Origin of the sequence: Klebsiella oxytoca NBRC 105695, from assembly GCF_001598695.1 — a bacterium.
Taxonomy (GTDB): Bacteria; Pseudomonadota; Gammaproteobacteria; order Enterobacterales; family Enterobacteriaceae; genus Klebsiella; species Klebsiella oxytoca.
On record NZ_BCZK01000005.1, the window covers coordinates 283,795 to 341,465 of the forward strand.

Annotated in this window: 52 protein-coding genes, 1 riboswitch and 1 other annotated feature (2 of these 54 only partly in view); of the genes, 29 read left to right on the plus strand and 23 right to left on the minus strand. The window is 54.9% G+C overall.

What is annotated here, in order from left to right; translation table 11 throughout:
* Positions 1-273, minus strand: partial view of an exodeoxyribonuclease III gene (gene xthA / locus KO1_RS11245; protein WP_004101319.1) — the start only. 534 nt of this gene lie to the left of the window's left edge; only the first 273 of its 807 coding nucleotides appear in the window; the start codon lies at positions 271-273; its stop codon lies off the left edge, out of view.
* A 444-nt stretch (positions 274-717) separates the two neighbouring features.
* Between xthA and astC the strand changes: the two genes are divergently transcribed.
* The 8 genes from astC (at position 718) to KO1_RS11285 (ending at position 10,384) form a co-directional block, all read left to right on the plus strand.
* Positions 718-1,938, plus strand: a complete 1,221-nt coding sequence (gene astC / locus KO1_RS11250; protein ID WP_004112342.1) for a succinylornithine/acetylornithine transaminase — start codon at positions 718-720, stop codon at positions 1,936-1,938.
* On the plus strand, positions 1,935-2,969 hold the full coding sequence (gene astA / locus KO1_RS11255; protein WP_004112343.1) for an arginine N-succinyltransferase: 1,035 nt from the start codon (positions 1,935-1,937) through the stop codon (positions 2,967-2,969). Before astC ends, astA begins: the two co-directional genes overlap by 4 nt.
* Positions 2,966-4,444, plus strand: coding sequence for a succinylglutamate-semialdehyde dehydrogenase (gene astD / locus KO1_RS11260; protein ID WP_024274046.1), 1,479 nt, complete (start codon positions 2,966-2,968; stop codon positions 4,442-4,444). The genes astA and astD overlap by 4 nt, the downstream gene beginning before the upstream one ends.
* A complete protein-coding gene (gene astB, locus KO1_RS11265) occupies positions 4,441-5,766 on the plus strand; it encodes an N-succinylarginine dihydrolase (RefSeq protein WP_024274047.1) in 1,326 nt (441 codons plus the stop codon). Before astD ends, astB begins: the two co-directional genes overlap by 4 nt.
* Positions 5,767-5,775: 9 nt before the next feature.
* The gene (gene astE / locus KO1_RS11270; RefSeq protein ID WP_017146079.1) at positions 5,776-6,738 is read left to right on the plus strand and encodes a succinylglutamate desuccinylase; all 963 of its coding nucleotides are present in this window, start codon (positions 5,776-5,778) and stop codon (positions 6,736-6,738) included.
* A 351-nt stretch (positions 6,739-7,089) separates the two neighbouring features.
* On the plus strand, positions 7,090-7,572 hold the full coding sequence (gene spy, locus KO1_RS11275; RefSeq protein WP_004101331.1) for an ATP-independent periplasmic protein-refolding chaperone Spy: 483 nt from the start codon (positions 7,090-7,092) through the stop codon (positions 7,570-7,572).
* A 222-nt stretch (positions 7,573-7,794) separates the two neighbouring features.
* The gene (locus KO1_RS11280) at positions 7,795-8,337 is read left to right on the plus strand and encodes a LemA family protein (RefSeq protein WP_023320756.1); all 543 of its coding nucleotides are present in this window, start codon (positions 7,795-7,797) and stop codon (positions 8,335-8,337) included.
* A gap of 4 nt (positions 8,338-8,341) precedes the next feature.
* Positions 8,342-10,384 (plus strand): DUF2207 domain-containing protein, encoded by a 2,043-nt coding sequence (locus KO1_RS11285; protein ID WP_023320757.1) that lies wholly within the window; start codon positions 8,342-8,344, stop codon positions 10,382-10,384.
* Positions 10,385-10,565: 181 nt separating this feature from the next.
* Here KO1_RS11285 and cho read toward each other — a convergent pair whose 3' ends face one another.
* Both cho and nadE read right to left on the minus strand, forming a co-directional pair.
* The gene (gene cho, locus KO1_RS11290) at positions 10,566-11,426 is read right to left on the minus strand and encodes an excinuclease Cho (protein ID WP_017146075.1); all 861 of its coding nucleotides are present in this window, start codon (positions 11,424-11,426) and stop codon (positions 10,566-10,568) included.
* Positions 11,427-11,529: 103 nt separating this feature from the next.
* Positions 11,530-12,357, minus strand: a complete 828-nt coding sequence (gene nadE / locus KO1_RS11295; RefSeq protein ID WP_004112373.1) for an NAD(+) synthase — start codon at positions 12,355-12,357, stop codon at positions 11,530-11,532.
* A gap of 230 nt (positions 12,358-12,587) precedes the next feature.
* Between nadE and osmE the strand changes: the two genes are divergently transcribed.
* The 7 genes from osmE to chbG all read left to right on the plus strand — a co-directional run bounded on the left by osmE (position 12,588) and on the right by chbG (position 18,534).
* Complete coding sequence (gene osmE / locus KO1_RS11300) at positions 12,588-12,926, plus strand: osmotically-inducible lipoprotein OsmE (RefSeq protein WP_004101339.1); 339 nt, start codon at positions 12,588-12,590, stop codon at positions 12,924-12,926.
* A gap of 286 nt (positions 12,927-13,212) precedes the next feature.
* Complete coding sequence (gene chbB / locus KO1_RS11305) at positions 13,213-13,533, plus strand: PTS N,N'-diacetylchitobiose transporter subunit IIB (protein WP_004101340.1); 321 nt, start codon at positions 13,213-13,215, stop codon at positions 13,531-13,533.
* 168 nt (positions 13,534-13,701) lie between these two features.
* A complete protein-coding gene (chbC, locus tag KO1_RS11310) occupies positions 13,702-15,060 on the plus strand; it encodes a PTS N,N'-diacetylchitobiose transporter subunit IIC (protein ID WP_004112376.1) in 1,359 nt (452 codons plus the stop codon).
* A gap of 54 nt (positions 15,061-15,114) precedes the next feature.
* Complete coding sequence (chbA, locus tag KO1_RS11315; protein WP_004101342.1) at positions 15,115-15,462, plus strand: PTS N,N'-diacetylchitobiose transporter subunit IIA; 348 nt, start codon at positions 15,115-15,117, stop codon at positions 15,460-15,462.
* Positions 15,463-15,474: 12 nt separating this feature from the next.
* Positions 15,475-16,314: a transcriptional regulator ChbR gene (chbR, locus tag KO1_RS11320; protein WP_071530309.1), complete on the plus strand. Its 840-nt coding sequence runs from the start codon at positions 15,475-15,477 to the stop codon at positions 16,312-16,314.
* A 102-nt stretch (positions 16,315-16,416) separates the two neighbouring features.
* Entirely contained in the window at positions 16,417-17,763 is a 1,347-nt protein-coding gene (locus KO1_RS11325; RefSeq protein WP_004101344.1) for a 6-phospho-beta-glucosidase, read from the plus strand.
* A gap of 12 nt (positions 17,764-17,775) precedes the next feature.
* On the plus strand, positions 17,776-18,534 hold the full coding sequence (gene chbG, locus KO1_RS11330; protein WP_016808508.1) for a chitin disaccharide deacetylase: 759 nt from the start codon (positions 17,776-17,778) through the stop codon (positions 18,532-18,534).
* A 38-nt stretch (positions 18,535-18,572) separates the two neighbouring features.
* On the opposite strand, the gene katE is transcribed toward chbG, so the two are convergent.
* The gene (gene katE, locus KO1_RS11335; protein WP_016808509.1) at positions 18,573-20,831 is read right to left on the minus strand and encodes a catalase HPII; all 2,259 of its coding nucleotides are present in this window, start codon (positions 20,829-20,831) and stop codon (positions 18,573-18,575) included.
* Between the two features lie 196 nt (positions 20,832-21,027).
* On the opposite strand from katE, the gene cedA reads away from it, so the two are divergent.
* On the plus strand, positions 21,028-21,267 hold the full coding sequence (gene cedA / locus KO1_RS11340; RefSeq protein WP_024274048.1) for a cell division activator CedA: 240 nt from the start codon (positions 21,028-21,030) through the stop codon (positions 21,265-21,267).
* 74 nt (positions 21,268-21,341) lie between these two features.
* Here cedA and KO1_RS11345 read toward each other — a convergent pair whose 3' ends face one another.
* From KO1_RS11345 to hxpB, 4 genes are all read right to left on the minus strand, one after another.
* The gene (locus tag KO1_RS11345) at positions 21,342-22,733 is read right to left on the minus strand and encodes an L-cystine transporter (protein WP_004112384.1); all 1,392 of its coding nucleotides are present in this window, start codon (positions 22,731-22,733) and stop codon (positions 21,342-21,344) included.
* 134 nt (positions 22,734-22,867) lie between these two features.
* Positions 22,868-23,458 carry a metal-dependent hydrolase gene (locus tag KO1_RS11350; RefSeq protein WP_004101351.1) on the minus strand — a complete coding sequence of 197 codons (591 nt, stop codon included), beginning with the start codon at positions 23,456-23,458 and terminating at the stop codon, positions 22,868-22,870.
* Between the two features lie 91 nt (positions 23,459-23,549).
* On the minus strand, positions 23,550-24,311 hold the full coding sequence (gene kduD, locus KO1_RS11355; protein ID WP_004112387.1) for a 2-dehydro-3-deoxy-D-gluconate 5-dehydrogenase KduD: 762 nt from the start codon (positions 24,309-24,311) through the stop codon (positions 23,550-23,552).
* A 148-nt stretch (positions 24,312-24,459) separates the two neighbouring features.
* Positions 24,460-25,128, minus strand: a complete 669-nt coding sequence (gene hxpB / locus KO1_RS11360) for a hexitol phosphatase HxpB (protein ID WP_004112390.1) — start codon at positions 25,126-25,128, stop codon at positions 24,460-24,462.
* Between the two features lie 129 nt (positions 25,129-25,257).
* On the opposite strand from hxpB, the gene KO1_RS11365 reads away from it, so the two are divergent.
* Positions 25,258-25,794: a YniB family protein gene (locus KO1_RS11365; RefSeq protein ID WP_004112393.1), complete on the plus strand. Its 537-nt coding sequence runs from the start codon at positions 25,258-25,260 to the stop codon at positions 25,792-25,794.
* 32 nt (positions 25,795-25,826) lie between these two features.
* On the opposite strand, the gene yciA is transcribed toward KO1_RS11365, so the two are convergent.
* From yciA to KO1_RS11390, 5 genes are all read right to left on the minus strand, one after another.
* Complete coding sequence (gene yciA / locus KO1_RS11370) at positions 25,827-26,225, minus strand: acyl-CoA thioester hydrolase YciA (RefSeq protein WP_004101357.1); 399 nt, start codon at positions 26,223-26,225, stop codon at positions 25,827-25,829.
* A 100-nt stretch (positions 26,226-26,325) separates the two neighbouring features.
* Positions 26,326-28,506, minus strand: a complete 2,181-nt coding sequence (locus KO1_RS11375; RefSeq protein WP_023329577.1) for a TonB-dependent siderophore receptor — start codon at positions 28,504-28,506, stop codon at positions 26,326-26,328.
* Positions 28,507-28,689: 183 nt separating this feature from the next.
* Entirely contained in the window at positions 28,690-30,006 is a 1,317-nt protein-coding gene (locus KO1_RS11380; RefSeq protein ID WP_064406932.1) for a voltage-gated chloride channel family protein, read from the minus strand.
* Positions 30,007-30,085: 79 nt separating this feature from the next.
* Positions 30,086-30,147, minus strand: a riboswitch (Fluoride riboswitch).
* A 93-nt stretch (positions 30,148-30,240) separates the two neighbouring features.
* Entirely contained in the window at positions 30,241-30,780 is a 540-nt protein-coding gene (locus KO1_RS11385; RefSeq protein WP_004101360.1) for a septation protein A, read from the minus strand.
* A 51-nt stretch (positions 30,781-30,831) separates the two neighbouring features.
* On the minus strand, positions 30,832-31,575 hold the full coding sequence (locus KO1_RS11390; protein ID WP_004101361.1) for a YciC family protein: 744 nt from the start codon (positions 31,573-31,575) through the stop codon (positions 30,832-30,834).
* Positions 31,576-31,887: 312 nt separating this feature from the next.
* Here KO1_RS11390 and ompW point away from each other — a divergent pair, with 312 nt between their 5' ends.
* Complete coding sequence (ompW, locus tag KO1_RS11395; protein WP_004101362.1) at positions 31,888-32,526, plus strand: outer membrane protein OmpW; 639 nt, start codon at positions 31,888-31,890, stop codon at positions 32,524-32,526.
* Between the two features lie 116 nt (positions 32,527-32,642).
* Here ompW and KO1_RS11400 read toward each other — a convergent pair whose 3' ends face one another.
* Both KO1_RS11400 and KO1_RS11405 read right to left on the minus strand, forming a co-directional pair.
* Positions 32,643-32,888: a YmjA family protein gene (locus KO1_RS11400; protein ID WP_004101363.1), complete on the minus strand. Its 246-nt coding sequence runs from the start codon at positions 32,886-32,888 to the stop codon at positions 32,643-32,645.
* A 205-nt stretch (positions 32,889-33,093) separates the two neighbouring features.
* Entirely contained in the window at positions 33,094-33,714 is a 621-nt protein-coding gene (locus KO1_RS11405; protein ID WP_004101364.1) for a helix-turn-helix transcriptional regulator, read from the minus strand.
* Positions 33,715-34,055: 341 nt separating this feature from the next.
* Here KO1_RS11405 and KO1_RS11410 point away from each other — a divergent pair, with 341 nt between their 5' ends.
* Positions 34,056-34,910, plus strand: a complete 855-nt coding sequence (locus KO1_RS11410) for a helix-turn-helix domain-containing protein (RefSeq protein ID WP_004101365.1) — start codon at positions 34,056-34,058, stop codon at positions 34,908-34,910.
* 584 nt (positions 34,911-35,494) lie between these two features.
* On the opposite strand, the gene trpA is transcribed toward KO1_RS11410, so the two are convergent.
* From trpA to KO1_RS11435, 5 genes are read right to left on the minus strand one after another with little or no spacing between them, the layout of a single operon-like run.
* A complete protein-coding gene (gene trpA / locus KO1_RS11415) occupies positions 35,495-36,304 on the minus strand; it encodes a tryptophan synthase subunit alpha (RefSeq protein WP_023329580.1) in 810 nt (269 codons plus the stop codon).
* The gene (trpB, locus tag KO1_RS11420; RefSeq protein ID WP_004101367.1) at positions 36,304-37,497 is read right to left on the minus strand and encodes a tryptophan synthase subunit beta; all 1,194 of its coding nucleotides are present in this window, start codon (positions 37,495-37,497) and stop codon (positions 36,304-36,306) included. Before trpB ends, trpA begins: the two co-directional genes overlap by 1 nt.
* 9 nt (positions 37,498-37,506) lie before the next feature.
* Positions 37,507-38,865, minus strand: a complete 1,359-nt coding sequence (gene trpCF / locus KO1_RS11425; protein ID WP_024274050.1) for a bifunctional indole-3-glycerol-phosphate synthase TrpC/phosphoribosylanthranilate isomerase TrpF — start codon at positions 38,863-38,865, stop codon at positions 37,507-37,509.
* 3 nt (positions 38,866-38,868) lie between these two features.
* Positions 38,869-40,464, minus strand: a complete 1,596-nt coding sequence (gene trpD, locus KO1_RS11430; protein WP_024274051.1) for a bifunctional anthranilate synthase glutamate amidotransferase component TrpG/anthranilate phosphoribosyltransferase TrpD — start codon at positions 40,462-40,464, stop codon at positions 38,869-38,871.
* On the minus strand, positions 40,464-42,026 hold the full coding sequence (locus KO1_RS11435; RefSeq protein WP_024274052.1) for an anthranilate synthase component 1: 1,563 nt from the start codon (positions 42,024-42,026) through the stop codon (positions 40,464-40,466). The genes trpD and KO1_RS11435 overlap by 1 nt, the downstream gene beginning before the upstream one ends.
* A 36-nt stretch (positions 42,027-42,062) precedes the next feature.
* Positions 42,063-42,158 (minus strand) — a sequence feature (Trp leader region).
* 227 nt (positions 42,159-42,385) lie between these two features.
* Here KO1_RS11435 and rnm point away from each other — a divergent pair.
* From rnm to KO1_RS11465, 6 genes are all read left to right on the plus strand, one after another.
* Positions 42,386-43,255, plus strand: a complete 870-nt coding sequence (gene rnm, locus KO1_RS11440) for an RNase RNM (RefSeq protein ID WP_004112415.1) — start codon at positions 42,386-42,388, stop codon at positions 43,253-43,255.
* A gap of 9 nt (positions 43,256-43,264) precedes the next feature.
* Positions 43,265-43,885 (plus strand): L-threonylcarbamoyladenylate synthase, encoded by a 621-nt coding sequence (locus KO1_RS11445; RefSeq protein WP_004101372.1) that lies wholly within the window; start codon positions 43,265-43,267, stop codon positions 43,883-43,885.
* A gap of 391 nt (positions 43,886-44,276) precedes the next feature.
* Positions 44,277-45,164 (plus strand): 23S rRNA pseudouridine(2605) synthase RluB, encoded by an 888-nt coding sequence (rluB, locus tag KO1_RS11450; protein WP_004101377.1) that lies wholly within the window; start codon positions 44,277-44,279, stop codon positions 45,162-45,164.
* Between the two features lie 165 nt (positions 45,165-45,329).
* Entirely contained in the window at positions 45,330-46,691 is a 1,362-nt protein-coding gene (locus KO1_RS11455) for an MFS transporter (RefSeq protein ID WP_004101378.1), read from the plus strand.
* A gap of 18 nt (positions 46,692-46,709) precedes the next feature.
* Positions 46,710-49,058 carry a beta-glucosidase gene (locus tag KO1_RS11460; RefSeq protein ID WP_004101379.1) on the plus strand — a complete coding sequence of 783 codons (2,349 nt, stop codon included), beginning with the start codon at positions 46,710-46,712 and terminating at the stop codon, positions 49,056-49,058.
* Positions 49,059-49,084: 26 nt separating this feature from the next.
* Positions 49,085-50,059, plus strand: a complete 975-nt coding sequence (locus KO1_RS11465; protein ID WP_004101380.1) for a helix-turn-helix transcriptional regulator — start codon at positions 49,085-49,087, stop codon at positions 50,057-50,059.
* Here the strand turns inward: KO1_RS11465 and cobO are convergent.
* Both cobO and KO1_RS11475 read right to left on the minus strand, forming a co-directional pair.
* A complete protein-coding gene (gene cobO, locus KO1_RS11470) occupies positions 50,031-50,621 on the minus strand; it encodes a cob(I)yrinic acid a,c-diamide adenosyltransferase (protein ID WP_004101381.1) in 591 nt (196 codons plus the stop codon). The genes KO1_RS11465 and cobO overlap by 29 nt on opposite strands.
* Positions 50,618-51,379, minus strand: a complete 762-nt coding sequence (locus KO1_RS11475; protein WP_004101383.1) for a YciK family oxidoreductase — start codon at positions 51,377-51,379, stop codon at positions 50,618-50,620. Before KO1_RS11475 ends, cobO begins: the two co-directional genes overlap by 4 nt.
* A gap of 254 nt (positions 51,380-51,633) precedes the next feature.
* Here KO1_RS11475 and sohB point away from each other — a divergent pair, with 254 nt between their 5' ends.
* Positions 51,634-52,680 (plus strand): protease SohB, encoded by a 1,047-nt coding sequence (sohB, locus tag KO1_RS11480; protein WP_016808521.1) that lies wholly within the window; start codon positions 51,634-51,636, stop codon positions 52,678-52,680.
* A gap of 54 nt (positions 52,681-52,734) precedes the next feature.
* On the opposite strand, the gene KO1_RS11485 is transcribed toward sohB, so the two are convergent.
* Positions 52,735-52,986, minus strand: a complete 252-nt coding sequence (locus tag KO1_RS11485) for a YciN family protein (protein WP_004101388.1) — start codon at positions 52,984-52,986, stop codon at positions 52,735-52,737.
* Positions 52,987-53,395: 409 nt separating this feature from the next.
* Between KO1_RS11485 and topA the strand changes: the two genes are divergently transcribed.
* The 3 genes from topA to KO1_RS27170 all read left to right on the plus strand — a co-directional run.
* Positions 53,396-55,993 (plus strand): type I DNA topoisomerase, encoded by a 2,598-nt coding sequence (gene topA, locus KO1_RS11490; RefSeq protein WP_004101389.1) that lies wholly within the window; start codon positions 53,396-53,398, stop codon positions 55,991-55,993.
* 327 nt (positions 55,994-56,320) lie between these two features.
* Complete coding sequence (gene cysB, locus KO1_RS11495) at positions 56,321-57,295, plus strand: HTH-type transcriptional regulator CysB (protein WP_004101390.1); 975 nt, start codon at positions 56,321-56,323, stop codon at positions 57,293-57,295.
* A gap of 245 nt (positions 57,296-57,540) precedes the next feature.
* Positions 57,541-57,671: the 5' portion of a YmiA family putative membrane protein gene (locus KO1_RS27170; protein ID WP_073971807.1), read on the plus strand. The gene runs 37 nt beyond the window's last position; the window shows 131 of its 168 coding nt (coding positions 1-131); its start codon is at positions 57,541-57,543; the stop codon falls past the right edge of the window.

The window sequence follows — 57,671 nt, forward strand, 5'->3', positions numbered from 1 at the left end:
AATGCGGCGCTGGGCCTCTTCACCATCGTTGGGGAAGCCGCGGCGCACCGAGATCGGTGTCTCTTTGGTTAGCAGCGCGACGCCGTAATGGCCTTTCTGCCCGTGATAAAAGACGTTATAGCCCAGCTTCGCGACCTCTTCGAGAGGAAACATATCGTCGTGAACTTTGGTTTCCTGGAGGCCGATGACGTCGGGCTGGTGTTTGTCGATGATGGCGGCCAGCTGATGCGGGCGGGCACGCAGGCCGTTGATATTAAAAGAGACAAATTTCATAGTCGCTGCCACTGTGCAAGGTGAATAGTGCAGGGATGGTAGCAGAAATTCGCCGGGCTGGCTGCGCAAAGGCGCTTTATTCTGCCGATTGCAGCGGTTGGTAGCCTGTTTGCACAAAGTGTGCACCATTCTGGAACGCGCTGCGCCAAAAAAGGGCGATTATTGCCGATAAATTTCGTCAAGGATCACAATTACAGAATTATATCTTACCCCTGCATAATCTTTCTTTTTATTCCACTGCTAAAGCCTCTTTTAGTATTTTTATTCACTTTTTATGCATTTTATGTGAATAGCGGTCTTTCGTAACTTATTGATATTTCGTTGACGACCTCGATTTATGCATTTTTACCTCTGGCTGGCACGAACCGTGCAATCTACATTTACAGCGTAATAACCATATTCATTAACATTATTTAAACTTTTTGTTTACCGGAAGAGGTCGATATGTCTCAGTCAATTACGCGTAGCAACTTTGATGAATGGATGATGCCTGTATACGCGCCAGCGGCTTTTATTCCGGTACGCGGCGAAGGGTCACGCCTGTGGGATCAGCAGGGGAAGGAGTATATCGATTTTGCCGGCGGCATTGCGGTTAATGCCCTCGGCCATGCGCACCCGCAGCTGGTTAAGGCTCTGACCGAACAGGCGGAGAAATTCTGGCATACCGGCAACGGCTATACCAATGAGCCGGTACTACGTCTGGCTAAGCAGCTCATTGACGCCACTTTTGCCGACCGGGTCTTTTTCTGTAACTCGGGGGCTGAAGCCAACGAAGCGGCGCTAAAACTGGCGCGCAAATATGCCCACGATCGTTTCGGCAGTGAGAAAAGCGGCATTGTGGCATTCAAGAATGCCTTCCATGGCCGCACGCTGTTTACTGTTTCTGCGGGCGGTCAGCCGGCCTATTCACAGGATTTTGCGCCGCTGCCGCCGCAGATTCAGCACGCTATCTTTAACGACCTCGACTCGGCAAAGGCGCTGATCGACGACAATACCTGCGCAGTGATCGTTGAACCGATGCAGGGGGAAGGCGGCGTCGTACCAGCGGATGTGGAATTCCTGCGCGGCCTGCGTGAGCTGTGCGATGCGCACAATGCGCTGCTGATTTTCGATGAAGTCCAGACCGGCGTCGGCCGTACCGGGGAGCTGTACGCCTATATGCACTATGGCGTGACGCCGGACGTGCTTTCCACCGCGAAAGCGCTGGGCGGCGGTTTCCCGATCGGCGCGCTGCTGGCCACGGAACGCTGCGCCAGCGTAATGACCGTGGGTACTCATGGCACCACCTACGGCGGCAACCCGCTGGCCTGCGCGGTGGCGGGGGAAGTCTTTGCCATCGTCAACACGCGTGAGGTTCTCAACGGCGTTAAGCAGCGCCATCAGTGGTTTAGCGAACGGCTCAACGCCATCAACGCCCGGTACGGCTTGTTTAAAGAGGTTCGCGGTCTGGGGCTGCTTATTGGCTGCGTGCTGAAAGATGAATATGCCGGCAAGGCGAAAAACATCAGCAACCTGGCGGCGGAGGAAGGGCTAATGATGCTGATTGCCGGCGCCAACGTGTTGCGCTTCGCACCGGCACTGATTATCAGCGAAGACGAAGTCAATAGCGGCCTGGATCGCTTCGAGCTGGCCTGCAAACGCTTTCTCTCGGGGGTCTCATCATGATGGTGATCCGTCCAGTCGAAAAAGGTGACCTGCCGGGGTTAATGACGCTGGCAGGCGAAACCGGCGGCGGCCTGACATCGCTGCCGGCCGATGAGGCCACGCTGGCCGCGCGCATTGAACGTTCACAGATGACCTGGCGCGGCGAGCTGCCGAAAAGCGAACAGGGGTATGTATTCGTTCTGGAGGACTGCACCAGCGGCGCGGTGGCGGGAATTTGCGCCATTGAGGTGGCCGTAGGGCTTAACGACCCCTGGTACAACTATCGCGTTGGTACGCAGGTCCACGCATCGAAAGAGCTAAACGTCTATAACGCCCTGCCGACGCTGTTTCTCAGTAACGACCATACCGGCAGCAGCGAACTGTGTACCCTGTTCCTTGATCCAAAATGGCGAAAAGAGGGCAACGGCTATCTGCTGTCGAAGTCGCGTTTTCTGTTTATGGCCGCCTTTCGTGAACGCTTCAACGATAAGGTCGTGGCGGAAATGCGCGGCGTAATTGATGAGCACGGTTACTCGCCATTCTGGGAGAGCCTCGGGAAACGCTTCTTCGCGATGGAGTTTTCCCGCGCCGACTATCTGTGCGGCACCGGGCAAAAAGCGTTTATCGCCGCGCTGATGCCGAAGCACCCGCTGTATATCGACTTCTTAAGCGATGAAGCGCGGGCGGTTATCGGCGAGGTTCATCCGCAAACCGCCCCGGCCCGCGCGGTGCTGGAAAAAGAGGGATTCCGCTATCTCAACTACGTCGATATTTTCGACGGCGGTCCGACGCTGGAATGCGAAATTGACCGGGTGCGGGCCATCCGCAAAAGTCGGCTGGTTACCGTCGTTGAAGGCGAACCCGAGGCGGGAGAGTGGCCGCCATGCCTGATCGCCAATGAACAGTACCATCACTTTCGCGCCATGCTCGTTCACGCGGACCCGGATAGCGACCGCCTGGTGCTAAGCGCGCGTGAGCTGGATGCCCTGAAATGCCATTCCGGTGAACAAATTCGCCTGGTTCGCCTGTGCCCTGAGGAGAAAAAATCATGAGTTTATGGATCAATGGCGACTGGCAAAGCGGTCGCGGCCCGGCCCGACAAAAACATAACCCGGTAAGCCAGGCGCTACTGTGGCAGGGACAGGATGCCGATGCTGAGCAGGTTGCGCTGGCGGTCAGCGCGGCGCGGCGGGCATTCCCCGCGTGGGCGCGCCAGCCGTTTGCCGCCCGCAAAGCGATAGCAGAAAAGTTTGCTGCTTTACTTGACGCGAACAAAGCTGAATTAACCGCCATTATTGCTCAGGAGACCGGCAAACCGCGCTGGGAAGCGGCGACGGAAATCACCGCGATGATCAACAAAATCGCGATTTCAGTAAACGCTTACCATAGTCGTACGGGGGAAGCGCAAACCGCACTGGCCGACGGCGCAGCCACTCTGCGTCACCGGCCGCACGGCGTACTGGCGGTGTTTGGTCCCTACAATTTTCCCGGACATTTACCAAACGGACATATTGTTCCGGCGCTGCTGGCGGGCAATACCGTGGTGTTCAAACCCAGCGAGCTGACCCCACAGAGCGGCGAAGCGGTGGTAAGGCTTTGGGCAGAAGCCGGCCTGCCGCCCGGGGTGCTTAACCTGCTTCAGGGCGGTCGGGAGACCGGCGAAGCGCTGAGCGGTCAGTCAGATATCGACGGTCTGCTGTTTACCGGCAGCTCTGCCACCGGCTTTCAGCTCCATCGCCAGCTTGCCGGCCAGCCGGAAAAAATACTCGCTCTTGAGATGGGCGGCAACAATCCGCTGATCGTCGATGAACCGCAGGATATCGATGCCGCCGTTCATCTCACCATTCAGTCGGCATTTATTACCGCAGGCCAGCGCTGTACCTGCGCGCGTCGGCTGTTGGTGAAGCGCGGTGAGGCTGGCGATGCGTTTCTTCGCCGTCTGGTGACAGTGTCACAAAAACTTATTCCTGACGCCTGGGATGCAGAGCCGCAGCCTTTCCTCGGGGGACTTATTTCAGCGCAGGCGGCGCAGAAAGTGCATCAGGCCTGGCTGACACACGTCTCCAACGGCGGCCAAACGCTGCTGGAGCCGCGTCTGCTACAGGCCGAAACGTCGCTGCTGACGCCGGGTATTATCGACATGAGCGAGGTCGCGCAGGTGGCCGATGAAGAGGTTTTTGGCCCACTGCTCTGCGTCTGGCGTTACGACCATTTCGATGAGGCGATTGCGCTTGCTAACGCGACCCGCTTCGGGCTTTCCTGCGGGCTGATCTCCGCCGAACGCGAGAAGTTCGACCAGCTGCTGCTGGAGGCGCGCGCCGGTATCGTGAACTGGAATAAACCGCTCACCGGCGCCGCCAGCACCGCGCCGTTTGGCGGGACTGGTGCTTCCGGTAACCATCGGCCGGGGGCCTGGTACGCCGCGGATTATTGCGCCTGGCCGATGGCCAGCCTGGAATCGCCGGAGCTGTCGCTCCCGGTCGCGCTCAGCCCGGGTCTGGATTTTGGCCAGGAGAGCTCACAATGAACGCCTGGGAAGTGAACTTTGACGGGCTGCCGGGCCTGACCCATCACTATGCGGGATTATCTTTCGGCAACGAGGCTTCGACCAAACACCGCTATCGGGTGTCAAATCCGCAGCTGGCGGCAAAGCAGGGGCTGAAAAAAATGAAAGCCCTGGCGGATGCGGGCTATCCGCAGGGGATCATCCCGCCGCAGGAGCGGCCAAACATCCCCCTGTTGCGCCAGATTGGCTTTAGCGGTAGCGATGAGCAGGTGCTGGAAAAAGCGTCGCGTCAGGCGCCGGAGCTCCTCTCGGCGGCCAGTTCAGCCTCATCAATGTGGGTGGCCAACGCCGCTACGGTCTCGCCATCGGCGGATTCGCTGGACGGCCGGGTGCATCTGACCGTCGCCAACCTCAATGATAAATTCCACCGCGCCAGCGAAGCGCCTACCACCGAGGCTTTGCTGAAGGCTATTTTCCCTGATGAGCAGCGGTTTGCCGTACACGGCGCGCTACCCCAGGCCTCGCTGTTCGGTGATGAAGGGGCGGCAAACCATAACCGTCTCGGCGGCGACTACGGCGCCCCTGGCGTGCAGCTGTTTATTTACGGTCGTCAGCAGGGTGGGGAAGAGAGCCCGCAGCGCTACCCGGCGCGGCAGACGCTGGAGGCCAGCCAGGCCGTTGCCCGCCTCAACCAGGTCAACCCCCGGCAAGTGATTTTCGCCCGTCAAAACCCGGCGGTGATTGATAAGGGCGTATTTCATAACGATGTGATTGCGGTAAGCAATCAGCAGGTGCTGTTTTGCCACGAGCAGGCGTTTGTCGATCAGCCGCAGCTCCTGCAGCAGCTGACGGAGCGGGTTGCTGGTTTTACGCCGCTTGTGGTGCCGGCGGGCCAGGTATCGGTAGAAGAGGCGGTGGCGACCTATCTGTTCAACAGCCAGCTGCTGAGCAAACGCGAGGGCGGAATGCGGCTGATTCTGCCGCTGGAAGCGCAGGAGCATCCGGGCGTCTGGCGTTATCTGAACCGGCTGGTGGAGGGCGATAACCCGATTGATGAGCTTCAGGTTTACGACCTGCGCGAGAGCATGGCCAACGGCGGCGGCCCGGCCTGCCTGCGTCTTCGGGTGGTGCTGACTGAGAACGAGCGACGAGCGGTGAATCCGGCGGTCATGATCGACGACGCGCTGTTCGCCACTTTGAATGATTGGGTAGACCGCTACTATCGCGATCGCCTGACCCAGGCCGACCTTGCGGATCCGCAGCTGCTGCGCGAAGGTCGCGAAGCGCTCGACCGCCTGACGCAAATCCTGCGCCTCGGCTCCGTATATCCGTTTCAGCAATAAGGAGATGTCGTGGACGACTTTCTGGCATTAACGCTGGCTGGGCGTTTGCCCCACCATTTTCATGGCCAAACGGCGCACTTCCGCTGGCACTGGATTGACTGCGGTATACTGCAGCTCATTCCCCATGAGCCCTGCGAGCGCTCGCTGGTATTGTCCGCCGGGATCCACGGTAACGAAACCGCGCCGGTCGAAATCACGGATTTACTGCTGCGTCAGTTGTTCTGCGGGGAGTTGCCGTTACGCTGGCGGTTGCTGGTGGTCTTCGGCAATCCTTCGGCGCTGAGGGCCAATAAACGCTATCTGCACAGCGATATTAATCGGATGTTTGGTGAGCGCTGGCGGGCTTTCAGCGTCAGCGATGAAACCGCTCGCGCCCGGCAACTGGAGCATGCGCTGGCGCGCTTTTATGCGCCGGGTAGCGGTGAGCGCTGGCACCTGGATTTACATACCGCTATTCGCGGATCGCTGCATACGCGCTTTGGCGTCCTGCCAGCGCGCGATAAGCCGTGGGATGAAGCATTCCTGGGCTGGTTGGGGGCGGCTGGCCTGGAAGCGCTGGTCTTTCATCAGCAGCCGGGCGGCACCTTTACCCATTTTAGTAGCGAACGTTTCGGCGCGCACTCCTGCACGCTGGAACTGGGAAAAGCGCTTCCTTTTGGCGACAACGATCTCAGCCAGTTTGCCGCGACGCAGCGCGCGCTGGCGCGTCTGCTGGCCGGCGAGAGGGCGTTGGCTGCCGGTGATTCGCCGCTGCGCTACAGAGTGGTGCAGCAAATTACCCGCAGCAGCGACAAATTTCAGCTGCATATGTCGGCGCAGACGCTAAACTTCACCCCCTTTTCTGCCGGGACGCTGCTGGCTGAAGATGGCGAAACCCGCTATGTCGCGGCTAAGGAGCCAGAATATGTGCTGTTTCCCAACCCCGACGTAGCTTTTGGCCAGCGAGCCGGGCTGATGCTCGAACGCTTCTGAATATGCTGTCGCCCCGGTGGCGATGGCATTTATTTTGCCGGCTGTTTTTTCCTTTAGATCTTAATTTTTTGTGCGCTATCGGCTGATTGCGGATTATTCCTGGATAAATGCTTTGTTTTTAATCTGCGCTGGTTTATAGTCTTCATAATTTCTCGACAAAACAGCCTGTTAATTATTTTTTCTTGCAATTATCTCCCCATAATCCTTATTTTCTCCATAATTGGTCAGAAACTGTTTTTTATACTTTCAATGTTTTACGCTTGCTCTGACTAATTGACGATAAACGTCGTAAAGTTAATCTCGTCAACACGGCAACGCGCCGTAAGAATAACGCAAAGTAAGGATTGAACGATGAAAAAGATTACAGCTCTGTTTGTTGCCTCTACTCTGGCTCTTGGCGCGGCTAACCTGGCTCACGCGGCTGATACTACGGCAACCTCAGGCGAGACCGCGCCGATGATGCATCATAAGCGCGGCCCGGCGGGCCCACATGAAATGATGTTTAAAGGTCTGAACCTGACCGACGCGCAGAAAACGCAAATTCGCGACATCATGAAGAGCCAGCGCGACAATATGAAGCGTCCGTCCCTGGATGAGCGCCGCGCGATGCATGAACTGGTTGCCAGCGATACCTTCGATAAGGCAAAAGCGGAAGCGCAGATTGATAAAATGGAAGCCCAGCATAAAGAAATGGCGCTGGCTCGACTGGAAACTCAGAACAAGATTTACAACATTCTGACCCCGGAACAGAAAAAACAGTTCAATGCTAATTTTGAGAAGCATCTGACAGATCGTAAAGCGCCGGAAGGTAAAATGCCTGCACCAGCTGAATAATTCAGCGCGCTGACTTAAGACCGCCGGTCTTGCCCAAGAATGCCAACAGGCTTTGGGCAGGGCCGGCGGTTTTTTTATCTGCATCTGCGGCGGGGCAACGGCAAAACGCCGGTGAAACCTGATTTACCCGACAGGGGCGAATATGCGAGGATGAGGCCTCAACCGTTATCATGGGCGCAGTCACCCTGACTCTGCTGCCCGCTATCGCTTCGGATTTTGCATATGGAAATGTATATCGGCCTCGCCGTCCTCGTTGTCGTCCTCGTCTGGGTTATCATGACCTATAACCGCTTTATCTCACTGCGTCGTTTCAAAGACGAGGCCTGGAGCGGTGTCGCTGTGCAGCTTAAGCGCCGCCACGATCTGGCGCCCAATCTACTGAGTCTGGTGAAACGCTATGCGCTGCACGAAAAGGAATTGCTGGAAGAACTGGGCCGCCAGCGTAGCGTACTGGTCGGCAGCACCAAACAGATAGCCGACAGCGAACGCCACTATTCCGCTACGCTGGGACGTATTTTCGCGCTCGGCGAAGCCTGGCCGGAACTCAAAGCCAGCGACAACTTCCTCTCATTACAGCAATCGCTTAATGAAATAGAAGAGCAGCTGCAGATGGCTCGCCGCTACTTCAACGGTACGGTGCGCGATTTGAATATTCTGGTCGAGTCTTTCCCCAGCCTGCTGCTGGCGCGACTATTTAAATTTAAAGCAGAAGCTTTCTTTGAACTGGACTCACCGGAAGAAGCTCAATCTCCACGGATGGAGTGATTAAATGCTCTGTATAACTCTGCGGGTAGTGCGCGCGTTCGTATTGTTGTTGCTGTTGCCTGCCAGCGCAGCATTCTCCGCAAACAACCCGATTATTATTAAAGATGCTTCTCAACTCCCCGCTGGCGCTATCCTGGCGTATGAACATATCCTCTCTTTTGATTCCCGGGCGCGCTTTAGCCCGAACGGCAGCATGGCGATTGAGGAGAATATCAAGGTACTTGCCCTGGGGAAGGAGATTCGGCGAGGGATTTTGCGCACGCTTCCCCTCACGTGGAACCGCCAGGATGGCAAAATCTTCCGTGTTGACTATACGATCGAATCGGTGTCGCGCGATGGCATCTCTGAGCCATTTAGCCTTGATGAGGCAGCAAAAAGCCTGACGGTACGTATCGGCAGCGGCGAAAAGATATTAAAACCAGGGATCTATCACTATCGGATTCGCTATCAAATCAGCAACCATTTCAGCCGATTTCCCCTGTGGGATGAACTGTACTGGAACGTGACGGGCAATGACTGGGCCTGGCCAATTAGCAAGGCCAGCTTTAGCCTGACGCTACCGGATAGCGCCGCAAATCTCAACGCTGACGCCAAAGATGCCAGGCTGCGCTCAATTGATGTTTATACCGGGATCGCTGGCGCCAAAGAGCACAACGCAACGATTCTGCCCGACGGTAGCGTGCGCACTCTGCGTCCGCTGGCAAAGGGGGAGGGGCTGACGGTTGTTTATACCTGGCCGCGGGAGATACTTGCCCGCGCTCCGGCGCCGGAGGCCGCTTCGCCGCTGGTGCATTTACTTTTCCCCAACCTGAAAACCTGGGTGATATGGCTGCCGCTGCTGTTCATGCTCGTTTATTATCTGCTCTGGTGGCGGAAGAACGTCACCCAGGCCGGGTTGAGAATGCCGCCTGTTGTGCCGCTCTTTTCGCTGCCTGCCTCCATGTCGCCAGGCCACCTGCGTTTTATTACCCGGCGTAAATATGACGATGTGGCTTTTAGCAGCGATTTATTAGCGCTGGTCGCGAAACGCGGGATGACGCTGACGAGCGACAAAAATCCATCCCGCAGCCCGTGGCGATTAAATTCCGGCATCAAACAACGGCTGACCCGCCTCCCCGTTGAGGGAAACAGACGGTTAAACAGAGACGATCTCCAGCTATTAAGCACCCTATTTAAAGGCAAACAGAAAAATATCGATCTCAGTAAGGCCCATCAGCGGTCAGTGCAGAGTGCGCGTAAACGTCAGGAGACGCGTTGTGAAGAACAGCGGGCTAAACTCTTTCGTAAATGGGGGCAACCGCTGCGGCGCTGCATCTACATTGCGCTGCTTGTTCCGGTAGCGTGCGGTCTTTGGGTTAATGCGGAGGCCGCGCTGCTGACGATACCGGCCGCAGTTTTTATGCTGATCGGCGGTTCGCTGCTGGCTTTTTTCTTGCGGTTTCTTTGTCATCCTCGGGAGATGTGGCGCGACTGGGGCCCCGCCCCGGTACTGTTTTGTGCCTCTTTTGGTATTTTAGCGATGCTCGGCGGAAGCAATTTTCTGTTGGGAATGTTGCCCATAACCCAACTTCCCGCCGGATATATTGGCGCGCTGCTGATGGCGTTCGCCCTGTGCGTTTTTGTTGGCTGGAAAACGCCTCGTTATACGCAGCGCGGGTTGGATGAGCTGGCCGTCGCCAAAGGACTGAAGCTGTATCTTGGCACCGCTGAAAAGAACCGCTATCAGATTATTTACCCGCCTGCGCAGATGATCTCCCATTTTGAAGAACTACTGCCCGTAGCGTTGGCGCTTGGCGTGGGGAAAACCTGGGCGAACACCTTTGCCCACTATCTGAGTAGTACTGGCGCTCTGTCGGAAGCGTTTGCCGGTGCTGGCTGGGAAAGCGTGCATCATTTCAGCGAGTCCTGTCGAACCTCCTCTATATCCTCGCCGACCAGCGGTTCAGGGGGCGGTTCATCATCGGGTTCAGGCTATAGCGGTTCCGGCTCTTCCGGTGGCGGTTCATCCGGCGGCGGCTCAGGCGGAGGCGGCGGCGGAGGCTGGTAATTAAGGGAGACGCCCCGATAACCTACTGCGGGATCTGATGCTGGCATCGTGCGTTTCCCGGCAGGTCTTACCGGACTGACGGGAAACGCGTATGGCAGCAGTTTTTAAACCGGGCAAGGCCATATCACCACGGAATGCGATATGAGCTGTTCGTCAGGACAGGCATGGCCCACGGTCAGTTTTACAGCGGATGCAGCTTATAGCGGCCGCTAAGCAGCGGTTTACACAGTATTTTATAACCATCATGGTCAAATTTTGCCGCCAGACGCGTGAGCGATGAGGCCTGCGACAGGGATTCTACGGCGCCCAGCCATAGCCAGTTTTGAATAATATGGTACTGCGTCATATCCTCGCTGCGCTCTTCCAGCGCGATCGCCCCGGCCCATGGCCAGCATACCAGCTGCATTTTTTGCATATTTTCCACCAAACGCTGCTGGTGCGCTTCAACGCTCTCCTTCCCGCAGCAGGCTCCTGCGCAGCGGCCCAGCGCCGAACGAAAGCAGGCGCGCCCGCGGTTGAGCGGCTCGAGTCCCATTAATCCATAACAAAGGCGATGCTCGTCGGCAATTTTTTGCAGCGCCTGCAGCGCGGCGCGGCGATTGGCAAAAAGGCCATAGAGATCGCTTTGTCGCGAGAAATCCAGCTCGCTGGCGTAAACCACCTGCGGTCGGGCGTCAGCCAGGCGCAATGAGCACAGCTGCCGGTTTTGCCGCAGACGTTTATTAAACAGAGGCTGCTGTTCCTTAATGAGCTGCGCTTCTAACAGGAGTGCGCCGAGCTCGCCCGCCGTCCGTTGCCAGGTGATGCGTCGTGACTGGCGCAGCATAGCCGCTTCGTCGGGGGTGCGCAGATGCGACAATACCCGGCTGCGGATATTAACGCTTTTGCCGATATAGAGCGGCAGGGTATCGCTTTCGCCGTGAAACAGATATACCCCCGGCTGCCTGGGCAGAGCCTCAAGCCACGGACGCAGATGTTCGGGATACTCATAGATTGCCGCCGCTTCAAATTCGAGACGCGGGGCGGATTGCCTTCTTGCCACTATTGCTCCTGGTGCTGTTTATTTATCCAGTATAGCAGGGGAAGAGCGGAGCGAAAAGGACAATAAATCACCCCAACCTGAGTCGGGGCGAGGGAAAGAGGGGTTATTTTTTCCAGAAATCGTCGAAGACGGTGATTGGCGGGCGGCGTTTGTGCTCGGTTTTCAGATACCAGCCTTCGATCGTTTTAGCGACTTTCTCGTCCAGCGTTTTACCTTCCAGATAGTCGTCGATGTTCTCGTAGGTCACGCCCAGCGCCACTTCGTCCGGCAGGGAGGGGCGGTCGTCCTCAAGATCGGCAGTCGGCAGTTTTTTATACAGGTGCTCCGGACACCCCAGATGGGCCAAAAGCTGTTTGCCCTGACGTTTGTTGAGGCGGAAAAGAGGGTTGATGTCCGTGCCGCCGTCGCCGTATTTAGTGAAAAAACCAGTAATAGCCTCCGCCGCATGATCGGTACCTACCACCACGCCGTGGGTCATCCCGGCGATGCTGTACTGCGCTTTCATGCGTTCGCGGGCTTTTTCGTTGCCGCGAACAAAGTCGCTAAGCTCAATGCCGGCTTCGCGCAGCGCCTGTTCACTGGCCAGCACAGCACCCTTAATATTGACCGTTAATACACGGTCCGGCTGAATAAAAGCGATGGCGTCCTGACAGTCCTGCTCGTCTGCCTGCACGCCGTACGGCAAGCGAACGGCGATAAACTGCAGGCTGTCGTCACCGGTTTCGGCGCGTAGCTCATTGATTGCCTGCTGGCAGAGCTTACCGGCAAGCGTGGAGTCCTGGCCGCCGCTGATGCCGAGGACCAGCGATTTAATAAAAGGGTATTTCTGCAGATAGGACTTCAAAAAGTCTACGCTGCAGCGTATTTCGGCTTCGACATCGATCTGGGGTTTAGCGCCCAGCGCCTGAATAATCTCTTGTTGTAGCGTCATCGCGCCCTCCGGAAAGTGAATCTGTATGGCAATCAGCAGAGGTTTAACCTACCTCTTTGACGGTAAAACGACAAGGATCACAATTTTGAGTGTAGCAAAAGCAGGCAACCTCAACGGAACGGGCTTTATTATTGGAAAGATCTTAATTTCGCTTCATTTCCACCTTCGGCTTGAAAAATAACGATATTTATTCCAGGCTTATTTACACGCCAAAAAAAAGAGGATGGAATATGAACAAGCATTTTGCAGGATTTCTGGGCGCAGCAGCTGTATTAACCATGCTGGCAGGGTGTACGGCCTATGACCGTACTAAAGATCAGTTCACCCAGCCGGTGGTTAAAGACGTTAAAAAAGGCATGACCCGCGCACAGGTTGCGCAAATTGCTGGTAAACCTTCATCAGAAGTGACGATGATCCACGCACGCGGTACCTGTCAGACATACATCCTGGGTCAACGCGATGGTAAAATTGAAACCTACTTCGTCGCGCTGGATGAAACCGGCCGTGTGATGAATTCTGGTTATCAGACCTGCGCTGAATACGATACCGACCCGCGCAACAGTAAGTAACATCCCGCCATAGTGCTGATTCCTACGAAAGCCCGACCATTGGTCGGGCTTTTTTATGAGCGCTGATGCTTATTTAATTGCGCGAATTATTTGAGGGAAATGTGAGGGCAGTCAAAACGCGAGGTCAATGAGAGACAATTCTGTTCAAGGAGGAATTATCCTGCCGATGAACGATGCCGTATACTCAATGCATAAACAATACTAATTCAAAGAAACATCTCTTACCGCCTCTCCGGCATCAACGATGCGCTCAGGAGACCCGGTCACACAAATTGAGGAAGCGTTCATGGAAAAGAAACATATCTACCTGTTCTGTTCTGCTGGGATGTCTACATCACTGCTGGTCTCGAAAATGCGTGCTCAGGCCGAGAAGTATGAAGTGCCGGTTATTATTGAAGCATTTCCCGAGACTCTGGCCGGTGAAAAAGGACCTGATGCTGATGTCGTATTATTAGGCCCACAGATTTCCTATATGCTGCCGGACATTCAACGTTTACTACCAAATAAACCCGTAGAAGTTATTGATTCCGTGCTGTACGGTAAGATCGATGGTTTAGGTGTTCTGAAAGCGGCCGTTGCGGCCATTAAGAAAGCTGCTGCGCAATAATTTATATTTTAAAACTCGACATATTTCGGATGGCAATGGTTAAAATTTCGTGAGGGTGTGTTTTAACTGTTTGCTGTCCGAAATACCCTGAGTTTATTTTCCCGTCAAAGAGTAATTTCATCTATCATTGCCGCAATAATTACATTGCGGCCTTAAAGGGTATTTATTATGAGTAAAGTGATTGATTCGCTTGAAAAGGTACTCCTTCCGTTTGCGGTCAGAATAGGAAGGCAACCTCACGTCAATGCAATTAAAAACGGCTTTATTAAGTTAATGCCATTGACGTTGGCCGGGGCCATGTTTGTTTTAATTAATAACGTATTTTTGAGCTTTGGCGACGGTTCATTCTTTTATTCAATGGGCATTCGTCTGGATGCCTCGACAATCGAAACACTGAACGGTTTTAAAGCTATCGGCGGCAACGTTTATAACGGTACGCTAGGTATTATGTCGCTGATGGCGCCTTTCTTTATTGGTTCGGCTTTAGCTGAAGAGCGTAAAGTTGACCCAATGGCGGCCGGGTTGCTGGCGGTTGCGGCATTTATGACCGTTACGCCTTATAGCGTCGGGGAAGCCTACGCCGTTGGCGCGAATTGGTTAGGCGGTGCCAACATTATTTCTGGTATCGTAATCGGTCTGGTCGTTGCCGAGATGTTCACCTTTATCGTTCATCGCAACTGGGTGATTACGCTGCCGTCCAGCGTGCCGGCTTCGGTCTCCCGTTCATTCTCAGCGGTTATTCCGGCCTTTATTATCCTGTCTATTATGGGGATTATCTCCTGGGCGCTGACCCACTGGGGAACGAACTTCCACCAGATCATCATGGACACGATCTCCACGCCGCTGGCCTCAATGGGTGCCGTGGTAGGCTGGGCATACGTTATTTTCACCTCGCTGCTGTGGTTCTTCGGCGTACACGGGTCGCTGGCGCTGTCGGCGCTCGATAGCGGCATTATGACGCCATGGGCGCTGGAAAACATCGCAACCTATCAGCAGTACGGCTCCGTTGAAGCCGCGCTGGCGGCGGGTAAGAGCTTCCATATGTGGGCCAAGCCGATGCTTGATTCCTACATTTTCCTCGGCGGTACCGGCGCGACGCTGGGCTTGATCATCGCCATCTTTATCGCTTCCCGCCGCGAGGATCATCGTCAGGTGGCGAAACTGGCGCTGCCGTCCGGCATCTTCCAGATTAACGAGCCTATCCTTTTCGGTCTGCCGATTATCATGAACCCGGTGATGTTTATTCCGTTCATTCTGATTCAGCCTCTGCTGGCGGCCATCACCATGACGGCGTATACCCTGGGCATCATCCCGCCGATTACCAACATCGCTCCGTGGACTATGCCGACCGGTTTAGGCGCCTTCTTTAACACTAACGGTAGCGTCGCAGCTCTGCTGCTGGCCCTGTTCAACCTTGCCGTATCGACCCTGGTCTACCTGCCGTTTGTGGTTATTTCCAACAAAGCGCAGGGCGTCATTGAGCAGGAAGAGAGCGAAGAAGATATCGCTAACGCACTGAAATTCTAATATCGAGCGGTACGGGAAGTTTCCCGTACCGTCTGGCAAATTAAGGGAGTCATTATGTTTGATCTGGATAACATCGCAGCAGAAGAGACCGCGGTAAACGACCTCGAAGAGGTGGTGATGGGGCTGATTATCAACTCCGGACAAGCGCGTAGTCTGGCTTATGCCGCGCTGAAGCAGGCAAAGCAGGGAGATTTTGCGGCGGCTAAAACCATGATGGAACAGTCGCGCATGGCGCTGAGCGAAGCGCATCTGGTGCAGACCCAGCTGATTGAGAGCGATGAGGGAGAAGGCAAAATGAAGGTGAGCCTGGTGCTGGTGCATGCGCAGGATCATCTGATGACCTCAATGCTGGCACGTGAGCTGGTTGCCGAATTGATTGAGCTGCACGAGAAGGTACAATAGGTCATCGACACGATGAGGCAACCAAAGATGATGACCACTGAAATCAGTACCGCCCGGGAGCAACAACTCTTTAACGGCAAAAACTTTCATGTGGTCATCTATAACAAAACGGAGAGCGTAAGCGGACTTCACCAGCATGATTATTACGAGTACACCATCGTTTTAACCGGGCGCTATTATCAGGTTATTAATGGCAAGCGGGTGCTGCTGGAGCGCGGGGATTTCGTTTTTATCCCAATGGGGTCGCACCACCAAAGCTTTTATGAATTTGGCGCGACGCGCATTCTGAACGTTGGTATCAGCAAAAGTTTCTTTGAAAAACACTATCTGCCGCTGCTGCCGTTTGGTCTGGTTGCTTCTCAGGTCTATGCCGTTAAAAGTACTTTTCTCAGTTATATTGAGTCGGTTATTGCATCACTGAATTTTCGCGAAACTGAATTTGACGAATTTATCGAGCTGGTCTCCTTTTATACTCTGAATCGGCTCCGACATTATCGTGAAGAGCCTGCGGAAGACGTTATTCCGCAATGGCTGAAAAATACCGTGGAGGGGATGCACGATAAGCTTAAGTTTGGCGAGGGGGCGCTGGAGAATATGGTTGAACTTTCCGGGAAAACCCAGGAGTACTTAACTCGGGCAACCCAGCGTTATTACGCCAAAACGCCGATGCAGATGATTAACGATATTCGCATCAACTTCGCAAAAAAACAGTTAGAGATAACCAACTACTCGGTGACCGATATTGCCTATGAGTCGGGGTACAGTAGCCCAAGTTTGTTTATTAAAACATTCAAGAAGCTGACTTCTTTTACCCCCAGCAGCTATCGGAAACACCTCACCAGTATTAATTAACCGGGCGCGGAATAGTCCGCGCGGTCTAAATATTCAAATTAACTGTCCGTATTTACACGGAGAGCGGGTGTCGCATACGCGTTATCCGCAAGGGAGAAAAAGATGAGCCAGAAATTGAAGGTAGTGACTATCGGCGGCGGCAGCAGCTATACCCCGGAATTACTGGAAGGGTTCCTGAAGCGTTATCATGAACTGCCGATTAGCGAACTGTGGCTGGTGGACGTCGCGGAAGGGCAGGAAAAGCTCGATATTATCCATGCGCTGTGCCAGCGCATGGTGGAAAAAGCCGGCGTGCCGATGAAAGTCTACAAGACCCTCGATCGCCGCGCGGCGCTGGAAGGCGCAGATTTCGTAACGACCCAGCTGCGCGTTGGCCAGCTCAAGGCCCGCGAGAAGGACGAGCGTATCCCGCTGAGCCACGGCTATTTAGGCCAGGAAACCAACGGCGCGGGCGGACTGTTTAAAGGTTTGCGCACTATTCCGGTCATTTTTGACATTGTGAAAGATGTGCAGGAAGTCTGTCCGAATGCCTGGGTCATTAACTTTACCAATCCGGCGGGGATGGTCACCGAAGCGGTTTATCGTCATACCGGCTTCAAGCGTTTTATCGGCGTGTGCAATATTCCGATTGGCATGAAGATGTTTATCACCGACGTTCTGCAGCTGAGCCCGAGCGATGAGCTCAATATCGATCTGTTTGGCCTGAACCATCTGGTATTTGTGCGCGATGTACTGGTTAACGGCGTTTCACGCTTTGACGAGCTGCTGGACGGCGTGGCATCGGGTCGATTGAGCGCTAACTCGGTGAAAAATATTTTTGATTTACCCTTTAGCGAAGGACTGCTTCGTTCGCTGCGCCTGATCCCTTGTTCCTATCTGCTCTACTACTTTAAGCCAAAAGAGATGCTGGCGATTGAAATGGGCGAATACTACAAAGGCGGCGCGCGCGCGCAGGTGGTGCAGAAGGTTGAGAAACAGCTATTTGAGCTGTACAAAGATCCGGATCTGAACGTTAAGCCGAAAGAACTGGAACAGCGCGGTGGGGCGTATTATTCCGACGCGGCCTGTGAAGTGATTAACGCCATTTATAATGACAAGCAGGCCGAGCATTACGTGAACGTGCCGCATCATGGTCACGTTGATAACATCCCGGCAGACTGGGCGGTCGAGATGACCTGTACGCTGGGCCGCGACGGCGCGAAACCAACGCCGCGCATCACGCATTTCGATGAGAAAGTGTTGGGGCTGATTTACACCATTAAAGGTTTTGAAGTTGCGGCCAGCGAAGCGGCTATCAGCGGTAAACTGGATGATGTGCTGCTGGCGCTTAATCTGAGCCCGCTGATCCACTCCGATCGCGATGCTGAAAAGCTGGCGCGGGAGATGATCCTCGCGCACGAGCAGTGGCTGCCAAACTTTGCGGCGACTATCGAAAAACTGAAACAGTAACGGGAGCGGCTAATGGAACGCGTGTTAATCGTCAATGCCGATGATTTTGGCCTCAGCAGGGGGCAAAACTACGGCATTATCGAAGCTTGCAAGAACGGTGTGGTCACCTCCACGACGGCGCTGGTCAACGGCGCGGCGATTAGCCACGCTGCCCAGCTTAGCCGCTGCGTCCCGGAGCTGGCGGTTGGGATGCACTTTGTCCTGACGCTGGGCGAGCCGCTGGCGGCGATGCCGGGGCTAACCCGCGAAGGGCGCTTTGGAAAGTGGATTTGGCAGATGGCGGAAGAGGGCAGCCTGCCGCTGGACGACATCGCCCACGAACTGGAGCGTCAGTATCAGCGTTTTGTCGAGCTGTTTGGCCATGAACCGACGCATATCGACAGCCATCATCATGTCCATATGATCGCGCAGATCTACCCCATCGTCGCGGCGTTTGCCCGCGAGAAGGGCGTGGCGCTGCGGATCGACCGCCAGCTAGCGACGCTGTCAGGCCTGGCGCAGGATGCCGCGCGCAGTAGTGATGGATTTGCCAGCGAGTTCTACGGGGAAGGGGTTTCGGAAGCGCTGTTTCTGCAAACCCTGGATGCCTCTGTCCAGCGCGAGGAAAAATCGCTGGAGGTGATGTGTCACCCGGCGTTCGTGGATAACACGATAATGGGCAGCGCCTACTGCTATCCGCGACTGACCGAACTGGATGTGCTGACCGCCGGGTCGCTGAAGTATGCGATTGCCGAGCGCGGCTACCGGCTTGGAACCTACCGCGATGTATAAAGGGAAGTGAGAAGCCCGGCATCTCTGCCGGGCTTTTTTTACGCCGGGATCGCGGCGATTTTAGCGCTTCTCGACCACACCCGATGCGCCGCCATCAGGGTGATCAGTTCATCCATTGATTGGCTATCAATGGCATCGGTCTCAACAATGCCTTCTTCGCCCTGAGCGGCAACCTGCAGCGGCGCTTTGCACTGCCGTGCATCGCCTGCCAGCAGAATCGGCTTCAGGTGTTTGTATGCTTCCAGCAGGTAATAGTTGAAATCACCGTTGCTGCTCAGACTTTGCAGATCGCCGCCGGGAACGATGACTGCATCCACGGTCAGCGATGGCGACCCGGCAAAGGTTCCGGCTACCGGGAGCTCGGTGCCATCATCGGCCTGCACTTTCCCCATTCGTGAATAGAGTAATTTGGCATGTACCCCGTGCGCTTTCAGCGACTTGAGCAAAGTCAGCAGCTCTTTGGCAACCGGACGATCGTTAAGCAGTACCGCCACCACCCGGCCTTTCACGTCGCCGCTGGGAATGGCGTACAGGCTTAGCGTCGGATCCTTTTTCAGGCCGTTGACATCCGGCGGCGGCGTAATGCTGCGCTGTTCGTCCGTGAGCTCAATACCCAGGTTTTTACCTACGGCCTGAGCCAGCTGCAGGTCGATATGCGCCAGCTGATCGACCACCCGCTCGCGGATCCACTCTCTGACAACCTTGCTCAGCTCGAAGCTGAATCCGTCGATAATATGCTGCTGCTCAATTGGCGTCTGGCTACGCCAGAATAGCAGGGGTTGAGAGTAATACTCGCCAAAGGAAGGGCTACGCTGGCGAATTTTTTCTCCGTCAATCCGCTCGGCATAGGATTCGAAGCCGCCGCGTTTAGCGGCCGGCGGCGTCTCCCGCGGCCAGTTGTTATTGATGGAGTTAGGTTCATAGTTTGCCGGGTTGGTATCAATATCCATCCGGTGCATGCCGTCGCGCTGGAAATTATGATACGGGCAGGTGGGTTTATTAATCGGAATTTCATGGAAATTCGGCCCGCCGAGGCGGCTAATCTGCGTATCGGTATAGGAGAAGAGTCGGCCCTGCAGCAGCGGGTCGTTGCTGAAGTCTATTCCTGGAACGATATGCCCGGGATGGAAGGCCGCCTGTTCGTTTTCGGCAAAGAAGTTATCCGGGTTGCGATTAAGGACCATCTTACCGACGCGCTGCACCGGAACCAACGCTTCCGGGATGAGCTTGGTGGGATCCAGCAGATCGAAATCAAAAGCAAATTCATCCTCTTCCGGGATCAGCTGTAATCCCAGCTCGTACTCAGGATAATCTCCGGCTTCAATCGATTCCCATAAGTCACGACGATGGAAATCGGGGTCGCGGCCGGTCAGCTTTTGCGACTCATCCCACACCAGAGAGGCCTTACCCGCGACCGGCTTCCAGTGGAAGCGTACGAAGGTCGCTTTACCTTCCGCGTTAATCAGGCGGAAGGTGTGGATGCCAAACCCTTCCATGGTACGGTAGCTGCGGGGTAGCCCGCGGTCCGACATCGCCCACATGACGTTATGCAGCGTTTCAGGCTGCAGCGAGACGTAATCCCAGAAGGTATCGTGCGCGCTTTGCCCCTGCGGGACGGCCCAGTGCGGTTCCGGTTTCACCGCATGGACAAAATCGGGAAACTTGATCGCATCCTGGATAAAAAAGATCGGCGTGTTGTTGCCGACCAGGTCAAAGATGCCCTCGTCGGTATAAAACTTGGTGGCAAAACCACGGATGTCGCGCACCGTATCGGCGGAGCCAGCGCCGCCCTGAACGGTGGAAAAACGGACGAATACCGGCGTTTTTTTCTGCGGGTCGCAGAGGAAAGCCGCTTTGGTGATGTCGCTTAAATCGCTGTACGCCTGGAAATAGCCGTGCGCAGCGGAGCCGCGGGCATGAACGATGCGCTCGGGAATACGTTCATGGTCAAAATGGGTTATTTTTTCACGCAGGATAAAATCTTCCAGCAGCGTGGGGCCGCGTTGACCCGCGCGCAGCGAGTTCTGGTCGTCAGCGATGCGTAGACCCTGATTGGTTGTAAGCGCAGCATTCTCACCGCCTTTACGCTGTTTCTCGAGGGCATCGAGCTTTTCGCTGGTCGTATCCGGGGCCTTCATGCTACCCGGCGCCGTCGGCTCTTCGCCCGGCGCGGTCGGGTGCGGCGTGGGCTGCCAATCCTGATCTTCTGGCGCTAATGCGCCCAGGCCAGGTTTTGCCGCCCGGTCATCATGCACCGGTGATTGATGGGATTTCGGGTTATGGGGTTTATCAGACATTGCACGCTCCTGCTTTCATTACTGAAAATGGTCTTTGCTAAACCAAAACCCTTCTAATTGTAGAACATCATTTCAAGAATATATTTTTATAAGAGTTTTGCTACTAAAGGACCGCAAGCAGGGGGCGACGAAAGCGGGCGTTTTCGGCTATGATAGGGGTTTCTGTTTACCGCCGTATTTAGTGAATTTATTTGTCATGAAACCACTTCGCCAACAAAATCGTCAGGTCATTAGCTACGTGCCTCGAGTGGAGCCTGCGCCGCCGGAACACGCCGTCAAAATGGATGGTTTTCGCGACGTTTGGGTTCTGCGGGGTAAATACGTCGCCTTTGTGCTGATCGACGAACGTTTCCGTCGCTCCCCGCCGTTTAACGTGCCGGAAGCGGCGCAGCGCTGGGCGACGCAAATGAGGCAGGAAGGTGAAATCGACGCCTGAATGAGCCGGGACAATAAAAAACCGCTGAAAATTCAGCGGTTTTTAGTTTCTGACTACGCGAAGGGCATATCGACTTAGCGGTGTGCCAGCTCCGCATCGTCATCGCTATCGAGAATAGCTTTATCGGTTTGGCGCAGCCACTGGCTGGTCAGGGTACCGGCGGTCATTGAGCCGCTAACGTTCAGCGCCGTACGGCCCATATCAATCAGCGGTTCAACCGAGATTAACAGCGCCACCAGCGTGACCGGCAGCCCCATCGCCGGTAAGACGATCAGCGCGGCAAACGTCGCGCCTCCGCCCACGCCTGCGACGCCGGCGGAACTGACGGTGACGATGCCAACCAGGGTAGCAATCCACAGCGGATCGAGCGGGTTAATACCGACCGTCGGTGCGACCATCACCGCCAGCATCGCCGGATAGAGTCCCGCACAGCCGTTCTGTCCGATGGTAGCGCCGAACGATGCTGAGAAGCTGGCAATGGATTCCGGCACGCCCAGACGACGGGTTTGCGCTTCCACGTTCAGCGGAATAGACGCCGCGCTGGAGCGGCTGGTGAAGGCGAAGGTCAGAACCGGCCAGACTTTGCGGAAGTATTTCAGAGGGCTCACGCCGTTGACCGCCAGCAGCAGGCCGTGCACCACGAACATGATGCCCAGACCAATATAGGAGGCGATAACGAAGCTGCCGAGCTTGATAATGTCCTGCAGGTTAGAGCCCGCAACCACTTTGGTCATCAGCGCCAGTACGCCGTACGGCGTTAACTGCATGACCAGACGCACCAGCTTCATCACCCAGCTCTGCAGCGTATCGATAGCGGTCAGCACGCGCTGGCCTTTGGCGACATCGTCTTTCAGCAGCTTCAGCGCCGCGACGCCGAGGAATGCAGCGAAGATTACCACGCTGATAATCGACGTCGGGTTCGCGCCGGTCAGATCGGCGAACGGATTTTTCGGCACAAAGGAGAGGATCAGCTGCGGGACGCTCAGGTCGGCGACTTTACCGGCATAATTACTCTGAATGGCGTTGAGGCGTGCGGTTTCCGCGCTGCCCTGGACCAGGCCTTCGGCTGTCAGGCCAAACATGTTAGTCACCAGCACCCCGACCAGCGCCGCAATCAGCGTAGTAAAGAGCAGGGTACCGATACTGAGGAAGCTGATTTTACCCAGCTGCGAAGCGTTATGCAGGCGGGCCACCGCGCTCAGAATCGAGGCGAAAACCAGCGGCATGACGATCATTTGCAGCAGTTGAACGTAGCCGTTACCGACGATATTAAACCACTGGATAGAGTCCTTCAGTACCGGGCTGTCGGAGCCATAGATTAGCTGTAACGCCAGGCCAAAAATAACGCCGATAACCAGACCGACCAGCACTTTTTTAGCGAGGCTCCACTGTTTATGGCGGGTTTGGGCCAGCGCCAACAGTAAAACCGCGAACACAACTACGTTCGCTATTAATGGAAAGTTCATCCCCGTTCTCCTGATATCTTTTATCACCAGGTTGGTCAATAACCAACTCTTATGACGGCAAGGGTAGCAGAAGGCGTAATCCGTACCTTATATTCAAATGGAATTGATTATAACTATTTGAATAATTCGCTGCTTTATCGTCCAGTCTGGTGACTAATAAAGCGATGAAAGGTAGTTTGCAGTGAATTTATCATCTCAGATGACCAGCGAACGGCGCTGTTTTCGGCAACGTTTTGCGGCATCCACACGGCGTAGATGAACAGCGCCATGCACAGCGCGCGCTCCAGTTGATTACCTTTTCGCGGCGCAAGAATAGGGAAGCGAAAGCGCCAGCGGCAGGGCCAGAGCAGCGGAACCCCGGCAGGGGTAAGCATGTCGGCAAGAATATGGCTGAGGTAGCCCAGCACCAGGCCCTGAACCGCATCCGCCGGGACGATCCAGCTATCCGGAACCTTCAACGAGAAAATCGCCACCGCGCCAAAGACCACCAGCAGGCTATGGGTGAAGCCGCGATGGCCGAAGGCGCGGGCAATCGGTTTTGATATCCAGCTTAATCGTTGCCCGAGAAACGACTTGGGGTGATCGATATCCGGCAGCAGACAGGTCAGGATGGCGGACGGAACGATATGCCACCAGTCACCCTGGGCCAGCACGGGGGTTAATTCCGCATTTTTCGCAAATACCGCACAGGCAATAGAAAAGAGGAGGTGGCCTTCCGCCGTCATGATAAACACCCTAAACTGTCAATTCATACAGTATAGGGTTTTTATACAGTGTGCGGAAGAGGTGACGGTGTAACTCTTTGTCACAAGACCATCAGCGTGCCAGCCAGCCGCCGTCCACCGCCAGGGTATAGCCGTTAATGTAATCCGCCGCCTGGGAAGCAAGAAAGACCACCGGTCCCTGCAGGTCTTCCGGAACACCCCAGCGTGCGGCCGGGATACGGTCGAGGATCTCTTTGCTGCGTTCGGCATCGTCGCGCAGCTGCTGGGTATTATTGGTAGCCATATAGCCCGGCGCGATGGCGTTAACGTTAATACGATGTTCCGCCCATTCGTTGGCCATCAGGCGGGTAATGCCCAGCACGCCGCTTTTGGAGGCGGTGTATGACGGGACCCGAATACCGCCCTGAAATGAGAGCATTGAGGCGATATTAATAATTTTTCCGCCGTCGCCCTGCGCGATGAACTGTCTGGCGACCGCCTGAGACAGAAAGAAAACGGATTTCAGATTCAGGTTAAGCACGTCGTCCCAGTCCTTTTCGCTAAAGGTTAGCGCATCGGCGCGGCGTATGGTTCCGGCATTATTCACCAGAATGTCAACCCGGCCCATGGCGGCCACGGCCTGAGTAACAATGGCTGCGATCTGATCCTGACGGCTCAGATCGGCCTGAATAGCGGTAAAGCGTCGGCCCAGCGCCTGAACCTTCTCTGCGGTTTCGTGAGGGATCCGGCGATTCACGCCGACGATATCGCACCCGGCCTGCGCAAGGCCCAACGTCATTCCCTGGCCCAGTCCGGTATCACAACCCGTCACGATAGCGACCTTGCCCGTAAGGTCAAAGGCGTTCAGTACCATATGCACCCCTGTATGCTGATTTTATGCGTCAAATAACGCCGTTGGGACAAGCATAGAGGGCGGGAGAAGAAAAGACAAATAAAAATGAAACGCTGTTTTAATTTTGTGATGATGGGGCGATGCCGCAACCCCATCATCAGCGATGCCTTTAGCCGAGCAGGTCGCTCAGGGTCAAAGATTCAAGGGTGGCAAGCTTGACGTCGGCCAGCACGAAGCGCGGGTCATGGCTATTTTCCGCTTCCGGTACGACGACAGAGCGCATCCGCGCCGCTTTGCTGGCAATCATCCCGTTGACCGAGTCTTCCAGCGCCACGCAGTTCATCGGGCTGACGCCGAGACTGGCGGCGCAGTTCAGATAGACCTGCGGGTGCGGTTTGCTGTACGGCAGCATTTCGGCGGAAGCGAGGGCGTCAAACTGGTCGCGTAGTTCAAACATGGCGAGGACTTTTTCCAGCATTCGCAGCGGCGATGCCGACGCCAGGCCAATTTTCAGTCCCTGTGCTTTACACATCGCCACCGCTTCCCGCGCCCCCGGCAGCAGCGGACGCGCCTCTTCCACCAGTTGGATAGCGCGATTGATGATCCGCGTGGTGACCTCCGCGCGGTCCGGGCCCTGCCACGGCTGTTGGGCAAACCACAGGTCGACGACTAAATCGATGCGCAGCCCGAGAATATCCGGCATTTCATTGCGGCGACGAATATCCACCCCAAGGCTGGCCATTACCTCCAGCTCTGCTTTGTCCCATAGCGGCTCGGAGTCAATCAGTAATCCATCCATATCAAAAATCGCGGCGTGAATCTGGCGCCTGGCTGACATAAGTCCCTCTCCTGTAGCGTAAGTAGATAACGAATCGGCACTCATGGTATATCATACCGCGCATTATTGGGCGAAATTCGCCGACGAAGGTAGACTAAGAGTGGATAGGCGTCTTAACAAGGGGAATCCATGACGTATCAACAAGCTGGACGCATTGCAGTACTTAAACGAATTCTGGGATGGGTGGTATTTATCCCGGCGGTTATCTCGACGCTGATCTCCGTGCTGAAGTTTATGTACGAGCACAGCGAGAAAAAACCGGGCATCGACGCGGTGATGATGGACTTTGCTCATGTGATGATCGAGATGATGCGCTTTAACACGCCGTTCCTCAATTTCTTCTGGTACAACTCGCCGCTGCCGGATTTTAAGCACGGCATGAATATCGGTTTCTGGATCATCTATATTCTGGTGTTCGTCGGCATGGCGCTACAGGCTTCCGGGGCGCGGATGGGGCGCCAGGCGAAGTTTCTGCGCGAAGGCGTTGAGGATCAGCTGATTCTGGAACAGGCTAAAGGAACGGAAGGGCTGACGCGCGAACAAATTTCCGCACGGGTTGTGGTGCCGCGCCACACCATCCTGGTGCAGTATTTTCCGCTGTACGTCCTGCCGGTAATTATTATTGTGCTGGGCTACTTCTTCTTTTCTTTACTCGGTTTTCTGTAAACAATCGGCCCGGATGCCCCGGGCCGGCTGAATCACAGAGTCGGCAGTGCGCGCGGTTTTCCCTGATTATCCACCGCGACGTAGATAAACAGCGCTTCGGTGGCTTTGTAGCGCTGGCCGATGGGCTCAGACGACACTTTCTTAACCCACACTTCCATATTGATAGTTATCGACGTATTGCCGCGCTTCACGCAGTTGGCGTAGCAGCACACGACGTCGCCGACCGCCACCGGGCGCAAAAAGGTCATGCCGTCGACGCGCACGGTCACGACGCGACCGTGGGCAATTTCTTTGGCCATAATGGCCCCGCCAATATCCATTTGCGACATCAGCCAGCCGCCGAAAATATCGCCGTTTGCGTTGGTGTCCGCCGGCATCGCCAGGGTGCGTAAAACCAATTCGCCCTTCGGCGCAAGATCTGTTGTTGTCATTCTCTACTCTGTACTGGTCAAAGACGATCAGGCGGATGCTACTATGAAAATGAGGTTGAGAGAATAGGGGAATACGCCCGCTATAGCGGGCGCGAGGGGGTTAGAAAGAGAGCGTGACGCCAGCGTAATAGGCGCGACCCGGTTCGTTATAGGTCGAAGCGCCTTCGTTTTCCCGATAAATTTGCTTATCGAAGAGGTTACTGATCCCGGCATTCAGCCGCAGGTCTTTGGTTAGCTGATAGTTGCCGCCGACGCCGACGACAGAATACGCGCCGACTTCGTTGGTGGCCAGCACCCCGTTTTCGTTACGAATTTCCGCGTATTCGCGCGGTTTCTGTCGACCGTACAGGGTCCAGTTGACGTTAGCAGAGAACTTGCTGGTCACCTGCCAGTCGAGCAGGGTATTGATGGTGTATTTCGGAATAACGGACAGCGGGTTGCCGGTATCTTTGTTTTCCGATTTGATCATATAAGTGGCGTTGGTGCGCCAGCTGAGCGTATCGGCAATGAGCGGAACCAGCAGCGTGCCTTCAAGGCCTTCGACGACCGCTTTCCCGCCGTTCTCCCACTGCAGGATATTCGCTCCGCTGGCGGTATTACCCAGCACCTCGGTGCCGGAGACGATCTTGTTTTTGTAGTCGTTGCGGAACCAGGTGATGCCGGCGTTATAACCGTTGAGGTTAAACTCAAGGCCGAGCTCTTTGTTGACGCTGATTTCCGGGTCGAGATCCGGGTTACCTAAAAGATAGCAATTGCCTTCCGCAATACTTATCGGGCAGCCGTTTCCGCGCGTAGAGAGCAGGTAGCCTTCGCTTGACTGATACAGGTTCGGCGCCTTGAATACGCGGGCAATGCCCGCCTTAACCTTAAACATATCGCCCAGATCCTGTGACAGATTCAGGCTCGGGCTCCAGTTACTGCCGAAGTCGTTATGATAGTCGAAACGCAGGCCGGGGATAATATTGGTTCCCGGCATCGCTTCGATATTGTCTTCCAGATAAATACCGGTCAGCGTGGCGCTGTTTTTAGGGCTGCGTTGCGAAGGATCGCCGGACATCCCTGGCAGCGTGTCCGTCGTTGTGGTGGCCTGCATCGAAGCCGGATCGTTCAGTTCATCGCGGTTCCACTCCATCCCCACAGTCAGGGTCTGTTCTGTGAGCCAGTTAAAGGGAAGATTCACTTCAGCGGTTGAGCGCCAAGACTCCAGGCGGCTGGTGTCGTAGACATCGCTATTGATCATCCCTTCTACGCGACCGGTGGTGCCCTCCTGCAGACGGGTATTGTTGGTTTTTTCGTAGTAGACGCCCGCTTTCGACTGGCCCCAGTCCCAGATCCCGTTGTAGGTCAGGCCCCAGGTCTGCCGGTAAAGCCGGTTGGTTTCCTGACCGTACAGCGTATCCACCAGGCCATTTGGGCTCATATTACTGTTGCTGTATTGCGTATCGCCGGCATAGATATTGCCCTGACGGCTGTAGGCGTAGCTGAAGTCGAGGATCTGCTGCGGGGTGACTTTCCACGACAGCAGGGCGTTAATATCTTTGTTGCGCACGCCTTCGCGGCCCGCCGCATAAGAGCCATTTTGCGCGCGGTTAATATCCCAGGCATCGGGTTCCGTTTTGTTAATGTTGCCATACAAACGCATGGTCAGGGCATCCCCGGCCAGCGGTCCGTTGAGGCTGAAGTTAGCCCGGTTAGTGGCGCCTTCTTTGTTATTTTCCGGCTGATTGGTATAGAGCGAGAGCGATCCGTGCCAGTCGTTGGTGGGGCGTTTGGTGATAATATTGACGACCCCACCCGCAGCGCCAGAACCGTAGCGCGCAGCGGCGGGTCCGCGCAGAACTTCAATGCGTTCCACCATTTCCGGCGGTACCCAATTGCTGTCGCCTCGGGTATCACGCTCGCCGCGCCAGCTATAGCGTACGGAGTTGCGGGAAGTGACGGGCACGCCGTCAATAAGAATCAACGTGTTTTCCGGCCCCATCCCGCGAATGTCGATCTGCCGGTTGTTGCCGCGGCTGCCGCTGGCGCTGTTGCCGGTCAGGTTTACGCCGGGCATTTTACGGATGATTTCTGACAGATCATTAACCGGAGGGTCCTTAGCAATATCTTCAGCGGTAATGATCGAGACGCCCGGCTGCTGCTTCAGCGCCTCTTCGGCGGTTCCGTGAACCACCATGGTCTCCGTATCCTGTTCCACCTCTTCGGCGAAGACCCCTGGGCTGAGTAAGCCTGCAATGGCCAGGGCCAGGGGCGTTGCTATGTGATTTTTCTGCGTTCTCATTATAAATATCCATATCAAATCATGAAAAATTGAGATCGAGAATATCAATGATAATTATTATCATTTCAATAAAGTGAAGATAATCTCCATCAAATCCTCACAATTGCCGCAACTTTCCGGTATGTGACAGACATCATGGAGAAACCGGCGGGGCTTACCCTCACCGGCTTCCAGGTGCGATTGTCAGGAGGCGGGCGTCTCTTTGTCGGCCTTTTGTCGGCTTTTTTGAGACTGGTACCACTCCGGGAATTCTGACAGCCTGATGCCAGTTGGCACATCGCTCTGTTTTCGGCAGGCTATACGCTGCGAACGATAAATACCGCTATAGCCTGAGACCAGCCAGGCCACCACGCAGGCCAGCGCGGCGTAAATACCGATTTCAGAACCAAACAGCTCAATCGCCATCAGCGTTGAGGCAACAGGCGTATTCGCCGCCCCGGCAAAGACGGCGACAAAACCTATTCCGGCCAGAAAGCCGAGCGGCATATGCAGCAGCGGCGCCAGCGCATTGCCCAGCGTCGCACCGACATAAAACAGCGGAGTGACTTCACCACCTTTAAATCCGCTACCTAAAGAGACGGCGGTGAAGAGCAGTTTGCCTAAGCTATCCCACGGTGCCAGCGGTTGCTGGAAAGCGTCCACTATCACCGATATGCCCAGGCCAATATAGCGCTCTCCGTGCAGCAGCCAGACCGCGCAGGCAATCGCCAGTCCGCCAATAAACGGCCGCAGCGGCGCGTAGTGAATCCGTTTTTTCATCAACGCGCCGATTGCCTGCGTGCTGTCGGCAAAAATGCGCGCCGCGAGGCCAAAGCAGCAGCCGGCGATAATGATTGCCAGCAGCGTCCAGAGCGTTAGCGTGGGAAAGCTGGCAATAAAGTAGTGCGTATGCTGCACGCCCCACATGATGCCGACTCGATCGGCAATAATTGCGGAAAACAGGCAAGGAAGAATGGCGTTGTAGTTTATCCGTCCGATAGCCAGAACTTCGAGCCCGAAGAGCGCTCCGGCGAGCGGGGTACCGAAAACCGAAGAGAAACCGGCGCTGATCCCGGCCATCAGCACCATTGACCGTGCATCGTGGTTAAGACGGAAAATGGCCGTGAAGCGATCGGCGATCGAGGCCCCCATCTGTACCGCCGTGCCTTCACGCCCGACGGAGGCGCCAAACAGATGAGAAACAACGGTGCCGAAAAATACCAGCGGCGCCATCCGTAGGGGAATGATGCATTTAGGGTCATGGATCTCTTCCAGAATCAGGTTGTTGCCTGCCTCCACGCAGGTACCGTAGCGCAGATAGATCCAGCCGACGGCAAATCCGGCAAACGGCAGGAGCCAGATAAGCCAGCGGTGAGCTTCCCGCGTTGCCGTAGCCCACTCCAGTGAGAAAAGAAAAAATGCCGAGGCCGTGCCCGCCAGCACCGCAATGATAAAAGCGAGGAGCAGCCATTTCCCGAGGAATAAAAGCAAAGAGAGTGATGAAAAGCGGTATGCGCGCATCGTCGGATCCTTAGAAGATGAATCTTCCCGGACGCGGTGCCAGCCATTCAGATAGGCCTGCCCATTCCCGGTCCGGGAATAAAAAGCAGGCATCATTAGCCACATGGCGGTTCAAGGAGGAATGCCATCTCCTGTGAGAAATATCTTACATTACGAATCGATTCAGCTGAAGTGGTTTATACAAGGGGGAAACGAATAACACGGCGCGTCGGGCGGCGCACCGTGGGGGAAAGGTTAATGGTTGTCGTCCTGCGGCATATGGCGATAAATATACACACCGCTCAGCAGGGTGAATACCAGCGTCAGAGCGGTCAGGCCGAAGACCTTGAAGTTGACCCAGATATTCTGCGGCAGCCAGAAAGCGATATAGATATTTGCCAGCCCGCAAAGGATGAAAAACACCGCCCAGGCCAGATTGAGACGTGACCACACCTGCTGCGGCAGCGTCAGCTCTTTACCCAGCATACGCTGGATCAATGGCTTCTTCATCACCCACTGGCTGAACAGCAGGGCGCTGGCGAACAGGACGTAGATAACCGTCACTTTCCACTTAATAAATTCGTCGTTGTGGAAAAAGATGGTTAAGCCGCCGAATACGGCGACCAGCACGAAGGTAATTAACGCCATTTTTTCGACTTTGCGATAGCGTACCCAGCTGTAAATCAGCACGATAGCGGTGGCGATAATCAGCGCGGTCGTCGCGGCGTAGATATCATAAAGCTTGTAGAATGCGAAGAAGACTACCAGCGGTAAAAAATCCAGAAACTGCTTCATACATCGATTCCGTCGTTCAGGTAGGGGCAGGTTGCGCCGCCCCGGGTTAAGTTAGTTACGAATGAGCATATACAAGCGGAATAAATAGATCAGCAACAATGCGGAGATCAGATTGCTGAGGGTATTTATTACCACCGCGCCAACGTTTGGCGTCAGGACCGCGAAGCTGGATGCAAACAGCAGAAGCAGCGTTTTCGCCAGCAGCCAGCCGATAATTGCCGGCGCCACCAGGCGTACGTTGGCCCAGGCCAGGCGCATACTGCTACGCATGGCGCTGAAAATACCAACTTTATCCTGTACCAGCATGATCGGCGCGAAAGAGAGCACAATGGCGAGCAGGACGCCCGGCACCACCACCAGCATCATCCCCATCTGCACAACAAACGTCGTCAGCAGGATCAGCAGCAGCAGCTTTGGCAGCACCGGCGCGGAAGCGCCGATCGCACGCAGGGCGCTGACTCTCTGGCCGGCGGAGACCATCTGGATCATCAGCAGAACGCCGCCGGCAAGAATGGCGTTGCCAACCAGCCCGGAGAAGGTCGAGGCTGCGGACGCGCGCAGCAGAATTTGCTGCTGCTCCGGCGTCATGCTCTGAACCAGTTCGAACAGCCCGCCGCTGCCCGCCAGGCTATCGCCCTGACTCAGAATCGACAGCTGCTCTTCACTGGGTGAAAAGGCATGGCCAAGTACTACCGTAATGAACGCGCATAACAGCGCAATCAGCAGGATAGTAACGAACTGATTGCGGAAAAAGTTCCCGGTGTCACGGTAGACGGACTTCGCCGTGATAGACATGCATTCTCCTTGAGTATTGCAGGTATTAACTAGCCGGCGATTGTACCGCAAATCGCGGCTGGGTAGCAGTCTCTGCTCCTGTGCGCTAAGTATATCTTTGTAAATAGAAGGGGAAATCGGTGATGACCTCTGTTGAGAAGCGACAAGGGAGAACTTGATACATCTCGTTTATCACTGATTGCATTGAGAAAGTGAAAATTAATCTGGATCAATAAATGTTAAATTTGCCCACTTAATGTGATCTATGTTGGATCAAACATAACTCATTATGGGTATATTCTTGCGCTGAATAACCATAATGAGGAAGTGGGTATGAAAAAGTTAGCAGCGGCGGTTGTTATTCTGGGCACGCTTTCCACCGGTAGCGTCTGGGCGCATGAAGCTGGGGAATTCTTTATCCGTGCGGGTTCGGCTACGGTCAGACCATCAGAAGGCGCGGGCGGAACGTTAGGCAGTCTGGGGGGCTTTAACGTTAGCAATAATACTCAACTGGGCCTGACGTTCACCTATATGGCGACGGACAACATCGGCGTAGAGCTGCTGGCCGCCACGCCGTTCCGCCACAAAGTCGGAACGGCGGCAACCGGCAATATTGCGACCGTTCATCATTTACCACCGACGCTAATGGCACAGTGGTACTTTGGCGACGCCAGCAGCAAGCTGCGTCCGTATATTGGCGCAGGTATCAACTACACGACTTTCTTTGACGAAAGCGTGAACGATACGGGTAAAAAGACGGGCATTTCTGACCTGAGCCTGAAAGACTCCTGGGGAGCCGCGGGGCAGGTGGGGATGGACTATCTGATTAACCGCGACTGGCTGATTAACATGTCGGTGTGGTACATGGATATCGACACCACCGCCAACTATAAGCTGGCGGGCGCGCAGCAGCACGACAGTATTCGCCTGGATCCGTGGGTGTTTATGTTCTCTGCGGGTTATCGGTTCTAAACTCTTGCTCAAAGCTGGTCGTCATGACCAGCTTTGTTTCTCGTTCGCGCAAAGCGTTGTCGCCAACGATGATGTGGTATTTGTTTTTGCTCTTTGCAAAACGGCTTGACCGGCCGCTACTCATTACCCCATTTATTCAGGAATACCGCGATATCATCGATCCGCTGTTCATCAATCCCCGCCTGTATGGCCATCTCTCCCTGCGCCTCCTCGCTGATTTCCTCGTTATTCATCAGCCGCGTAATCAGCAGTTGAAAATAGCGCGCCAGGGGCTCACGTTCTGACTCGCTGACGGGCTCGGCGGACTCCGTCGAATACTCATCCGCAATGTCGTAAAATTTCAGTGGTACTTCTTCGTGCATAAATCGCTCCCGGGATAGAGGTTGTGCCTGCGTTTACTGCATTGAATACTATCATTCCTGTAGGGCTTTATCTCGGGAGCGCGCTGAAAAAAGACTGTATAGCCGGCACCGGGCCTGGCCGGCCTGTGACGGCAGGCGTAGCGGTATTGACGATCTCTTATTAGTGGCTACAGGTTTTGCAAAGATCCCTCAGATGAGTGGATAGCTAAGAAATAAATTGTTTTCTTTTATTCAATACATGCATGAATTTATTAAGATCCTGAGTGCCTTTTATTTTAAAATCATGCATAACGTTTTTTTTATGCGAGTACACGGTTTTATAGTTGACTTTTAACTCACGGGCTATTTGCATTTGGTTCAATCCAAGACTGAGAGCATGTATTACTTTTGACTGCGCATGGGTTATTGATTTACATGGGCAGTTGATACAAAGATTTACCTTTGGTGCAATATCTTCATATCCTCTTAATAAAAATAAATTTATATGAATGTATATTTTCCCCGTAATCACAGGAATTGAATCGGATTTGTATAAAAATAAACAATCTTTTGTGCAGTTAGGAATTTCACTTTTGGAGGATACGCTTTTTTTCTCTTGAAGAATAAATAGCAAGCTTTTTTCTTTTTTATATTTCAACTCATCATGGCACAAAAAGATCTCTCCAGGTTCCATTTCGGTGAATATGATATGTGCTTGTGCAATGTTGCTTTGAGTGTACTTATCTTCAAAGATAACGTTTTCGTCTGTGGTGATGGACTCCATAACCATTTGTTTTATAGCGTGTTTTGAGTAGACGTTTTTGGTATTGATCAAAATATTAAGCATACATAGATTCACATAGTTATTAATATATGCACTCTGATTTAAAAGAATGCCGGTAAAAATATAGCTGTTAAAAAAGTGAGCTTAATAGTCGCGATCTGCTTTTAAAGTTTAAAATAAGATATTGTAGGTCTGCAAAAAAAGCAACATTTGTCTGCAAAATGAGATTTGAGATATTTTTCTAAGAAAAATATTATTTTTCATATAGCTGGGGTTTACAGGCTCCATTTTTGTGAATGTGCTCCGCGATAAATTTTTATTATGCACAAAAAGCTTAGTGTCAATACTTAATTACTGGTAAAATACCAACGGGCTAAAATTTGATATGGATGTCATTTACCGCAATGAAAGAAAATGTTTTTAATGAAATAGTTGAATGGATTGAGTCTCGCCTGACAATAAATCCATCGGTCGAAGATATCGCCCGTGGCGTGGGATATTCGCGGCGTTCAGTTTATAATATATTCCATGAATATGCCGGACTGCCTGTCGGCAAATATATCAGAATGCGCCGCATGACGCTTGCTGCCGGTAAACTCAGGCTGACTCACCAACCTATTTCATCTATTGCCTGCTCACTGCATTTTGACTCTCATCAAACCTTTTCTCGCGAGTTTAAAAAAGCCTTTGGTCGCTGCCCCAGCCAGTATCGACATTCAGCATACTGGGATATGTCGGCGCTCTATCAGAAGGTGGGGCCGCAGGGCGACAGACTGCCTGTACCCTGGCTTTGTTTTCTCGAAGAGCAAACCTTTTCTGGATATGGCTTCACCTATACGCTCTCCCTGGCCGAGGGTATCTGCGCCAGGAAAAATGTCACCAGGCGGAAAATCGCGGCGGAAATGCCGGGCGGCGAGCGAGACATCTATATCCTCTCTGAATTCTCACCTGCCGCCGATAATCTCTATAAAGTGACCATCGGCAGTTTTATTGGTGCACCAGTAAGCTCACGGGAACGCCCTTTCCGCGAGATAAGGGTCGCTAAGCGGGGTTTATACCTGGGCATGGAATTTAGCGGTAGCTGGGAGGATTATGTTTTACTGTCAAATAATGTTTATATGAAACATCTTCCTGAGCTCGGGCTGTATCGCCGCGAGGGCTACGATATCGAACGTTTTGTTCAGCCGCAAAACGTGACGTCAGGAAACGATCGGCCTTATTACACCATCCAGTATTTTGTCCCGGTGGCCTATCTTTAGCGATTGGCTCACGCTCTCTGCCGCCACTAGTGGTGCCCGCAAGGTATGACCCAGTCAGACCCTGCATTGACACGAGAGACCACAGCTATCCACATTCGTACAGAGTTGGAGGGTAGGCTGACAGCTTTCCTGGTAATAGGTGTTTCGGATCGCGGCTGGAGGCCGCGTCCGGCGCGCTATCGGGAGGGACATACTGGATGTCGGCCATAAAAAAAGCCCGCACAAGTGCGGGCAAAAATACTGGAAGCAATGTGAGCAATGTCGTACCGAATACCTGAGTTGTTTACTCAACTATTCGGTAATGAGAAAGATAATATTTCTCATTTAAGATATCAACCCCAATTTTTGTGCGGCAGCGATCTTTTTACATTGAGGTGTTCATCGGGCATTTACAGGCTGCTATCCCCCTTGAAGCCGTCCCGTTCATAAAAGGATGTCTCTCGGGCGCAAAAACGGCCGATAGCTATGATGTTGGCCGGATGGCCGCAAGAAGAGGTGATGGCGCGGTTTCGTCTGACGCGTAAATACGCCGACAGCTTACCGCTGAAATAACCGCCCGGCCCAGGGCCGGACGGAAAGCATCATCAGGCGGCTTTAGTGGCGGCTTTCAGACTGCGGGCGAAGGTCTTTAATTCTGCCAGCATGGCCTGCGGGTCGTTCACGTTGCGCTCGATAATTTTGACGATGGCAGAGCCGGAAATCGCCCCGGCCGCGCCTGCGTCAATCGCGGCGGTAACCTGCTCCGGCGCAGAGATGCCAAATCCTTGCAGCGGCGGGGCGGCGTTGTACTCGGCCAGCTTTTCAATCAGATGATGCAGCGGCAGCGCGGCGCGGTTTTCCGCACCGGTTACGCCCGCCCGCGACAGCAGGTAGGTATAGCCGCGCCCGTGAGAGGCGATCTGGCGCAGCAGATCGTCATCGGCATTCGGCGGGCAGATGAAAATCGGCGCGATGTTGTGGCGCAGCGCGGCCTGGCGGAACGGCGCGGACTCTTCAACCGGCACATCGGCCACCAGCACTGAATCGACGCCAGCGCGTTCGCACGCGGCGTAGAATTCATCGATACCGGGGCTGAACACCAGGTTGGCGTACATCAGCAGCCCGACTGGAATCGTCGGGTGCTTCTGGCGAATCGCCGTCAGCATCTCGAAGCATTGCGCGGGCGTCACCCCGGCGGCAAAAGCGCGCAGGGTGGCGTCCTGGATCGTCGGGCCATCCGCCAGCGGGTCGGAGAAAGGAATGCCCAGCTCCAGCGCGTCGGCACCGGCTTCAATCAGCGTATCGATAATTTTCAGCGACAGCTCAGGATTAGGGTCGCCGAGGGTGACGAAGGGAACAAACGCGCCTTCCCGGCGAGCTTTCAGTTGTGCAAACAGCGTCTCATAACGTTCCATCAGATTTCCCCTCGCGCTTTTAAAATATCGTGTACGGTGAAGATGTCTTTATCGCCGCGGCCGGAGAGGTTAACCACCAGCAGCTGCTCTTTTTCCGGGTTTTCGCGCATCATTTTAAGCGCGTGCGCCAGGGCATGGGAGGATTCCAGCGCCGGAATAATCCCTTCATGGCGGGAGAGCGCTTTAAAAGCATCCAGCGCTTCATCATCGGTAATCGACACGTAATCGGCGCGACCAATGCTGTTTAAATAAGCATGCTGCGGGCCAACGGACGGGAAATCCAGACCGGCGGAGAGGGAGTAGGACTCCTCAATCTGCCCCTCATCGGTCTGCATCATCGGCGATTTCATACCGAAGTAGATGCCCACGCGGCCGTGCTTAAGCGGCGCCCCGTGTTCGCCGGTTTCGATCCCATGTCCGGCGGGCTCCACGCCAATCAGGCCAACGGCGGTGTCGTCGATAAAGTCAGCGAACATGCCGATAGCGTTGGAGCCGCCGCCAACGCAGGCGATAACCGCATCCGGCAGGCGTCCTTCTTTCTCCAGGATCTGCGCTTTAGTCTCTTCGCCAATCATGCGCTGGAATTCACGCACGATGGTCGGGAACGGATGCGGTCCAGCGGCGGTGCCAAGCATGTAGTGGGCTTTTTCATAGCTGCCTGACCAGTCGCGCAAAGCCTCGTTACAGGCATCTTTCAGGGTGGATGAGCCGCTATGTACCGGGATCACTTCCGCACCCATCAGGCGCATGCGGAAGACGTTCGGCGACTGGCGTTCGATATCTTTGGCGCCCATATAGATGCGGCACTTCAGGCCGAGCAGGGCGCTGGCAAGGGCTGAGGCAACGCCGTGCTGACCGGCGCCGGTTTCGGCGATAATTTCCGTTTTGCCCATGCGTTTTGCCAGCAGCGCCTGGCCGAGCACCTGATTAGTTTTGTGTGCGCCGCCGTGCAGCAGATCTTCCCGCTTCAGATACAGGGTCGTGCGCGTACCTTCGGTGAGGTTACGGCATTGGGTCAGCGCCGTCGGGCGACCGGCGTAGTTTTTAAGCAGGTCGCTAAATTCGGCCTGGAATGCCGGATCTTTCTGCGCGCTGACGAAGGCTTCTTCCAGCTGGCGCAGGGCAGGCATCAGGATCTGCGGAACGTACATCCCGCCGAATTCGCCGAAATAGGGATTCAGTAAAGTACTCATTGTTGCTCCTTAATATGCGCGCAGCGTTTGAAACACCGAGGCCAGCTTGCTGGCATCTTTAATACCCGGCTGTGACTCTACGCCTGAATTAAAATCGAGTCCGGCACAGCCGCTTTTCGCGGCTTCAACACAGTTATCGGCGCCGAGGCCGCCAGCCAACAGAACGTTACGCAGATCCTGGCCTTGCAGCAGAGACCAGTCGAAACGCTGGCCGGTGCCGCCCTGACCATTGTCGAGAACGTATTTGTCGACATGATTCAGATTGCGCGGCGGTAGCGTTTCGCCAACGCTGAGGGCTTTCCAGATTTGTACCTTGCCCGGTAATTCGGCGCGCAGGGCGTCGATATAGGTCTGGTCTTCACTACCGTGGAGTTGCACGGCGGCTAAGCTCAGATTTTTCGCGCGGGCAATCACTTTCGCCACCGGCGAATTGCGGAACACGCCGACATAGCTCAGAGGCGCGCTGGCAATTACCGCTTGCGCCTGAGCCTCGTTCACCGCTCGCGGCGACGTCGGAACGAAAATCAATCCGCCATAGATCGCGCCGGATTCATATGCCACCTGGGCATCCTGGGGGCGGGTCAGGCCGCAGACCTTATTCTCACCGAGCAGCACGCGTTTTACGGCGGCGTTCAGATCGTCATGCTCCATCAGGGCAGAACCAATCAGGAAGCCGTTGGCAAAGTGGCTTAATTCGCGCACTTCAGCATAAGTATGGATGCCGGACTCGCTGATGACCGTGACGCCATGACCGAGGCGGGGTGCCAGGGTTCGGGTACGGTTGAGGTCAATCGACATATCGCGCAGATCGCGATTGTTGATGCCGACCACTTTAGCCTTCAGCGCAATTGCGCGCTCCAGTTCCTCTTCATTGCTCACTTCGGTCAACACGCCCATGTTCAGGCTATGCGCGACGGCGGAGAGCTGACGATACTGCTCATCGTCCAGCACCGAAAGCATCAGCAGACAGGCATCAGCCTGGTAGTAGCGCGCCAGGTAGATTTGATAAGGATCGATAGTAAAGTCCTTACACAGAATCGGCTGCGGCGCGACCTTGCTGACCATCGGCAGAAAATCGAAGCTGCCCTGGAAATACTTCTCATCGCAAAGCACTGAGATAGCCGAGGCATAGTGCTTGTAGACGCCGGCGATGGCCGCCGGGTCAAAATCTTCGCGAATCAGGCCTTTTGATGGCGAGGCCTTTTTGCACTCAAGAATAAATGCGGTGCGGGTGCCGGCGAGGGCATCGTAAAAATTGCGCTGCGTCGGTACCACTTCATTTTGAAAACTGGCTAACGGTTGTTGTTGTTTGCGGGCTTCTACCCAAATCGCTTTGTCGGCCACGATTTTTGCTAAAACGGTCTGCATTATTTACCCTCTTGCCGCTAATGCGGTCACTCTGTCATAGGCCGCTCCGCTGTGCAGCACATCGATGACTTGCTGCGCGTTGGCCTTCAGGTCTTCGCGTCCATGTAAACGCATCAACATGGCGACGTTGGCGGCAACGGCGGCTTCGTGAGCGGCTTCACCTTTACCTTGTAGTAAGCGCGTAAGAATGTCACGGTTTTCTTCCGGCGTGCCGCCTGCCAGCTGCTCCTGATGATACGGCGTCAGGCCGAAGTCGGCGGCGGTCAACTGGTAGCTCTTGATTTCACCGTTGCTGAGCTCCGCGACCACCGTCGGCGCGTGCAGCGATACTTCATCCATACCGCCGCTATGTACCACGGCGGCTCGCTGGTAGCCCAGCACGCGCAGGGTTTCCGCAATCGGCAGCACCAGTTCCGGACTGTAGACGCCAATCAGCGCCAGCGGCGGATGCGCCGGGTTGATCAGCGGCCCGAGCACGTTGAACAGGGTACGGGTTTTGAGCTGCTGGCGTACCGGCATCGCGTGACGGAAACCGGTGTGGTATTTCGGCGCAAACAGGAAGCAAACGCCCAGTTCATCCAGCGCCTGGCGAGATTTATCGGCATTCATATCGAGATTGATACCGAATGCTGCCAGCAGGTCGGAAGAACCGGACTTGCTCGACACGCTGCGGTTGCCGTGTTTGGCGACCTTCAGGCCGCAGGCGGCAGCCACAAACGCGCTGGCGGTTGAAATATTGATACTGTTGCTGCCGTCGCCGCCGGTACCGACGATATCGGCAAACGGATAATCCGGACGCGGGAACGGCGCGGCGTTTTCCAGCAGCGCGGTAGCGGCGCCGGCGATCTCCTGCGGATGCTCGCCGCGTACCTTCATGCTGACCAGCGCGGCGGCCAGCTGCTCAGGCTTCACTTCGCCGCGCACCACTGCGGAAAACAGCTGGTGGCTCTCCTGCTGGCTCAGGGTTTCTGCCTGATACAGTTTTTCCAGAATCGGCTGGAGGGTATTCGTCTGTTCCAGCTTCTGCAGCGCCCAGGCCAGAGTCTGTTCCAGCAGACGCGCCCCCTGGGTGGTCAGAATCGATTCAGGATGGAACTGGAAGCCGCAGACGCGATCCGCGCCGTGACGCACCGCCATGACCATGCCGTTAAAGTGGGCGTTGATCGTTAGTCCGGCCGGGATATTGCTGCCCACCAGCGAGTGGTAGCGGGCGACCGGCAGAGGATTACTCAGACCGGTAAACATCGCCTGGCCGTCGTGTTCAATGCTTGAAGCCTTGCCGTGAAGGATTTCACCGGCCTGGCCGACGTAGCCGCCGTAGGCTTCGACAATCGCCTGGTGACCGAGGCAGATGCCGATAATCGGCAGCTTACCGCGCATGCGGGTCAGCAGCTCCGGCATACAGCCCGCTTCGCTCGGGGTTCCCGGGCCCGGGGAGAGCATCAGTACTGGATTGTCCATGGTGCCGATGCGCTCAATCAGCGCCTGCGCCGGGACGGAATTGCGATAAATCACCACGTTATGGCCGTTCGAACGCAGCTGGTCTGCCAGGTTATAGGTGAAAGAATCGATATTATCGAGCAGCAGAATGTCGGCCATTAGAAAATCTCCTTCGCGTGGTGGGCCTGGGCGATAGCGCGCAGCACCGCGCGAGCTTTATTGCGGGTTTCATCCGCTTCTGACTGGGGAACAGAGTCGAGCACGATACCGGCGCCGGCCTGCACCGTGGCGACGCCATCCTGCACATAGGCAGAACGAATGACGATGCAGGTATCGAGGTCGCCATGGGCGGTGAAGTAGCCCACCGCGCCGCCGTAGCTGCCCCGGCGCTTGCCTTCGGCAGCGGCAATGAGCTGCATGGCGCGCACTTTCGGCGCTCCGCTGAGGGTGCCCATATTCATACAGGCGCGATAAGCATGCAGAACGTCGAGATCGCTGCGCAGCTCGCCAACCACGCGGGAGACAAGGTGCATCACGAAGGAGTAACGGTCGACTTTGGTTAAGTCGGCAACGTAGCGGCTTCCCGGCGTGCAGATGCGCGCGAGGTCGTTACGCGCAAGGTCAACCAGCATCAGATGCTCGGAAAGCTCTTTATGGTCGGTGCGCATCTCCAGCTCAATGCGGCTATCAAGATCGCGATCCAACGAACCATCGGCGCGGCGGCCGCGCGGACGGGTACCGGCTATCGGGTAGATTTCAATCTGACGATTGCTGGCATCGTACTTGAGCGAGCTTTCCGGCGAAGCGCCGAACAGGGTGAAGTCGTTGTCCTGCATAAAGAACATGTACGGACTGGGGTTGCTCTTTTTCAGCACATCATAAGCGGCCAGCGGCGACGGGCAGGGCAGCGAGAAACGGCGCGAAGGTACCACCTGGAAAATCTCGCCCGCGCGGATGGCGCGCTGCATTTTACGCACCACGGCGCCGTACTCTTCGTCGCTCTGGTCGCAATCGCAGCGCATCTCGGCTACCGTCGTCACCGGCAGCGGCGCCGGCGGTTCGTTCAGCTGTTGACGAAGCTGAGCGATGCGCTGCAGCAGACGCTGCTTTTCGCTTTCCAGCGGGGTGAACAGGCTCGCCTGAATGCGCGTGTTTTTAGTCTGATGGTCGATAACCAGCAGCGTTTCCGCCAGGTAGAAGCAGTAATCCGGGCAGGCAGTGTCGCTTTCCAGCGGCGGTAGGTTTTCAAAGCCGGCGACGAGGTCATAGGCGAACAGACCGCCGAAGAACATGGCTTCGCGTTCGTCCTGCGGTACGGTAATCAGTTCCTGCAGCAGGCGAAAGGCGTCGAATACCGACAGTGAACACAGACGGGCATCTTCATCTAACAGCGCGCTGACCGGCGGGAAAGTTAATACCCGACCGTTTGGCTGACGCTGGTTATTAATGCCTGAAGGCAGAGCGCTGTCCAACAGCTCCAGCAGCGCCGTGCCGTTAGCGGAAAGTGCGTGAATAGTGACAGTGTCACCTAGTGCGGTAATACGCAGCGCGCTATCCACCAGCAGCAGGCTTTTCAAATCATCCTTACTGTCGATATCCGCGGATTCCAGCAGCAGGGTGGCGGGACGCGCGCCGCATAGCTGGTGGAATAGCGCCGTCGGGTTTTCCCGATAGATGGCGTCGCTGGTGAGAAGCTCGAGTGCCGGTTTTGATGTTTGCATTGTTTGTTGTCGCCTGTTCGCTGTAATAATTTGTCCAATAAAAAGCCCGCTCATTGGCGGGCCGGGTATCTGTATGCTGAGTGCAAAACGCGATCACGCCGCCCGATAACAGGAGGTGCGCCACCAGCCGTGCAGAGTGATGAGTTGCGTTTTCATTGATGATACCCCTTCATGTGAACTTGCGTACTAGTTAACTAGTCCGAGAGATTAAAGTCAACCCCCGTTTGCAGATTTTCTCTATCAGTCGGTATGATGATGCGCTTATTACTATCCTTAATCCCTTAAGCTGCAGAACATCAGTCAATTTGCCTGTGACTTAAAGTATGACGGGTACAGGTTCATGTCCAGCAGGAGTCATCTTGAGCAACACCAACTACGCAGTGATTTACGACCTGCACAGCCATACCATTGCCTCTGACGGGCGACTGACTCCAGAAGAACTTGTCCATCGCGCGCATCAGATGCGCGTCGGCACCCTGGCGATAACCGATCACGATACCGTGGCGGCGATCCCCGCGGCCCGGGCGGAGATTGAACGCGCCGGTTTACCGTTGACGCTGATATCCGGAGTGGAAATCTCCACGCTGTGGGAAAACCATGAAATCCATATTGTCGGGCTGAATATTGATATCGCCCATCCGGCAATGACCGCGCTGCTTGATGAGCAGAAAGCGCGCCGCCAGATGCGGGGACAGCAGATTGCAGAGCGGCTGGAAAAAGCGCGGATCCCTGGCGCCTGGGAAGGGGCGCTGAAGCTGGCTGACGGCGGCGCGGTAACCCGCGGCCACTTCGCCCGCTTTCTGGTGGAGGCCGGCTATGCCAACAATATGGCTGACGTTTTTAAGAAGTATCTGGCGCGCGGGAAAACCGGTTACGTTCCGCCTCAGTGGTGTACAATAAAACAAGCGATTGATGTCATTCATCATTCCGGCGGTAAAGCGGTCATTGCCCATCCCGGACGCTACGACCTCTCTGCCAAGTGGCTGAAACGACTGTTGGCCCACTTTAGCGAGCAGGGAGGCGATGCGATGGAAGTCGCCCAGTGTCAGCAGGCGCCGCACGAGCGGGCTCAGCTTGCCGCTTACGCCGTGCAGTATGGCCTTCATGCCTCGCAGGGGTCTGATTTTCATCAGCCCTGTCCGTGGATCGAGCTGGGCCGCAAACTTTGGCTACCCGCTGGCGTAGAAGGGATCTGGCGCAGTTGGGAAGTGGCCGTAGAACAAAATTGAGAGGGAAGTATGAGCCAGTTTTTTTATATCCATCCGGAAAACCCACAGGCGCGGTTGATTAACCAGGCGGTGGACATCGTGCGTAAAGGCGGGGTGATCGTCTATCCAACCGACTCCGGCTACGCCTTAGGCTGCAAAATTGAAGATAAAGGCGCGATGGAGCGGATTTGCCGAATTCGTAATCTGCCAAACGGCCACAACTTTACCCTGATGTGCCGCGATCTGTCCGAGCTGTCGACCTATTCATTCGTCGATAACGTCGCCTTCCGTCTGATTAAAAATAATACGCCGGGTAATTACACCTTTATCCTTAAGGGCACCAAAGAAGTCCCGCGCCGTCTGCTGCAGGATAAGCGTAAAACCATCGGTATGCGCGTACCGTCAAATCCGATTGCCCAGATGTTGCTGGAAACGCTCGGCGAGCCGATGCTTTCCACCTCGTTGATGCTGCCGGGCAGTGATTTTACCGAATCCGACCCGGAAGAGATCAAGGATCGTCTGGAGAAGCAGGTAGACCTGATTATTCACGGCGGCTATCTGGGACAACAGCCGACCACGGTTATCGATCTTACTGAAGACGTACCGGTGGTGGTGCGTGAAGGCGTGGGTGACGTGACGCCGTTCCTGTAATGGCCCTGTTTCCAGGGAAGGAAGGGGATACAGCGAACACCATCTTGCCGTTTGCTTTATACTGACATTCAGCGCTGCCTGATGTTTTATCCACTTTAAAAGAAGCTATGATGCCGCCTGGCATCTGTCTGCTTGCCATGCGCCTGCACCGAGGCGCGTGGTAAGTTGTGCTATGTGCGTAATGCAAAGAAGCATTCATCCTCAAGTTCGTGTACCATGTTCGGCCACGCGAGAGGCGTGTCTCTGTTATGTCTGCTGCGGTGACATAAAAAACGACACGAGCCGATGCATCATTTATTTACAGAACAGGGTGTTAGGTTGAATTCTATCCGACTCCCTGTTTTTCGAAGTATACCAGACGCCTGGGAAGGCGACACCTTAAGGAAGCTCAATGAGCGAGAAATTACAAAAAGTGCTGGCCCGCGCTGGCCACGGCTCCCGCCGTGAAATCGAAGCCAAAATCGAAGCTGGCCGCGTCAGCGTCGATGGCAAAATCGCCACCCTTGGCGATCGCGTTGAAATTGTCCCGGGTTTAAAAATTCGCATCGACGGTCACCTGATTTCGGTGAAAGAGTCTGCGGAACAGATTTGTCGCGTGCTGGCTTACTATAAGCCGGAAGGCGAACTCTGTACCCGTAATGACCCGGAAGGACGTCCGACGGTGTTCGATCGCCTGCCAAAGCTGCGCGGCGCGCGCTGGATTGCCGTTGGCCGACTGGACGTTAATACCTGCGGTCTGCTGCTGTTTACCACCGACGGTGAGCTGGCGAATCGCCTGATGCACCCGAGCCGCGAAGTGGAACGTGAGTACGCGGTGCGCGTGTTCGGGCAGATCGATGATGACAAGCTGCGCCAGCTGGCTCGCGGCGTGCAGCTTGAAGACGGCCCGGCGGCGTTTAAAACTATCAAGTTTACCGGCGGCGAGGGGATCAACCAGTGGTACAACGTCACCCTTACGGAAGGCCGTAATCGCGAAGTTCGCCGCCTGTGGGAAGCAGTTGGTGTGCAGGTCAGCCGCCTGATCCGCGTGCGCTATGGCGATATTCTGCTGCCGAAAGGCCTGCCGCGCGGCGGCTATACCGAGCTGGACCTGGCGCAGACCAACTACCTGCGCGAGCTGGTCGAACTTGCGCCGGAAACCAGCTCTAAGGTTGCGGTTGAAAAAGACCGTCGCCGTATGAAAGCGAACCAGATCCGCCGTGCGGTTAAGCGCCACAGTCAGATGGGCAATAATAATAACAACCGTCGCTCCAGCAGCCGTAATAACGGTAACGGTTAATAATTTCAGTTCCGGCGGTTACCGCCGGAATTCTTCCTCCTGTGACTCCTTTCACACTTCTGCATAAAGACAAAAAACAGGAAATCCCCGGACAAATAACGCAAAGCGGTGCGCCAGGCAACGCCATATACTGAGGCCACTGATTACAAAAACAGGTAGCCTAAAATGGATACAGCAGGAAAACTATCGGCAAGCTATGTGGTTATCGGCGTTAAAGAAAAAATAGGTTATGGCTTTGGTGATTTTGCCTCTAATTTATCGTTCGGTTTTGTTTCTCTGTTCTTACTCTTTTTCTATACCAACATTTACGGCATTAGCGCCGTACAGGCGAGCCTGATTTTTGTTATTGCGCGCGTGGTTGATGCCGCTTTTAATATTCTGATTGGCTTTGCCATCGATAAAACCCACAGCCGTTACGGTAAACTACGCCCGTGGTTGTTATATGGCTCAATTCCGCTCGGCTTTTTAACGGTGCTCTGCTTTGTGCCATTCGGCGGTGAGGCAAAATTCTATTTTGCGCTGATCTCCTATACCATTTATTGCCTGGCGTATACGGCGGTGAATACGCCTTATTCGGCGCTGACTAATCGTCTGACCCAGCATGAAGCCTCCCGCTCATCGCTATCGGTATACCGGTTTGTGCTGGCGATTGTTGGCTATCTGATTGTTTCCACTACTGCCGATATGCTGATTTCCCCGTTTAGTGATAAGCAACTGGGCTACGTCTTTGCGGTCTCTTGCTTTGCGCTGCTGGCGACCTTTTTGTTCCTTGCCTGTTTCGGAATGACCAAAGAGCGCGTTGGCGAGGAAGAGGAAACTCCCGCGCCGACGCTGCGGGAAATGTTGAAGGCGGTGGCAGGCAATGCGCCGCTTATTAACCTCTCGATGTTTACCGTCTTTTTTTATATTGCCTATACCGTGTGGATGGCGATTGCTATTTACTTCATTAAATACATTATTGGCAGCGAAGGTTTTACGTCGACCTTCTTTATGATTCAGTCCGCAGCGTATATTGTCGGCACCGTTATTTCGGAAAAAATCATTGCGCTGATAGGTAAAAAGAAAATGACTTTGGTGGCGCTGTTGATCGGCATTGTCGGCGTACTTATGCAATATTTTATCGCTGGCGACAATATCTGGCTGATTATGACCGGGGTATGCTTGTATAGCATTACGCTGGGGATGGGCTTTGTTTCCATGTGGTCAATGATTGCCGATACCGTGGAATATGCCGAGTGGCACCATGGGGTGCGTACCGAAGGCGCCATCTACGGCTTCTTTAATTTCATCACCAAAATAGCAATGGCTATCGGCGGCGGCTGTGCGGGATGGATGCTGGACTATTATCACTATGACGCGGGTAACATTACTGCCAGCGCAATTAACGGTATTAACGTACTGATGACGCTATTCCCCGGCGCGATGTTTGCTCTCAGCGCCATATTTGTCGCGTGCTATTCGCTGGATGAAAAAACCTATCGCGATATTGTGCAAAAAATCAGCCTGCGTAAACAGAACGCGCTTTAACCTCAGGGAGCCAGAGAGATGAATAACGATTTTAATACCACCCTCGCCGCGATGAGCATCGAAGATAAAGTGGCGCTACTGACCGGCAGCGGCCTGTGGCGTACCGCGTCGCTGCCGCAGCACGGTATCGAAGATATCATTATGACCGACGGTACCTATGGCGTTCGCTACAGCAGCGCGCAGATTGATGGCCGGGAAAAGTGGAGCATGGATGATTTTATTTCGGTCATCACCCAAACAGCAGACCAGGCCAGCGCGGAAGAACCTACCGCGAAAGGGGGAAGCGAGGCGCTCTTCAGTACGTCGCTCCCGGCGACCTGCTTTCCTAACGGTTCCAGCCTGGCCTGCAGTTGGGACGTTGAACTGGTGCATCAGATGGGGCAGGCGCTGGGAAGAGAGTGCCAGCATATGGGGGTTGGGATTCTGCTCGGACCGGGCATTAACATCCGCCGTACGCCGCTGGCTGGTCGAGGCTATGAATATTATGCCGAAGACCCGGTGGTCAGCGGCGACATTGCTGCTGCGCTGATCAACGGTCTGCAGCAGGAGGGCGTCGGCGCCAGCCTGAAACACTTTGCGGCGAACAACTCCGAGTACCGTCGTACGGAAATGGATTCGATCATTGAAGAACGGGCGCTGCGGGAAATCTACCTGGCGGGTTTCCAGCGGGCGATTACAAAATCCCAGCCGTGGACGGTCATGTCTTCGTACAATCGTCTTAACGGCGTACAAACTTCGCAGGATCCGTTTTTACTCACTCAGGTATTGCGCGATGAGTGGGGATATGACGGCCTGGTCATGTCCGACTGGTACGGTATTAAAGATCGCCCGGCATCGCTGATGGCGGGTAACGATCTGGCGATGCCGGAAACCCGCCGCGATAAACAAACTCTGCTGGCGGCTATTGAATCCGCAGAGGTGCCGATGGCGGTGGTAGACCGCGCCTGTCTACGCATGCTGAAACTGCTCGACAAGGTTCAGCGCCATCGCCGCCCGGAAACGCGAGCCGATTTCCCGGCGCACCACGCGCTGGCGCAGCGCCTGGCCGGCGAATCCATTGTCTTGCTGAAAAACGAAGATAGACTGCTGCCGCTGCATCCGGAGAAAACACCGCGTATTGCGGTGTTGGGTAAACCAGCCCAGGAGCCGGTGATCCAGGGGTCCGGATGCGCGACAACGGTGCCGTATCTGCTCGACCGCCCGCTGGATGAAATTTTCGATCTCGCCGGGGACGATTTTAGCGTCTCATGGGCCGTAGGCGCGCCGGACGATCTGCGCAGCGATGAACAGGCGCTGGCGCAGGCCTGCCGGGTCGCTCAGGAAGCTGACGTGGCGGTGATTTTCGTCAGTACCGCCGTGGGTGAAGATGGTGAAAATGGCGATCGTCAGGATCTGAATATTCTGCCGGTGCATGAACGGTTGATTCGCGAAGTGGCGGCAGTCCAGCCGAATATCGTAGTGGTGCTGGCAAATAGCGATGCGGTGGTGATGCCGTGGCTTGGCGAGTGCAAGGCGCTGCTGGAAACGTTTTTTGCCGGACAAGGAATGGGGCGCGCGGTTGCGGAAATCCTCTTCGGCCAGCGCAACCCTTGCGGTAAATTGACGGTGACGGTGCCCAATACGCTGGAGGAAACGCCGGCCTGGCTGCACTATCCGGGCGAAAACCTGCGCCATCATTACGGAGAAGGGCTTTTTGTCGGCTATCGCTATTACGACAAGCGTTGTCTGACGCCGCAGTTTCCCTTCGGTTTTGGCTTAAGTTATACCCGGTTTGCTTACGATAATATTGCGCTCTCAGCCTCCCGTGTAGGCGCAAGCGAGACGCTTACCGTTTCGTTCGATCTGACCAACTGCGGAGAGTATGCAGGCAAGGAGATAGTTCAGCTGTACGTGAGCGCGCCTCAGGGAGAGCTGATTCGCGAAGTGCAGTCATTAAAAGCCTTCAGTAAAGTGGCGCTGGCCGCAGGGGAGTGCCGCCGGGTCAGCCTGCAGCTGCCCATCGGCGACCTGGCCTGCTATCATCCTGGCCTCGGCGACTGGGTCGTGACGCCGGGGCTCTGGCAGATCCGAGTCGGCGGCTCATCGCGGGATCTGCCGCTGACGGCGGAAATCGAAGTGGACTGCCCGCAGCGGTACGTCCCGCTTCGCGATGATAATTCGCTGCAGCAGCTGATTCAGCAGCCGGAAGCTTTTGCCCGGGTAGTCAAGTTGATTGCCGATAAGAGCCAGATGCCTGCGGAACAGGTCCGTGAAAAACTGATCCGCCTGGCGCCGGATTTGTTCTGCGGGCTGCTGATTGCGCTGACCGAGTTTCTGGCGCTGGATATTGAGCGCGACGAACTTAACGCCGTGCTGACAGGGCGCTGATCGTTGCCAATGACAGGAGAGTGCGCATGTTTCCTTTTTCAGTGACTCACCCCGGTTCGCTCACGCAGAGCGGACGACAGACGGCGAACAGCGGCTACGAGCTGATTGCCTTCGATGCCGAGAAGCTGAACGTGTTTGCCGCGGAGGTTCGCTACTGCGAGCCGCACTGGCATCCGGCTCCTGAGCTGATTACCGTACTGGCAGGGCGGTTTACGCTCGCCGTCGGCCAGCAGAGCCTGGAGCTGGCGCAGGGGGACATGCTGTACATCAATGCGGAAGAGGTTCATTCCCTCAACGCGGAGGCGGCGGGCAGCCAACTGGTCACCGTTCAGTTTTCGCCCGGCCTGTTTGACGAACTTCACCCCTCGCCGCAGCTGGAATGGAGTACCTGCGGACGATCTTACACTGCGGCGGACAGTGAAGTGCATCAGCGGCTGGCGGGGTTACTGAAACAGCTGATCGACAACCCTGCGCCGTTTCAGCGTATCGCCGCCATTTATCTGTTACTGGATGCGTTAGTCTCTGCTGGCAAGCCGACGCAGCGCGGCGAAAGTTCGCTGCGCGACGAGGCGATGATCAAAAAAGGCATAGATTTTATCAATCAACACTTTGACCAGCCGCTGACGCTGAGCGAGGTCGCCTGCCATAGCGGGATGAGCTACTCCTGGTTTTCGCGGCTGTTTAAAAAGGTGAGTCGCTATAATTTTAAAGAGTATCTGACGCTGGTGCGGCTAAACAAAGCCCGCACGCTGTTGCGCGATACCCGTACGCCGATTACCGAGATTAGCCACAGCTGCGGATTTCAGGAGCATAAATACCTGATTGCCGCCTTTAATAAATACTGCGGCGTTACGCCGACCGAATATCGCAAGCGCTTCGTTTCACGGCAAAATATTGTCGAAAGCGAACTGGCTCCGGGGGAGGATTGCCTGTGTCTGCCGCTCAACCATGCGCTGCTTGAGCGGCTGGTGGCTAGTAGTCGATCCCCATCTGCGCTTTGATACCGGCATCAAACGCGTGTTTCACCGGACGTAGTTCGCTGACGGTATCGGCCAGTTCGGTAATTTCACGGTGGCAGCCGCGTCCGGTAATAATCACCGTCTGCTGCGCCGGACGGTTGCGTAACGCGGTAAGCACCTCTTCCAGCGGCAGATAGTCGTAGGCCACCATATAGGTGAGCTCGTCCAGTAAAACGAGATCGAGGCTTTCATCGGCCAGCATGCGGCGCCCGTGCTCCCAGACCGCGAGGCAGGCGGCGGTATCGCTTTCGCGATCCTGCGTATTCCAGGTAAAACCGGTCGCCATCACCTGAAACTCGACGCCGTGGGGTTCGAGCAGATTGCGCTCGCCGTTCGGCCAGGTGCCTTTAATAAACTGCACGACGCCAGCTTTCTTACCGTGCCCGACGGCGCGGGTGACCGTACCGAAGGCGGCAGTCGTTTTACCCTTACCGTTGCCGGTAAAAACGATCACGATACCGCGCTCTTCCTGCGCGGCGGCGACGCGAGCGTCAACTTTGTCTTTTACCCGCTGCTGGCGTTCGCGGTGGCGTTCATCACTCATTGTGCGATTCCTGGTTTGCGGCCCGGCTGGGCGTCAAAAGTCATTCCCGTCTTACGACGACTGTCGTCGCCCATCAGCCACAGGTATACCGGCATGATATCAGCGGGGGTTTTCAATTTTTGCGGATCTTCCGTCGGGAACGCATTGGCGCGCATTTTGGTGCGGGTGCCGCCTGGGTTAATGCAGTTGACCCGCAGATGGCGGTTCTGATACTCCTCGGCCAGCACCTGCATCATGCCTTCGGTAGCAAATTTCGACGCGGCGTAAGCGCCCCAGTTCGCACGTCCCTGGCGGCCGACGCTGGAGGAGGTAAAGACCAGCGAACCCGATTCGGATTTGAGTAATAAAGGAAGCAGGGCCTGGGTGAGCATAAAGGTGCCGTTCACGTTCACCTGCATCACCTGCTGCCACACTTCCGGCTTTTGTTGATCCATCGGGCAAACGTCGCCCAGCAGACCCGCGTTATGTAGCACTCCGTCGAGGCGCGGGTAGTGGATGGCTATTTTCTGCGCCAGCTGCTGGCACTCCTGCGGCGTGCAGGTTAACAGGTCGAGAGTAAACCAGCTGGCGGGAATGCCGCCAGCCTGCTCAATCTCTTGCGCGACGCCGCGCAGTTTCTCTTCATTGCGTCCGACCAGAATAACGCTGGCGCTATAGCGGGAATAGGTCAGGGCGGCTTCACGGCCAATGCCGTCGCTGGCGCCAGTAACCAGGATGATGCGGTCCTGTAACAGGTGACGTTGCGGTTGATAGTGCACGGCGACTCCTCGGGCGATCTGCTGACGATCGCGCTTGCTGTTCGGTATCTCACTTTTGCGCTTTATGCCTGAAAGCGCCCGCTAATGCAATCGGCGAAGCGGAAACTCTTCGCGGAATTAATATCTTGCAACGATTTCATCGTCGCTGAAAAAAACAGGAAGGCGCCTCGCACGCGACACAAAGCACAAAGACTTCTCGCCGACGGCTGATGTACACTGTGCGCCAACGTCAGTGGTTTACACAAGGTGAAAACGTGGAATTAGTTGCTCAATATGGCCTGTTTTTGGCCAAAATCGCGACCATCGTTGTCGCAATTGCGGTTATCGTCGCCATTATTGTTAACCTGACTCAGCGCAAAAAACAGCGCGGCGAGCTGCGGGTAACCAATCTTAGCGAGCAATATAAGGAGATGAAGGAAGAGCTGGCGGTTTCGTTGCTCGATGCGCCGCAGCAGAAGCTGTGGCATAAAGCGCAAAAGAAAAAGCTTAAGCAGGAAGCTAAGGCGTCTAAGGCGCGGGCGAAGCTGGGAACGCCTGAGCCGGACGCCAAACCGCGCGTCTGGGTGATCGATTTTAAAGGCAGCATGGATGCGCATGAAGTCAGCAGTCTGCGCGAAGAGATCACCGCGGTCCTGGCGGCGGCAAAGGCGCGCGATCAGGTGGTCATTCGCCTCGAAAGCCCCGGCGGCGTGGTTCACGGCTATGGTCTTGCCGCTTCACAGCTGCAGCGTCTGCGCGACAAACAGATCCCGCTAACGGTGGCGGTAGATAAAGTCGCGGCCAGCGGAGGTTATATGATGGCCTGCGTGGCGAACAGAATCGTCTGTGCGCCGTTTGCTATCCTTGGCTCTATTGGCGTCGTCGCGCAAATCCCGAACCTTCATCGCTTCCTGAAGAATAAAGATATCGATATTGAGCTGCATACGGCAGGCCAGTACAAACGTACCCTGACGATGCTGGGCGAAAATACCGAAGAAGGGCGTCAGAAGTTCCGCGAAGACCTCAACGATACCCATCGACTGTTCAAAGATTTTGTTCACCAGATGCGTCCCGAACTCGATATTGAACAGGTAGCCACTGGCGAACATTGGTACGGCGTTCAGGCGCTGGAGAAGGGGCTTGTGGATGCGGTGGAAACCAGCGATGAGCTACTGTTGGGTCTGATGGATAAACACGAGGTGATCGGCGTGCGCTATCAGCAGCGTAAGAAAATGCTCGATCGTTTTACCGGTAGCGCCGCGGAAAGCGCTGATAAACTCCTGCTACGCTGGTGGCAGCGCGGGCAAAAACCGCTGATGTAATCCAGACAACGCGAGGCTTCGGCCTCGCGTTTTCGTCAGGGTCGGGCAGAAGTGTTAATCCGCCAGGTGATACTTATCAGACAGTTCGTGCGCGAGGTATTTAAACATATTAAATACCGCCGTACTTTTCGCCGTGGGCAGTCCTTGCTCATCAAGATAAAACTCGCCGCTGAACACCAGCACGCCGTTACGCTGCACGACGTCGGTGGCCTCGATCCCGGCTAACGTATCTTCATGTTCGCGAATGAGTTTGTTGGCTTTTTCCAGAAGCGTCTGGCGATCGATGGGTTGGGTTGTACCTTGCATAAATGCCTCCTGTGATTCTTCGCGGGTAGTCTACGCCGCGCGACGGCGAGGGGCAAATTTTCCATTGATCTTACAGGGGTAATTGCAGGCGCCGAATAAACATCAGTTAGTGGCGGGATTTGCTTTTGCATGCTAATAAAGTTGCGTAACGAATTTTATCAGGTACAGTGTGACGCTTTCAGCGATCTGGCAACAGATTTGCTTGACATTCGGCCAAAAATTATTCGTGCTATGTCGCCTGGCGAGAAAAAGCCAGCAAACTCAGCTATCTGGTTTTATGGATGTGAAACCGGTGCAAAGGGTTGATATCCATCGACAACGACGCAACATAGGTTGTGACGTGTCGCCAGTGGATGGTGAATCAATGTGCGATGTATTCCTGGATGAATCAAATTAGGTAAAGGTGAATATGGGTAAAGCTCTCGTTATCGTTGAGTCCCCGGCAAAAGCCAAAACGATCAATAAGTATCTGGGTAATGACTACGTGGTTAAGTCCAGCGTCGGTCATATCCGCGATTTGCCGACCAGTGGCTCAGCATCTAAAAAGAGCGCCGACTCTACCTCCACCAAAGGGGCTAAAAAGCCTAAGAAGGATGAACGCGGCGCTCTGGTCAACCGTATGGGCGTGGACCCATGGCATGACTGGAATGCGCACTATGAAATACTCCCGGGTAAAGAAAAGGTCGTTTCTGAACTCAAACAGTTGGCGGAAAAAGCCGACCACATCTATCTCGCAACCGACCTTGACCGCGAAGGGGAGGCCATTGCATGGCACCTGCGGGAAGTTATCGGTGGTGATGAACAGCGCTATAGCCGCGTGGTGTTCAACGAGATTACCAAGAATGCTATCCGTCAGGCTTTCGAAAAGCCGGGCGAACTGAATATTGACCGTGTTAACGCTCAGCAGGCGCGTCGCTTTATGGACCGCGTGGTGGGCTATATGGTTTCTCCGCTGCTGTGGAAAAAAATTGCCCGCGGTCTGTCCGCAGGCCGCGTCCAGTCGGTTGCGGTACGTCTGGTGGTCGAGCGCGAGCGCGAAATTAAAGCGTTCGTTCCGGAAGAGTACTGGGAAGTTGACGCCAGCACCACCACCCCAGGCGGCGATGCATTGCCGCTGCAGGTAACGCACAACGGCGATAAGCCATTCCGTCCGGTAAGCCGTGATGAAACCATGGCGGCCGTCGCGCTGCTTGAAAAAGCCAGCTACAGCGTGCTGGAGCGTGAAGACAAACCGACCAGCAGCAAGCCGGGCGCGCCGTTTATCACTTCCACGCTGCAGCAGGCCGCCAGCACGCGTCTTGGCTTCGGCGTGAAGAAAACCATGATGATGGCCCAGCGACTCTATGAAGCGGGACACATTACCTATATGCGTACCGACTCGACGAACCTGAGCCAGGATGCGCTGAGCATGGTGCGCGGCTACATTGGCGATAACTTCGGCAAGAAGTATCTGCCGGAGAGCGCGAATCAGTACGCCAGCAAAGAAAACTCGCAGGAGGCGCACGAAGCTATTCGTCCTTCCGACGTCAACGTGCTGGCCGAAACCTTAAAAGATATGGAATCTGATGCGCAGAAACTGTATCAGCTGATCTGGCGCCAGTTTGTCGCCTGTCAGATGACTCCTGCGCAGTACGACTCCACCACGCTGACGGTAAAAGCCGGCGATTTCAAACTGAAAGCCCGCGGCCGTACGCTGCGCTTTGACGGTTGGACTAAGGTGATGCCAGCCCTGCGTAAAGGCGATGAAGATCGTACTTTACCGCTGGTCAATAAGGGCGACAGCCTGAGCCTGGTCGAACTGACGCCAGCGCAGCACTTTACCAAGCCGCCGGCGCGTTTTAGCGAAGCCTCGCTGGTTAAAGAGCTCGAAAAACGCGGCATCGGCCGTCCGTCTACCTACGCGTCAATCATTTCGACCATTCAGGATCGCGGCTACGTACGAGTGGAAAACCGCCGTTTCTATGCGGAAAAAATGGGCGAAATCGTCACCGATCGACTGGAAGAGAACTTCCGCGATCTGATGAACTACGACTTCACCGCGCAGATGGAAGACCGTCTTGACCAGGTGGCGAACCATCAGGCCGAGTGGAAGCAGGTGCTCGACAGCTTCTTCGGGGACTTCACTTCGCAGCTGCAAACGGCAGAGAAAGATCCGGAAGAGGGCGGCATGCAGCCGAACCCTATGGTGCTGACCAGCATTGACTGCCCAACCTGCGGGCGCAAGATGGGGATCAGGACCGCCAGCACCGGCGTGTTCCTTGGCTGCTCGGGCTATGCGCTGTCGCCGAAAGAGCGCTGCAAAACCACCATTAACCTGGTGCCGGAAAACGAAGTCCTCAACGTGCTGGAAGGCGATGACGCCGAAACCAATGCATTGCGGGCCAAACGTCGCTGTAAAAAATGCGGCACGGCAATGGACAGCTACCTTATCGATCCGAAGCGCAAGCTGCACGTCTGCGGTAATAACCCGACCTGCGATGGTTACGAGATTGAAGAGGGCGAATTCCGCATCAAGGGCTATGACGGTCCGATCGTTGAGTGTGAGAAATGTGGCTCCGAAATGCACCTGAAAATGGGGCGTTTTGGTAAGTACATGGCCTGCACCAACGACGAGTGTAAAAACACCCGTAAGATCCTGCGTAATGGGGAAGTGGCTCCGCCGAAAGAAGATCCGGTTCCGCTGCCGGAACTGCCGTGCGAGAAGTCAGACGCCTATTTCGTCCTGCGCGATGGCGCGGCGGGCGTATTCCTTGCCGCCAATACTTTCCCGAAATCCCGCGAAACTCGCGCGCCGCTTGTGGAAGAGCTGTTCCGCTTCCGCGATCGTCTGCCTGAGAAGCTGCGCTATCTGGCCGATGCGCCGCAGCAGGATCCGGAAGGCAACAAAACGCTGGTGCGCTTTAGCCGCAAAACTAAACAGCAGTACGTTGCTTCTGAGAAAGAGGGTAAAGCGACCGGCTGGTCAGCCTTCTATATCGACGGTAAATGGACCGAAGCGAAGAAATAACCTCTCCTGAGGGCCGCGTTGCGGCCCTTCATTCATTTCCCAGGTGACTGATCTCCCACGTTAATCAGCTTTTTTATCTCCCGCCTTATAACTGTCTTATTATTTTTTGTTAGTATCTATACATAGTAGATATAAATGATATAGTGGTTATAGCTAATCTCTTTTTTATTATCAAATCGTCTTATACATCATCGTCTTCAGGATACGTTGTGGCGTCTAAATGGCGAGTCGCAGAGAGGCAGAGCCAGACTGGATTGCCAGCCGGATCGTCGCCTGAACGTAAAATGTATTAAGCGGGTTCATTTTACGCGCTATCGGATATCAGCCATGAAACTACAGCAGCTCCGCTATATCGTTGAGGTTGTTAACCATAATCTGAACGTCTCCTCTACTGCCGAAGGTCTGTATACCTCACAGCCGGGCATCAGCAAGCAGGTTCGCATGCTGGAAGATGAGCTGGGAATTCAGATTTTCGCCCGCAGCGGCAAACATCTGACCCAGGTTACTCCTGCGGGCCAGGAGATCATCCGCATCGCTCGCGAAGTACTGTCGAAGGTGGATGCGATTAAATCGGTGGCCGGAGAGCACACCTGGCCTGACAAAGGTTCGCTGTACGTGGCGACCACGCATACCCAGGCGCGCTACGCGCTGCCGGGGGTTATCAAAGGTTTTATCGAACGCTATCCCCGCGTCTCGCTGCACATGCATCAGGGCTCGCCAACGCAAATCGCCGAGGCGGTGTCGAAAGGCAATGCCGACTTCGCTATCGCTACGGAAGCGCTTCATCTCTATGATGATTTGGTCATGCTGCCGTGCTATCACTGGAACCGTTCCGTGGTCGTGACGCCTGAACATCCGCTGGCGTCGCGAGAGTCGGTATCGATTGAAGAGCTGGCGCAGTACCCATTGGTGACCTACACCTTCGGTTTCACCGGTCGTTCTGAACTGGATACCGCCTTTAATCGCGCCGGTTTAACCCCGCGCATCGTGTTTACCGCGACTGACGCCGATGTGATTAAAACCTATGTCCGCCTGGGGCTTGGGGTAGGGGTAATAGCCAGTATGGCGGTCGACCCGGTTTCCGATCCGGACCTGGTCAAGCTGGACGCCAACGATATATTCAGCCACAGCACCACCAAAATAGGCTTCCGGCGCAGCACCTTCTTACGAAGCTATATGTATGATTTTATTCAACGATTTGCACCGCATCTGACCCGAGACGTGGTCGATACCGCGGTCGCTCTGCGCTCAAATGAAGATATTGAGGCCATGTTCAAAGATATTAAGTTACCGGAAAAATAACCGCAGAAAAAATGATGGCATCCTCACGGGGATGCCAAAACCTATAATGACCTGAATTTGAATATCTAAACGTTGTCTGAATCACAATTTTCGTTAACTCCTCATACCAGATTTGCAAATATACCTGTCGCGATCAAAATAATGATTAAAGATATCTGCCGGGAAGCGAATTCGCTGGATTAATAGCGCATCCATAATTAAGATTTATCTGTGGTTAGCAATTCTTAGCGATTGGTGGTGAAAAAATGATTAGTGATATCGATTATATGAAGTTTACGATGTCACAGGAACGTGACAAGACTGAGATAGATCCGGTTTTGAGAAGTAAGGCCTGGAGCGCCGTTATCCTTGGGCTTGCGATGTTCTGGAGCGTCCT

Excerpts from the sequence above, each read along its gene's own strand:
- trpCF (WP_024274050.1), bottom strand. The coding sequence starts at position 38,865 with ATGCAGACCGTTTTAGCAAAAATCGTGGCCGACAAAGCGATTTGGGTA.
- KO1_RS11455 (WP_004101378.1), top strand. The coding sequence starts at position 45,330 with ATGGATACAGCAGGAAAACTATCGGCAAGCTATGTGGTTATCGGCGTT.
- chbG (WP_016808508.1), top strand. The coding sequence starts at position 17,776 with ATGGAACGCGTGTTAATCGTCAATGCCGATGATTTTGGCCTCAGCAGG.
- trpB (WP_004101367.1), bottom strand. The coding sequence starts at position 37,497 with ATGAGTACTTTACTGAATCCCTATTTCGGCGAATTCGGCGGGATGTAC.
- astA (WP_004112343.1), top strand. The coding sequence starts at position 1,935 with ATGATGGTGATCCGTCCAGTCGAAAAAGGTGACCTGCCGGGGTTAATG.
- KO1_RS11350 (WP_004101351.1), bottom strand. The coding sequence starts at position 23,458 with ATGACGGCGGAAGGCCACCTCCTCTTTTCTATTGCCTGTGCGGTATTT.
- KO1_RS11365 (WP_004112393.1), top strand. The coding sequence starts at position 25,258 with ATGACGTATCAACAAGCTGGACGCATTGCAGTACTTAAACGAATTCTG.
- chbC (WP_004112376.1), top strand. The coding sequence starts at position 13,702 with ATGAGTAAAGTGATTGATTCGCTTGAAAAGGTACTCCTTCCGTTTGCG.
- osmE (WP_004101339.1), top strand. The coding sequence starts at position 12,588 with ATGAACAAGCATTTTGCAGGATTTCTGGGCGCAGCAGCTGTATTAACC.
- KO1_RS11280 (WP_023320756.1), top strand. The coding sequence starts at position 7,795 with ATGGAAATGTATATCGGCCTCGCCGTCCTCGTTGTCGTCCTCGTCTGG.
- KO1_RS11375 (WP_023329577.1), bottom strand. The coding sequence starts at position 28,506 with ATGAGAACGCAGAAAAATCACATAGCAACGCCCCTGGCCCTGGCCATT.
- kduD (WP_004112387.1), bottom strand. The coding sequence starts at position 24,311 with ATGGTACTGAACGCCTTTGACCTTACGGGCAAGGTCGCTATCGTGACG.
- KO1_RS11460 (WP_004101379.1), top strand. The coding sequence starts at position 46,710 with ATGAATAACGATTTTAATACCACCCTCGCCGCGATGAGCATCGAAGAT.
- spy (WP_004101331.1), top strand. The coding sequence starts at position 7,090 with ATGAAAAAGATTACAGCTCTGTTTGTTGCCTCTACTCTGGCTCTTGGC.
- KO1_RS11405 (WP_004101364.1), bottom strand. The coding sequence starts at position 33,714 with ATGCTTAATATTTTGATCAATACCAAAAACGTCTACTCAAAACACGCT.
- KO1_RS11435 (WP_024274052.1), bottom strand. The coding sequence starts at position 42,026 with ATGCAAACATCAAAACCGGCACTCGAGCTTCTCACCAGCGACGCCATC.
- hxpB (WP_004112390.1), bottom strand. The coding sequence starts at position 25,128 with ATGTCAGCCAGGCGCCAGATTCACGCCGCGATTTTTGATATGGATGGA.
- cedA (WP_024274048.1), top strand. The coding sequence starts at position 21,028 with ATGAAACCACTTCGCCAACAAAATCGTCAGGTCATTAGCTACGTGCCT.
- chbB (WP_004101340.1), top strand. The coding sequence starts at position 13,213 with ATGGAAAAGAAACATATCTACCTGTTCTGTTCTGCTGGGATGTCTACA.
- yciA (WP_004101357.1), bottom strand. The coding sequence starts at position 26,225 with ATGACAACAACAGATCTTGCGCCGAAGGGCGAATTGGTTTTACGCACC.
- KO1_RS11345 (WP_004112384.1), bottom strand. The coding sequence starts at position 22,733 with ATGAACTTTCCATTAATAGCGAACGTAGTTGTGTTCGCGGTTTTACTG.
- astD (WP_024274046.1), top strand. The coding sequence starts at position 2,966 with ATGAGTTTATGGATCAATGGCGACTGGCAAAGCGGTCGCGGCCCGGCC.
- KO1_RS11485 (WP_004101388.1), bottom strand. The coding sequence starts at position 52,986 with ATGCAAGGTACAACCCAACCCATCGATCGCCAGACGCTTCTGGAAAAA.
- astB (WP_024274047.1), top strand. The coding sequence starts at position 4,441 with ATGAACGCCTGGGAAGTGAACTTTGACGGGCTGCCGGGCCTGACCCAT.
- cysB (WP_004101390.1), top strand. The coding sequence starts at position 56,321 with ATGAAACTACAGCAGCTCCGCTATATCGTTGAGGTTGTTAACCATAAT.
- KO1_RS11380 (WP_064406932.1), bottom strand. The coding sequence starts at position 30,006 with ATGCGCGCATACCGCTTTTCATCACTCTCTTTGCTTTTATTCCTCGGG.
- KO1_RS11390 (WP_004101361.1), bottom strand. The coding sequence starts at position 31,575 with ATGTCTATCACGGCGAAGTCCGTCTACCGTGACACCGGGAACTTTTTC.
- KO1_RS11385 (WP_004101360.1), bottom strand. The coding sequence starts at position 30,780 with ATGAAGCAGTTTCTGGATTTTTTACCGCTGGTAGTCTTCTTCGCATTC.
- rluB (WP_004101377.1), top strand. The coding sequence starts at position 44,277 with ATGAGCGAGAAATTACAAAAAGTGCTGGCCCGCGCTGGCCACGGCTCC.
- astC (WP_004112342.1), top strand. The coding sequence starts at position 718 with ATGTCTCAGTCAATTACGCGTAGCAACTTTGATGAATGGATGATGCCT.
- KO1_RS11445 (WP_004101372.1), top strand. The coding sequence starts at position 43,265 with ATGAGCCAGTTTTTTTATATCCATCCGGAAAACCCACAGGCGCGGTTG.
- chbR (WP_071530309.1), top strand. The coding sequence starts at position 15,475 with ATGAGGCAACCAAAGATGATGACCACTGAAATCAGTACCGCCCGGGAG.
- KO1_RS11410 (WP_004101365.1), top strand. The coding sequence starts at position 34,056 with ATGAAAGAAAATGTTTTTAATGAAATAGTTGAATGGATTGAGTCTCGC.
- ompW (WP_004101362.1), top strand. The coding sequence starts at position 31,888 with ATGAAAAAGTTAGCAGCGGCGGTTGTTATTCTGGGCACGCTTTCCACC.
- katE (WP_016808509.1), bottom strand. The coding sequence starts at position 20,831 with ATGTCTGATAAACCCCATAACCCGAAATCCCATCAATCACCGGTGCAT.
- topA (WP_004101389.1), top strand. The coding sequence starts at position 53,396 with ATGGGTAAAGCTCTCGTTATCGTTGAGTCCCCGGCAAAAGCCAAAACG.
- trpD (WP_024274051.1), bottom strand. The coding sequence starts at position 40,464 with ATGGCCGACATTCTGCTGCTCGATAATATCGATTCTTTCACCTATAAC.
- KO1_RS11465 (WP_004101380.1), top strand. The coding sequence starts at position 49,085 with ATGTTTCCTTTTTCAGTGACTCACCCCGGTTCGCTCACGCAGAGCGGA.
- KO1_RS11400 (WP_004101363.1), bottom strand. The coding sequence starts at position 32,888 with ATGCACGAAGAAGTACCACTGAAATTTTACGACATTGCGGATGAGTAT.
- chbA (WP_004101342.1), top strand. The coding sequence starts at position 15,115 with ATGTTTGATCTGGATAACATCGCAGCAGAAGAGACCGCGGTAAACGAC.
- KO1_RS11285 (WP_023320757.1), top strand. The coding sequence starts at position 8,342 with ATGCTCTGTATAACTCTGCGGGTAGTGCGCGCGTTCGTATTGTTGTTG.
- KO1_RS11325 (WP_004101344.1), top strand. The coding sequence starts at position 16,417 with ATGAGCCAGAAATTGAAGGTAGTGACTATCGGCGGCGGCAGCAGCTAT.
- nadE (WP_004112373.1), bottom strand. The coding sequence starts at position 12,357 with ATGACGCTACAACAAGAGATTATTCAGGCGCTGGGCGCTAAACCCCAG.
- cobO (WP_004101381.1), bottom strand. The coding sequence starts at position 50,621 with ATGAGTGATGAACGCCACCGCGAACGCCAGCAGCGGGTAAAAGACAAA.
- trpA (WP_023329580.1), bottom strand. The coding sequence starts at position 36,304 with ATGGAACGTTATGAGACGCTGTTTGCACAACTGAAAGCTCGCCGGGAA.